This is a genomic window from uncultured Actinobacillus sp., assembly GCF_945915845.1.
Taxonomy (GTDB): domain Bacteria; phylum Pseudomonadota; class Gammaproteobacteria; order Enterobacterales; family Pasteurellaceae; genus Exercitatus.
In genome coordinates, this window is the sequence record NZ_CAMEFX010000006.1 from 1 (window position 1) to 57671 (window position 57671).

The following is a 57671-nucleotide window of genomic DNA, read 5'->3' on the forward strand; positions in this document are numbered from 1 at the left end:
TATCGCATTCGCCGAGAAGTTCGAGACTTTGTTTTTGCGGAAAACGCGTTTTAGCCAATTCGTGCAGATAATGTGCGGTCAAGGTTTTTCCCGTGCCGATTTCGCCGAAAATAAAAATGGGTAAATCCGTTTGCGATAATTGCTGTAAACGCCGGCGTAAATTTTTTATCCATTTACTTTGTCCGATAAGATGGGTTTCCAACTCTTGTTGTTGCCAATGTTTTAACGCCAATTGCGCCTGACGCTGGGTTAACGCCAGATCGATTTGTTGCAGCAAGCGTTCGGGATCCACCGGTTTTTCGATAAAATAAAACGCGCCTTTTTGCATGGCGTCGATCGCCATCGGTACGTCGCCGTGTCCGGTAATTAAAATGACGGGGAGATTTTTATCCTTTTCGTGCAACCGTTCAAGCAACTGCCAGCCGGACAATTGCGGCATATAAATATCGCTCACCACCACGCCTTGCCAGTCTTCCGTAATGATGGATTCAGCGTCTAACGGATTATTCAGTGCGATAATTTCATAGCCTTTTTCGTCGCTCTCTAAAGCCAGCAATGCCTGATAAGCCTGCAATACATCCGGATCGTCGTCGATTAACAACACTTGGCTTTTATTTTTCATGATGGTTACCCGTAATTTTTTGAGATAGTTGCGGAAATTCTAAAATAATGACCGCACTTTGTTGAAAACTGGAAGCGATATAAAGGTTTCCGTTGAATTGGTTCATAATATGGCGACAGATTGTTAATCCTAAGCCCAAACCGACTTCTTTACTGCTGTAAAAAGGTTGTAACAATTTATTGATATTGTCGGTTTGCCAACCGATACCGTTATCTTCCACATAAACATAAGTTTTTTGTCGCTCGGAGGTGATTTTCACCGAAATATGCGGTCGGCTTTTACACGCTTCCAACGCATTGTTGAATAAATTGACAAAAATCTGTTCCAACAGCAGGTTATTACCCAATATCGTCGCATTTCCCTGAACGGATAAGATCGCGTGCAGCGGTTGATGACGCAATTCAAGTAATGACCAGGCTTCGTTAATCACCGTATGCAGATCGATGGGTTGCAAAGGTTCCATTTGATTAGTCCGCTTGGTAAATTGGCGCAGGCCTTTTACAATGCGTCCTATTCGTTCCGTTAGTCCGGTAATTTTGTCCGTATAATCCGCCACTTGGTGGTAATCTTGTTGTTGCAGCATTTTTTTCAGATTGAACAGATAAATAGACATCGCATTTAACGGCTGATTAATTTCATGCGCCAGCATGGTCATGGTTTGCCCGACCACCGCGAGTTTTGCCGTTTGAATTAATTCGTTTTGCGTATCCTGTAAATTTTGTTGAATAATCCGTCTTTCCTGCAAAATTTCGGTATGTTTCTTTAATAGTCGATTAATTTCCGAAATTTCGTCGTTACCGATGATTTGAATAGGCGGATCTTCTTTTCCTTGGTTTAATAATTTGACGGATTCGATTAATTCTTCAAAACGTTTGGTCAAATGTTTTTGTAAATAAAAACGATTAAACAGCCAAATAAATAATAAAATAATCATTAAGGACATCAAAATAATCATTCCGCTGATTTCCGTTTGAGTTTTCAGCTGACCATTCAGTATGCTGAATTTATCTTTTGTTTTCGATAATATTTTATCGGTCAAATTACGGATAGCATACAATATTTTTTCCTGATGCGAAGCAATATTATTCAGAGATTGCTGATGGTTATTTATATTGGTAATTAACAGATCTAATTCTTCTCCCGGTTTAGTAATATTAACCAGAGTTTCTACCATTTGTTGTAAAGTCGCCAGACTGGCTTTATTCGGTTTATTTTGTTCGTTTAAATAAATATTCAGAATGATGTTTTTTAGATTTTGATATTCTTCACTAATATTTTGTTGTTCCAATGAATAAATAAATTGTGTGATTTCATTTTTTATTTGTTCTTCCATATTTTTTAATTTGGTCATGCTTTGTAATTCATCTTGTAGATTCAGCATTAAGGTCTTTCGTGCGCGTTCGCCCGGCTCGGTAAAGTTGATTTGCTGCCAGTTTAATTCTTGCCCTAACGCCACAATTTCATTATTAAAATCGTCATGCAGCCATTGAATTTTAGTAAATAATTCCTGTTTCTTTTGTTCAATATAAAAATATTGCGAAATATTATTGTCTATTTGACCGATTAATGATTTCAAATCGGATATGTTTTGGGAAAGTATTGTTTGGTTATCAGGTTCGGTTAACGCTAAAGCGTTTTTTTCAATTTCGATTAATTGCAGATTAAGTTGTTTAAACATAGTCTGACGAACCGGATTATTTTTCACGGCGGAAAAACGATCCAATTCGTTGATAAAAGAATTGACATTGTCATCTAACTTTAATGCTAGGTTCGTTTTAGGAAAATAATCGTTTAAAATATAATTCACCTGTTTATGCTGCTGATACCATGAAATTAAACTGACGGCGCCGATAATACAGGTAAATAATAACCCCATATTTAAAGCATTTTTTAGAGTTTTAATAATACCGGATTTATTCACTGTTATTCTTCCTCAATTTGGCTTAATACTCGATTAATTTGTTGCTGAAAGAATATTGCCCATTGTTTTTCCTGTTGAACGGCAAAACTGCGATCATTTTTTAATCGGGATAAGTAAATTTCGTCATTGGCTTGTTTTTCGTCAACGGGAATCGCTGTTAAAATTTGACGAAGTGCGGTCAGTTTTTTGTTTGTTTTTTTCTCTTTTGCATAAATTACCGCCCAGGCTTCTTTTAATTGAGTTAAGCGGAAAGTAATGGCGATATCGAATAATTTTTCGACTAAATATTGGCGGGCCAGTAATAAATCGTAATCCAATAAAGGTTCCGTCAATAATTTCTGTTGTTGCGCGTATAAACGGTCATTTTTCGGTAAACTCACAACGGGATATTTGGCGAAACGGTGTTCGGCCACGATTTTTTGTCCTTTGTCCGAAAGCAGATAGCTAATGAAGTTTTGTGCGTCTTCAATATTTCGGCTGTTTTTATGGATAGCAATAAATGTCGGCGAAATAACGGAACGCGGAAAATAAACAAATCCGACCCGGGGATCGTCGTAAGTATAAGTCGTATAGGTGTCGATACTTAATCCTGCCGCGGCTAATCCCATTTGAATTTTTTCCGCCACGTTAAAACTCCGGGATGAAATTAAAGAAACATTACTTGCCAGCGTGAGAAAATCCTGCCATCCCTGCTGCCAACCGCGTTGTTGTAGCAACATTTCCAACATGATGTGATTAGTTCCTGAACGAGAGGGCGAGCTGATTAATAACTTATTGAAATAGTTTGAATTCATCAGGCTGTCCCAGTCCGTAGGCGCGGGTAAATTCAGTGTTTTTAAGAGTTCTTTGTGGTAAAAAATGCCATAACCGGAAAAGGCGACGGCGGTCGTGGTGGTTGCCAGGCTTTTAGGCACCCAGTGATGATTTTTCTGTAATTTTTCCGGTAAAATCAATAAACGTTGAGAATCCTGTAATCGCTGAAATAGGAAAGGTGAAGAACTCATAATAAGATCTACATCTTCCACATTGGATCGCGTTAATAACTGTGTTAATGAATTCACCGTTCGATTTATTAATCTAATCTTTTTATCAGGATAGATAGCTTGCCATTGTTGAGCTAAGTATTCACTGGTATCAGGGGAAAATGAAGTTGCAATGACTAACTCTTTTGCCTTGACTGGAAAGAATATATTTAAAAGAAAAATAAGTATTAAACAAAATTTCTTCATTTTTGTCGCCTTTTTATGTGATTCCGATCACAAAATAAAAATTTTCTAAAAATTTACAAATCTATTATTACCCCAATTTTGCCCCAATTAATTAAGAATTAATGCTTATAGATTTAAAATATTCTAACTTGTGTCATTTTTGACACGCAATCTTAAGAAATGAGACAATTTTGACTTAAAAATCAATATATTGACTTTGCTCTAACCCATATTAACATACCATCTAATTTCTAACATTAGAAATACAAATCTTTAATCAATAATTTATTTATGGAGTAATATTATGATTTCCTTTTTAGCCTCGAAGCCAGGCCAACCTGTGCCAAATGAAGAAATTCGTCAACGTTATAACCGATTACGTTGGCAGGCACTATTTGGTATTTTTATTGGTTATACTGCGTATTATATTCTACGCAATAACTTTTTACTCTCATCTCCTGAATTAATCAGCGATTTCGGATTTACCAAAAAAGATATTGGATTTATTTCCGGAACAATGCTGGTGGTTTACGGTTTAAGTAAAGGTTTTATGTCAGCCTTTGCAGATAACTCCAACCCAAAACATTTCATGATTTTTGGTCTGGTTATGTCAGGATTGGTTAACCTAATGATGGGCTTCAGTGCATCTTTTTGGGTATTCTTGTTTTTATGTATTTTGAACGGAATTTTCCAAGGAATGGGGGCAGGGCCTGCTTATGTAGTGTTAGCAAACTGGTTTCCGCGTAAATCCCGAGGGGTAATCACAGCGATATTTAATGTTTCTCATAATGTGGGCGGTGGTCTAGTAGCACCAATTGCTGGAGCAAGTATTGCGTGGTTAGGTAGTGAACATTGGCAAGCCGCACACTTTATTGTACCAACAGCTATTGCTACTGTGATTGCGCTTATCTTTTATATTTATGGTGCGGGTCGTACTTATAATGAAGGTTTACCACCAACAGCTCAAATTCTTGGTACAGAACAAGATGAATTAGTTGTAACCAAATCTGAAGAAGTAAAATTAACCACATGGGAAATTTTTCGCGATTACATTGTGAAAGACATTAATGTATGGTTTGTTTCTTTTATCGATGTATTCACCTACATGATTCGTTTCGGCGTATTGACTTGGTTACCACTTTACTTATTAGAAACCAAAGGTTTTTCTAAAGGACAAATGGCAACGGCATTTGCTATTTTCGAGTGGGCTGCGATTCCATCCACATTATTGGCTGGCTGGTTGACTGACACTTACTTTAAAGGACGCCGCATGCCGTTAGCTATTATTACGTTAACGGGGGTCGGTATCGCAATGTTTGTGTATTGGGGAGGTAACGATCTGTTAACCGTTACTATCGGCGCAGGGATTATTGGTTGTTTGATTTATGTACCAATGTTTCTATCTTCACTACAAACCATTGAATTAGTTCCATCATTTGCAGCCGGTTCAGCTACAGGTTTGCGTGGCTTATTAAGTTATATTTTAGGTAGTTTCTCCGGTACAGCATTATTCGGTATTTTAGCAGAAAAATTTGGTTGGGATGCTGGTTTCTATCTTCTATTATTCGCCGTATGTGGCTGTATTTTCTGTTGTTATATGACTCATTTGGGTGTATTACGCCTAGAGAAGAAAAGAAAAATTGTTAGTATCAAATAAATTGAAATAAAGTTTAAAAATGCACGACCACCGTGCATTTTTTATTTTATCTACAGATAAAATCCCGAATAAACTTGAAAAAAGGGGGCTTTTAGCCGATAATTCTTCAGTTTAGGTGATCTCTATTTTGCTGCCTGATTTTGGCAAATTAGGATCTATTTTTAATGATTGTGAAAGCAGAAAAATAACAATGGCAGAAAAACGTAATATTTTCTTAGTCGGTCCAATGGGGGCAGGTAAAAGCACAATTGGCCGTCAATTGGCGCAACAATTAGGAATGGAATTCGTGGATTCCGATAGCGTTATCGAAGAACGTGCGGGCGCAGATATTGGCTGGATTTTTGATATCGAAGGTGAAGAAGGTTTCCGTAAGCGTGAAGAACGTATCATCAATGAATTAACACAAAAACAAGGCATTGTTCTTTCAACGGGTGGTGGTGCGGTCTTATCAAAGGATAACCGCAACCATTTATCCGCACGTGGTATTGTTATTTACTTAGAAACCACTGTGGATAAACAATTTGAACGTACGCAACGCGATAAAAAACGTCCTTTATTACAAGATGTGGAAGATCCGCGTCAAGTGTTAGAAGAATTGGCTAAAATTCGCAATCCACTTTATGAAGAAGTGGCGGACATTACTTTGCCGACAGATGAACAAAGCGCCAAGGTAATGGCAAATCAAATTATTGATTTAATTGATAATACGCAAATCTAACATAAAGCAAGGAGCAAAATATGTTGTGTGTAAATGTGGAATTAAAAGAACGCCGTTACCCAATTTATATCGGTGAAAATTTGCTCAGAGATCCTGCTGTTTATCCGCTGAAATCGGGCGATAAAGTGATGATCGTGACAAATGAAACCATTGCTCCCTTGTATTTATCCACTGTCACTGCAACCCTTGAATCCCTAGGGTGCCAAGTTAGCAGCGTTCAACTCAAAGATGGTGAAAAATATAAAACCCTCGATTCTTTAAACGAAATTTTCACCGCACTTTTACGCGAAAATCACGGACGTGATACAACGCTCATTGCGCTCGGTGGCGGTGTAATTGGTGATGTCGCAGGTTACGCTGCCGCCAGTTATCAACGCGGTATCAAATTTATCCAAATCCCAACAACCTTGCTGTCACAAGTCGATTCTTCGGTGGGGGGCAAAACCGCTGTAAATCACGAATTGGGTAAAAATATGATTGGCGCATTTTATCAACCAATTACCGTCATTATTGATACCACCACCTTAAATACCCTGCCAAAACGCGAAGTTAATGCAGGTTTGGCGGAAGTGATCAAATATGGTGCTATTTTAGATTTACCCTTCTTTGAATGGCTGGAACAACATATTGATGAACTGGTTGCTTTGGAACAATCCCCATTGCAATATTGCATTGCGCGTTGTTGCCAAATCAAGGCGGATGTGGTGGCGCGTGATGAAACGGAAAAAGGCGACCGCGCATTGCTGAATTTAGGACACACTTTTGGTCACGCCATTGAAACCCATCTTGGTTACGGCAACTGGTTGCACGGCGAAGCGGTGGCGGCAGGTTCAATGATGGCAGCAGCACTGTCAGAAATGCTCGGTGATTTATCCAAAAATGATGTGGGGCGTTTAGAAAAATTATTGGCGTGTGCGAATTTGCCGACTGTCAGCCCTGATACGATGCAACCTGAAGATTATTTGCCACATATGATGCGTGATAAAAAAGTATTGGCAGGTAAATTACGTTTAGTCCTACTCAAATCCCTCGGTCAAGCCTATGTGGCAACCGATACGGATAAATCCCTCGTACTTGATGCAATCCGCGCTTGTACGCAATTTGACTAATCTCAATGGCAAAGCGTCCCCAAACGAAAACTGAAAAACACCGCTCATTTTTGAAATGGGCGGGCGGTAAGCTACGTGTGGTGGACGAAATTAACCGTTTATTGCCCAAACGCAAGTCCTGCCTTATTGAACCCTTTGTCGGCGCGGGTTCCGTTTTTTTAAACACCCGGTTTAAACGTTATATTTTGGCGGACATCAATCCGGATTTGATTAATTTATTCAACACTGTCAAACAGGATGTTGAGGCTTATATTGCCGCCTTAAAACCCATTTTCTTTCATCCTGAAGCCAACAGTGCCGTTTATTATTATGCACGCCGCGATGAATTCAATCGGTCGCAAGATATTTTTGAGCGTTCTGTTTTGTTTGTTTATCTCAACCGTTTTGGCTTCAACGGACTATGCCGTTACAATGCCAAAAGAGAATTTAACGTGCCTTTTGGTTCATACAAAACCCATTATTTCCCTGAAGATGAACTGCGTTTCTTTGCAGAAAAAGCGCAAAGTGCGGTCTTTATTTGCCAAGATTTTCACCGCACTTTTGAACAAGTGGAACAAGATTGCGTGGTCTATTGCGATCCGCCTTACGCGCCATTAATTCAAGACAGCAATTTTACCAGCTACGCAGGCAATGAATTTTCAGCGGAAGATCAAAAGGCGTTAGCAGAATTGGCGAAAAATTGCTGCGAAACGGTACTCATATCAAATCACGACACGAAATTCACCCGTGAAATTTATCGTGGCGCAAAATGCTGCAAAATTCGCGTGCAACGTTCGATTAGTCATACCCCGAAAAAACGTCATAAAGTCAGCGAATTGATTGCGGTTTTTAAACCAACCCATTCATCGCGTTAATCACGCGAATTTCATCAAACTTAAGCACATCTTCGGCAAAAATAGGGATTTCTTGCAAAATACCCTGTTCCAAAAGAGCGCGGCGTTGTGTGCCTGCCAATAAAGGGCTATCCGGGGTAAACCAATGCTCCCCCAAGCGAAAAGCCAAATTACCAATGCTACAATCCGTCACTTTACCTTGCTTGATAATCATAATTTCATCGCAATCGCCCCGTTGAGCCAAAAGTTGGTTTAACCAAGTGCGGTCAGAATATTTCAAGGAATAATCAATTTCATCACAAATCACCGGTTGAAACCGAGTAATTTTACGCCGTTGATAGGGAAAAAATTGAATTTGACAGGTCGTTGCATTGTAATCAACACGGCAACGTGTTAATTCCGAGAGCGTTGAGAAATCGGCTTGATGATGAATAATGTCAAAAAGATCGTGAATTTTAACCGCACTTTCACCGTAAAATTGACGCAACGTCTGTTCATAACGCTGTTGATGATACGCACAATTTTTTATTTGCTGCTGTTCAATGCAAAGGGTTTCAAAAAAAGGGAAATTCGTCATGGTGTCTCCATCGGAACATAGATTTTTTGTTGTAGTTCCAAGTACTCGTCTTCCAACACACTATGGCGCGTAATACCGCCGCCACTACGAAAATAAAATTGCGCCCCTTGCTGCTCAATAAAACGAATGGCCACTGCGCTATCTAAGCTATCGCCCGTAAAAATACCGAAGATCCCCGTATAATAGCCACGAGGCTGCCCTTCCGCTTGTTGAATAGTTTCAACGGTTTTCTCTTTGGGCGCGCCGCTAATCGATCCGGCAGGCAATAACTTAATCAGCATCGATCCAATATTTTCCTGCCAATTCTCTGCAAGATCGCCGACAATTTCCGAACTTGTCTGTAAAACAGCTTTTTCATCATTGCCCACTTTTTCCACATAACGAAAACGGCGAACCTGAATATTTTGCGCCACCATGGCTAAATCATTCCGCATTAAATCCACAATCGTATAATGCTCACATTGCTCTTTTTCTGAATTCAGCAATAACTGTTCAGCATTGGTGATATTCGCGCGAATGGTTCCTTTCATCGGGTAAGTCAATATCTGATTATGGCGAATTTGCACAAAGGATTCCGGGGAAAAACAGACAAATTTGTTGTCATACAATAACTTATATTTTGCTTGGCAAGATTGATATATTTGCGCCAAATTATAATTGATAGAAATAGGGGTAGAATAAGTCAAATTCAGTAAATAAGAATTCCCTTTTTGTAACGCCGTTTGCACTAACTCAAAGCCTTTTTTATAAACAGCAAAGGGCAAAGGCTGCGGATTTAGCTGAAAAAGTGCGGTATTTTTTGCCACAGAAAGCGAAGCATTTTTCTCTCCTTGGATATCAAAATAAATGCCTGATGCCGCCGCCTGTGCAAAAGCGCAAATCACCGGGTTTTGTTGTTCAAAATCAATTAAAAAGAAAAAGGGCGTGCGCGACTTTCCCCACGCATTAGCTTGTTCAATGAATTGTTGTAACCGCATACTAAACTGAAAAATGGACAAAATAATGCCACAGTGTAGCCGAAATTTCGGGAAAGATCATTTATAATTGAGCGCAAAGTTCTTCTAGGAAAAGCCATGAAACGCCTACTTATTATTAATAACCACGATTCCTTTACCTACAATTTAGTGGATTTAATTCGCCGCCTAAATGTGGAATTTGACGTGGTAGATGTGGAACAACTTAATCTCCATAAGGTCGAAAACTTTAGCCACCTTTTAATTTCACCCGGACCTGATGTCCCCCGGGCATACCCGCAACTCTTTGCCATGCTGGAACAATATCACCGTACAAAATGCATTTTAGGGGTATGTCTTGGTCATCAAACCCTATGCGAATTTTTTGGTGCCACGCTGTACAATCTCACGGACGTGCGCCACGGTTATGCGCGTCAATTGAAAGTGCGGTCAATGTCACCGTTATTTTCGCAGCTCCCCACCACATTCCGCATCGGTTTATATCATTCTTGGGCGGTTTCAGAGGTGAATTTCCCCGCAGAGCTGCAAATTACCGCGACCTGTGAAGATGAGATTATCATGGCATTTCAACATCGTACCTTGCCTATTTACGGTGTGCAATTCCACCCTGAATCTTATATTTCTGAATATGGTGAGCAAATTTTGCAGAATTTTCTCAATCAATTCCCTAAATTTGGAACTGAGATCACGATTTAATAAAAAAGATCAAAAAATACTTGATACTGTTTTTTATAACAGATAATATATGCGCAAATTTACAGTCATTCAACTCTCTGACATTTATAAAGGAATTCATTATGGCATCTCAAGACGATAAAGCAAAAGCACTCGCCGCGGCACTAGGTCAAATTGAAAAGCAATTTGGTAAAGGGGCAATTATGAAACTGGGCGATACCCAAACCCTTGATGTAGAATCTATTTCAACAGGTTCTATCGGTTTGGACGTTGCTTTAGGTATTGGTGGTTTACCAATGGGGCGTATTGTGGAAATCTATGGTCCTGAGTCATCCGGTAAAACAACATTAACGCTCTCTGTCATTGCGCAGGCTCAAAAAGCTGGAAAAGTCTGTGCCTTTATCGATGCGGAACATGCACTGGATCCTATTTATGCGGCTAAATTAGGTGTAGATGTTAAAGAATTATTTATTTCGCAACCCGATAACGGCGAACAAGCATTAGAAATCTGTGATGCCTTAGTTCGTTCAGGGGCTATTGATGTCATTATCGTGGACTCTGTGGCAGCGTTGACGCCAAAAGCAGAAATTGAAGGTGACATGGGTGACTCTCACGTGGGTTTACAAGCGCGTTTAATGTCACAGGCATTACGTAAATTGACAGGTCAAATCAAATCATCAAATTGCTTAGTGGTATTTATTAACCAAATTCGTATGAAGATCGGTGTGATGTTCGGTAACCCTGAAACCACAACGGGGGGTAACGCGTTAAAATTCTATTCTTCCGTTCGTTTAGATATCCGCCGTGTTGGCGCAGTGAAAAATGGCGATGAAATCATTGGTAACGAAACGCGTGTTAAAGTGGTAAAAAATAAACTTGCTGCACCATTCCGTACCGTTGATTTCCAAATTATGTACGGTGAAGGGATTTCAAAAAATGGCGAACTCATTGAGCTGGGTGTAAAACAAAAATTAGTTCAAAAAGCCGGCGCATGGTTCTCTTACGAAGGCGAGAAAATCGGTCAAGGTAAAGCGAATGCTATGAAATGGTTATCTGAAAATCCAGCCAAAGCCGCTGAACTGGAAGCGCGTATTCGTGCTGAATTCCAAGCCAATCCGGAAAAAGCATTAATCGCCGATTTAGAAGGCGCGAAAGACGATGCCGAAGATGATTTTGCCGGCGAAGATTTTGAATAAACAAACCAAAGTGCGGTAATTTTTCACCGCACTTTTGCTTTACACAACAACTTAACACCACTTTTATTCATCCATCCTTTTGATTAAACAACCTTATGATGTCCGAAAATGCAAATTCATCGCTCGCACTCGGTTATGTGGTCAACCTACTGGCACGCCGTGAGTACAGCGAATTTGAAATACGTTGCAAAATGCAAGAAAAAGCCTTTTGTGAAGAAGATATAGAAAAAACCATTCTTCATTGCCAACAAAAAAATTGGCAAAATGATCATCGTTTTACGGAAAATTATCTTAATTTTCGCGCACAACGTGGCTACGGCTTGGCGCGTATTAAACAAGAATTACGCCAATTAAAAGGTATTCAATCGGAAGTGATTGAAGATGTGCTGTTAGAAAGTGAGATAGATTGGTCAGAAATTGCGCTGTCCGTCTTGCGAAAAAAATTCCCTGACTATCAGCAAAAACAAGATCCCAAATCCAAACAAAAAATCTGGCGTTATATGATGTCTCATGGGTTTCATAGCGATGATTTTGCGGATTTTGTTGGTGTAGGGGATGATTTTTAGATCGAAAATAAACGGTATTATGTACACCTACACAAAGCTGAAATGGCGGTTGGTGAGCTTGTCGAACCATAAGCTATTTCAGCGTTTACTGCACAAGACTTACGTTTCGACAGGCTCAACGACCGCCTTATGCAACTGCTACATAATATCGAAAATAAACGATATAATGACCGCACTTTTAGGCAACTAAGAGAGATTGCTTATGTTGCCTTTTTTATTTCTTGAGATGTGAGACATATGTTAAATAAAATTTTTTCTTGGTTTGAAGCGCGTATTGATGCCTATCCTGATGATGAACCTCAAACACCATCAAAAGGACTTTGGGGCTTTATTTGGTCTAGTTTAGATGGGCTTAAAGCTTGGATTGCATTTTTTGCTTTTTTAACCATTGGTGTCGGTGTTATCGAAGCAATGTTATTCCAGTTTATGGGAAAAATCGTTGATTGGTTAGGGGCATATTCCCCTGCCACACTTTGGGCGGAAAAAGGGCATTACTTGATCGGTATGGTTATTGTCCTTTTGCTAAGTATCGGCTGGACATTTTTAACCTCTGCCGTGCGCTTACAAACCTTGCAAGGGATATTCCCTATGCGTTTACGTTGGAATTTCCACCGCTTGATGTTAGGGCAAAGCCTGAGTTTTTACCAAGACGAATTTGCAGGACGCGTATCGGCAAAAGTGATGCAAACGGCACTTGCCGTACGCGATACGGTATTAACCGTTGCCAATATGGTTGTTTATGTTAGCGTTTACTTTATCACTTCGGGCGTGGTCTTAGTCGCCTTTGATGGCTGGTTGCTGGTGCCGTTTATTTTGTGGATGTTTGTTTTTGCCGGCATTCTCTATGTGTTAATTCCCCAATTAGCCAAAACCGCAGAACGCCAAGCAGACGCGCGCTCTTTAATGACGGGGCGCGTAACGGATGCTTATTCTAATATTACCACCGTAAAATTATTCTCTCACGGTGAACGTGAAGCCGCCTATGCCAAACGCTCCATGGAAGAATTTATGGTCACGGTTCACGCTCAAATGCGTTTAGCCACAGGATTGGATGTACTGACCTATGCGAGCAATATTTTCCTGACCTTATCTACCGCAGGGCTGGGCATTTATTTATGGCATCAAGGTGCCATTGGTGTTGGGGCAATTGCTACGGCAACCGCTATGGCGTTGCGGGTAAACGGACTTTCCCATTGGATTATGTGGGAATCCGCGCGTTTATTTGAAAATATCGGTACGGTCAATGACGGGATGCAAACCCTATCCAAACCGCACACCATTGTGGATAAACCCAATGCGGTTCCCATGCACGTCAGCAAAGGGGAAATTAAATTTGAACATATTCATTTCGCTTATTCCCCTGAAAAAACCTTGTTGAATGATTTTAATTTAACCATTAAAGCAGGGGAAAAAGTCGGCTTAATCGGTCGTTCAGGGGCAGGCAAATCCACGATTGTAAACTTACTTTTACGTTTTTATGAAGCCCAAGCAGGAACCATTACCATTGATGGGCAAAACGTGCTTGATGTTCAACAAGAAAGTTTGCGCAGCCAAATTGGGTTAGTGACTCAAGATACTTCATTACTGCATCGTTCCGTTCGCGACAATATTATTTACGGTCGCCCAAATGCTACCGAAGAAGAAATGATTAACGCCGCCAAACGCGCGGAAGCGGCAGATTTTATTCCGCTTTTAAGCGATGCGGCAGGTCGCCGTGGCTATGATGCGCACGTGGGAGAACGTGGGGTGAAATTATCGGGCGGTCAGCGTCAACGTATCGCGATTGCACGCGTGATGTTAAAAGATGCACCGATTTTGCTACTTGATGAAGCGACCAGTGCATTAGATAGCGAAGTGGAAGCGGCAATTCAAGAAAGTCTCGATAAAATGATGGAAAATAAAACGGTGATTGCCATCGCCCATCGACTGTCCACTATTGCCGCGATGGATCGCCTTATTGTGCTAGATAAAGGGCAAATTGTAGAACAAGGCACGCATACTGAACTGTTGGCCCAAAATGGGTTGTACGCAAAATTATGGCAACATCAAAGCGGCGGCTTTTTGAGTGAACAGGCGGAATAACAAATGACGAATTTATATATCGGCATTATGTCCGGCACCAGTCTGGACGGCGTAGATTTGGCACTGGTGGATTTTGATTGTTCGCCCGCTAAAATTGTGGCGAGCGATTTTACCCCAATGCCTGAAAATTTACGCCAAAAATTGACCGCACTTTTACATTCCGGGGAAACCCGTTTACAGCATTTAGGGGAAATTGATCATCAGCTTGGCTTACTTTATGGAGATGCTGTAAATCATTTTCTAGAGAAACAACACCTTTCCCCAGAGAAAATTCAAGCCATTGGCTGTCATGGACAAACGGTTTGGCATTCACCCACCGCAGATTTTCCCTTTACCATGCAAATTGGCGATATGAATTTGGTTGCTGCCAAAACAGGGATAACGACTATTGGTGATTTCCGCCGTAAAGATATGGCGATGGGCGGACAAGGCGCGCCTCTTGTCCCAGCGTTTCATCAGGCAATATTTGCAGATCCTCAACGTTTTACCGTGGTATTAAATATTGGGGGAATCAGCAATATTTCCGTACTGGCACCTAACCAACCGTTGATTGGCTATGACGTAGGTGCCGGCAATACGCTAATGGATAGTTGGATTGAACAACACCAGAATAAGCGTTACGACAAAAATGGGGATTGGGCGCGTTCGGGTCAAGTAAACGAGAGCTTATTGGCGGATTTATTAGATGAACCCTTTTTCCAACAACCACCACCCAAAAGTACAGGGCGTGAACTCTTTAATTTAACTTGGCTAACAAAGAAATTAGCAAAACACACCGCACTTTTAGCGCAAGATGTCCAACGCACCTTGCTTGAATTTACCGCAGTGAGTATCACCCATGAGCTGCATAGATTAAATACACAACATTTACCTTGCTTATTATTAGTCTGTGGCGGTGGTGCGCATAACACGCTACTCATGGAACGTCTTCATGCGTTACTTCCATCGTGGCAAATATCTGTTACAACAGAATTTGGCTTACACGTAGATTTTGTGGAAGCAGCCGCTTTCGCATGGCTTGCTTATCAGCGTATTCATAATTTACCAAGTAATGCGCCAACAGTAACGGGGGCAAAAAGTGCAGTAAGTTTGGGTGTCATTTATCCGAAGGAATAAACCATGACAAAACAAAATTTATTACAAACTCTCGATCAAATGATCACCGAACAACGCAATCCAAACTCAATGCATATTGACTGCGCTTCTGCCTTAGAAATTGTGCAAATCATCAATGATGAAGATAAATTAGTGCCGCTTGCGGTTGAAAAGTGCTTACCACAAATCGCTCAGGCTGTAGAAAAAATTGTCACTGCCTTTCAACAAGGGGGGCGTTTAATTTATATGGGAGCAGGCACAAGCGGTCGCTTAGGGGTATTAGATGCATCAGAATGTCCACCAACCTATGGCGTATCACCAGACATGGTTGTAGGGTTAATTGCAGGAGGTGAACGTGCTTTGCGTCACCCCATCGAAGGTGCGGAAGACAATCGTGAACAAGGGAAACAGGATTTACAAGCCATTCACTTCACCGAAAAAGATGTATTAGTGGGTATTGCCGCAAGTGGGCGTACACCTTATGTTTTAGCCGGTTTAGAATATGCCAATGAAGTAGGTGCAATCACCATTTCCATTGCCAGCAACCCTAATTCCGCTATGGCAAATATTGCCGATATTGCTATTGAAACCCTGGTAGGTGCAGAAGTACTAACAGGTTCCAGCCGAATGAAATCAGGCACAGCACAAAAATTAGTGCTGAATATGCTCACCACTGCCAGCATGATTCAAATGGGGAAATGCTACCAAAATCTCATGGTTGATGTGCAAGCGAGCAATGAAAAACTCCGCGCGCGTGCCGTTCACATCGTAATGCAAGCCACAGAATGTACCAAAGAAATGGCAGAAAAAAAGCTGCAACTTGCAGAAGGCCATGCCAAATTAGCCATCATGATGATATTGGGTAATTTAGATAAAGAAAGTGCGGTGAAAATCTTACAAGAAAATCAAGGGAAATTATTGGTGTAAGATGCTGCATTCATCATTTCATAAAGCGGAAATAAAGATTGGTGAGCCTGTCTAACCATCCACATATCATTCGACAATAGCTATAACAAACTTTTAACAAATTAACCGCACTTGTGATAGTATCCTTTTACAGGATATTTTTAGGAGAGTTATTTTTTATGCTGAAGTTCATACAAGATTTTTTCAAAATGGAGTCTGCAAGTGGTATTTTACTCCTTGCTTTTGCTTTACTTGCAATGTTTTTTGCTAACTCAGGATTGCAATCCACTTACTTTAATTTTCTCGATATTCCTGTTGCCGTTCAGTTTGGTTCTTTCATTATTCACAAAACCTTAATCCATTGGATTAACGATGGCTTTATGGCGGTGTTCTTCGTGCTTGTGGGCATGGAAGTAAAACGTGAGATCTTTGAAGGTTCACTTTCCAGTGTACAAAAAGCCGTGTTTCCTGCCATTGCTGCACTCGGGGGAATGTTAATTCCTGCAAGTGTTTACTGGTTAATTACGCAAAATAATCCCGAACTACACAACGGTTGGGCAATTCCTATGGCAACAGATATTGCTTTTGCCTTGGGTATTGTGGCGTTATTAAGTAAACAAGTGCCTACGGCATTAAAGGTGTTTTTGTTAGCCTTAGCCATTATTGATGACTTGGGGGCGATTGTCGTCATCGCGCTATTCTTTTCCGAAGAATTGAGTATGCAAGCGCTGATGTTCGCGGCAGTAGCCATTGTGGGATTATTCACACTCAACCGCTTTAAGATCGGGCATATTGCCCCTTATTTTGTTGTAGGTTCAATTTTATGGGCGTCTGTATTGAAATCAGGTGTTCACGCGACTTTAGCCGGCGTGATTATTGGTTTTAGCATTCCGTTAAAAGATAGAAATGGTGAAAGCCCATTACATCAATTCGAACACGCTCTTGCCCCTTGGAGTGCATTTTTTATTTTACCGTTATTTGCATTCGGAAACGCTGGAGTATCTTTAGGCAATATTAACGCTGACACGGTGATGTCCGCCTTACCACTGGGTATTGCCTTAGGCTTATTTTTAGGTAAACCACTTGGTGTGTTTAGTTTCTGTTACATCGCAGTAAGAGTTGGCATCGCGAAACTCCCTGATGGCATTAATTTTAAACAAATTTTTGCTATTGCAGTCTTGTGCGGTATTGGCTTTACCATGTCTATGTTCCTTTCCGGGCTGGCATTCAGTGGTGAATCAGATAGTGCAATGACGACATTATCAAGATTGGGCATATTAATGGGATCTTGTTTCTCTGCGGTCTTAGGTTACATTCTTTTAAAAGCCACTACCAAACGAATTTAAAAAGGAACAGGTTTAAAATAACCTAGCACGAGCCGTGCTAGGTTCATTAAGCCCAGCCTCGCTGGGGCTGAAAAAAGAGCCGCAGAGCGGCTCAGATTAGGTAACCCTATACGGCTCGTATAGGGTTAGTCAACAATCTCACCGCACTTTAATACAAAGTGCGGTGTTTTTATTAGGCATATAATTATTTCAACGCAACACGTGCATTGCGGAATAAGCGCATCCAAGCCCCATCTTCATTCCAATCTTCCGGATGCCATGAATTGCTTACTGTACGGAATACACGCTCTGGATGCGGCATCATAATTGCCACGCGTCCATTGGCATTGCTTAATGCGGTAATCCCGTCCACCGAGCCGTTCGGGTTCGCCGGGTACATTTCTGTCGGTTGAATATTGTTATCCACGAATTGCGCGACAATTAAACCTTGCTCACGTAAGCCTTGAAGTTGTGCCTCATGTTTAAACTCAACGCGACCTTCACCGTGAGAAACCGCGATTGGCATATGTGAACCTGCCATACCTTGGAACCACACAGAATTGCTCTCGTTAATGCGCACCAATGCCGCACGGGCTTCAAAGCGTTCTGAAGTATTACGCACAAAACGTGGCCAGTTTTCTGTACCCGGGATAATCTCTGCCAAGTTAGATAACATTTGACAACCGTTACAAATACCAATTGCTAGCGTGTCTTCACGATTGAAGAAAGTTTCAAATTGGTCGCGAAGTGCGGTGTTAAATAGCACGGATTTCGCCCAACCACCACCTGCGCCCAGTACGTCACCATAAGAGAAACCGCCACAAGCGACCAATGCATTGAAATCTTTCAAATTACGGCGCGCCGCGTGTAAATCACTCATATGCACATCAATGGCTTCAAAACCGGCACGATCGAAAGCCGCTGCCATTTCCACATGGCTATTTACGCCTTGTTCACGCAAAATCGCAATGCGTGGTTTAACGCCTTTAGCGATATATGGCGCAGCAATATCTTCGTTGATATCGTAAGTTAAATGTGCGCTGAAGCCTTTGTCATTTGGTTCTTTCTTCGCTGCAAATTCTTGATCTGCACAAGCCGGATTATCACGCAAACGTTGCATTTGATGAGTTAGTTCCGCCCAAATTCCACGTAATTCAGAGCGTTTTTCGCTGAGTAAGACTTTATTACCACGTTTAATCTCAAATTCATCATTTGCAGACACTGAACCTAATTCTTTGGTTAATGCAAGTAAACCATGTTGTGCCAACACATCACGTACAGCATTTAAGTCGTTTTCGCGAACTTGAATGACTGCCCCTAATTCTTCATTGAACAAGACCGCTAAATCATTATCACCTAACGCGCTGATATCAACCGATACCCCACAATGCCCTGCAAATGCCATTTCTGCTAATGTGGCAATTAAGCCTCCGTCCGAACGGTCGTGGTAAGCCAATAATTTTTCTTGTTGAACCAAGGTTTGCATGGCGTCAAAGAAACCTTTTAAGTTCGTTACATTGACCACATCCGCAGGCTTATCCCCTAATTGTTTATACACTTGCGCAAGTGCGGTCGCACCGAGACGATTTTTGCCTTCACCCAAGTCAATTAATAATAAACGGCTATCGCCTTTGTCTGTGCGTAATTGTGGCGTCACGGTTTTACGTACATCTTCTACGCGTGCAAAGGCGGAAATCACTAAAGACAATGGTGCAGTTACGGTCTTTTGTTCGCCATTTTCATTCCACGTGGTTTTCATTGACATGGAATCTTTGCCCACCGGAATGGTTAAACCTAATGCAGGGCAAAGTTCTTCGCCCACCGCTTTCACGGCCTCATAAAGCCCTGCATCTTCGCCTTTATGACCTGCGGCAGACATCCAGTTCGCCGATAATTTAATACGTTTAATATCGCCAATATTGGTTGCTGCAATATTGGTAATGGATTCGGCTACCGCTAAACGTGCTGATGCACCAAAATCTAACAATGCTACTGGCGCACGCTCGCCCATTGACATGGCTTCACCGTGGTAACTATCCAAAGAGGCAGTGGTAACTGCCACATCCGAAACTGGAATTTGCCATGGTCCCACCATTTGATCTCGCGCAACCATCCCTGTGACTGAACGGTCGCCAATAGTAATTAAGAACGTTTTTTCTGCCACCACAGGCAAACGTAACACGCGGTGTAATGCGTCCTTAATGCTAATGCCATCTTGTGAAACCGGCGCATTTTCCACCGCACTTGATGTCACATCACGAGTCATTTTTGGCGTTTTACCCAATAACACATTCATTGGCAAATCAATCGGATTATTACCAAAATGCGCATCGCTTAGGGTTAAATGCTCTTCTTGTGTGGCTTCGCCAATCACTGCATAAGGCGCGCGTTCACGCTGACAAAGTTCTTCAAATAATGGCAATTTTTCCGGTGAAACCGCTAAGACATAACGTTCTTGTGATTCGTTACACCAAATTTCTAATGGAGACATACCGCGCTCGTCACTTAAAATGTTGCGTAATTCAAATTTACCGCCACGACCGCCATCATGAACTAACTCAGGCATTGCATTAGATAAACCGCCTGCGCCCACATCGTGAATAAATAAAATCGGGTTATCAGCACCCATTTGCCAACAACGGTCAATGACTTCTTGACAACGGCGTTCCATTTCCGGGTTATCACGTTGTACAGACGCAAAATCTAAATCTTCTTTTGATTTGCCTGAAGCCATTGATGACGCTGCGCCACCACCTAAACCGATGTTCATGGCAGGACCGCCTAATACGATCAATTTAGCGCCAACCGGGATTTCGCCTTTTTGCACATGTTCTGCGCGAATATTACCGATGCCGCCTGCCAACATAATTGGTTTATGGTACCCACGAACTTCCTCGCCACCAAAACTGTTGACTTTTTCTTCATAAGTACGGAAATAACCTAATAATGCCGGGCGACCAAATTCGTTATTAAATGCGGCACCGCCTAGTGGGCCTTCGATCATAATATCTAATGCAGAGGCAATACGACTTGGTTTAGAGAGCGGTGCTTCCCAAGGTTGCTCAAATCCTGGAATCACTAAGTTAGAAACGGAGAAACCCACTAAACCTGCTTTTGGTTTCGCGCCACGACCTGTCGCACCTTCATCACGAATTTCACCACCTGACCCTGTTGCCGCACCTGGGAATGGCGAAATGGCTGTTGGGTGGTTGTGAGTTTCCACTTTCATTAAAATATGCGCATCTTCATTATGATAACGATATTGACCATCTTGATCAGGGAAGAAGCGCCCCACTTTTGAACCTTCCATAACCGCAGCGTTGTCTTTATAGGCAGATAATACATATTCAGGGGTTTTCTCGAAGGTATTTTTGATCATTTTGAACAAAGATTTTTCTTGTTTTTCACCATCAATCACCCAGTCTGCATTAAAGATTTTATGACGACAGTGTTCTGAGTTGGCTTGGGCAAACATATAAAGTTCAATATCCACAGGATTGCGACCAAGTGCGGTGAAATTTTCCACTAAATAATCAATTTCATCATCCGCTAACGCCAAACCTAAATTCACATTCGCCGTTTCTAATGCTTTGCGACCACCATTCAACACATCAACAGTAGTAAATGGTTTTGGTTCTTGTTGATCAAATAATTTCGCGGCATCTTCCGCTTTACGTACTACGCTTTCCATCATGCGGTCATGAATATGCGAACGTAGTTTATCTTCTTCATCTGCAGTCAAAGTGCGGTCAAATTCAAAGTAGAATGCTAAACCGCGCTCAAGGCGAATCACTTTTTCCAAACCACAGTTATGTGCAATATCCGTTGCTTTTGATGACCAAGATGAAATCGTACCAACGCGTGGAATGACAACAAAACATTCACCTTTTGGCTCATGCTGTGCAAGGGTTGGACCATAATGCAACAATTCTTCTAACTCTTGAGTTTCTTCAACAGATAATGATGCTGATAAATGAGCGAAGTGCATATATTCTGCATAACAAGATTTCACCGGCAAATTCGCATTTTGGAAACGCGTTGCAAGTTGATTTAAACGGAAGTCAGACAAAGCGGCAGAGCCACGAAAGATTTGGAACATAGGAATTTCCTTGTTTAATTGAGAATTCATTGAAAAATAGATAGGCAAAACGCCCTTAAATCGGGCGTATTATAAAGGAAATTTAGAATAAAGGGAAACGTTTGCGCAGGTTGATTTAACAAGAAAAAAGCCCTGAAAACACAGGGCTAAATTTGAATGACTAATCTCTTACTGCAACAACGAAATATCCGCCACCTGTAAGAACAAGTTACGTAAGTTGTTTAGAATTGCTTGACGGTTTTGGCGAAGTTTTGGATCTTCGGCATTAACCATCACTTTATCGAAGAAGTTATCCACCACTTCACGTAAACCGGCTAAGCGGTCAAGTGCGGTTTGATATTCGCCTTTTTCAAACAGTGGCGCAAGCTCTGCTTGTAATGTAATTACTTGTTCTGCAAGGGCTTTTTCTTCCGCTTCCACTAATAAAGTGCGGTCGATTTCTGATGAGATTTCGCCTTCTACTTTCGCCAAAATGTTGCTCACACGTTTATTCGCTGCCGCCAATGCTTCTGCACTGTCTAAGGTGCGGAAATGCGACACTGCACGCACACGCGCATCAAAATCTGCCGGGCGAGTTGGACGGCGAGCAAGTACCGCTTGGATAACGTCCACCGCAATGCCTTCATCTTGATACCACGCACGGAAACGACCGAGCATAAAGTCCACCACTTCTTCTACAACATTGCTATTGGTGAGTTTGTCGCCAAACAATTTCGCTGAAGTTGCCACTAAATCGCTCAGATCAAGCGGTAAGTTTTTCTCTACAATAATGCGTAACGCACCAAGTGCCGCACGGCGTAAAGCGAATGGGTCGGCACTGCCTTTCGGTTGCTGACCGATACCAAAAATCCCTGTGAGCGTATCGAATTTATCCGCTAATGCAACAGAACTTGCCACCAGCGATTTCGGTAACTCATCGCCTGCAAAGCGTGGCATATATTGCTCGTTCAACGCCACCGCCACTTCTTCATCTTCGCCATCGTGACGAGCATAGTGCATACCCATTACGCCTTGCGTATCGGTAAATTCAAACACCATATTGGTCATTAAGTCACATTTCGACAACAAGCCGGCACGTTTCGCCTTGGTTTCATCGGCACCAATTTGTTTTGCAATTTCGCCTGCAAGCTGTTCAATGCGAGCGGTTTTGTCACGCAATGTACCAAGTTGTTGTTGGAACAACACTGTTTCTAAACGTGGTAACTGATCTTCCAAACGCTGTTTTAAGTCGGTTTTGAAGAAGAATTCCGCATCGGTCAAACGTGGACGCACCACTTTTTCGTTCCCTTCGATGATTTTGCTTGGATCTTCAGGGTTGATGTTCGACACAAAGATAAAGTGCGGTAACAATTTGCCCTCTTTATCGTAAATCGGGAAGTATTTTTGGTCGCCTTTCATTGTGTAAACCAAGGCTTCCGCAGGCACAGCAAGGAAACGCTCTTCAAACTTCGCCGCCAACACGTTCGGATATTCCACCAAAGACGTCACTTCGTCTAACAAGTCTTCTTCAATATCCGCCACGCCACCTAAAGCGGTCGCTTTTTCTTGGGCTTTTGCAAGAATTAACGCTTTACGCTCGTTGAAGTCCGCAACCACTGAGCCTTTTTCTTTCAACAAAGCAGGGTATTGATCGGCGTGGCTGATTTGGAACTCACGCTCGCCTAAGAAACGGTGACCACGAACGGTTGTACCGCTTGCCACACCTAAAATTTCGCCTTCGATCAGCTCATCGCCCAACAATAAAGTCACTGTGTGAACAGGACGCACGAACTGCTCGGTTTTATCGCCCCAACGCATTGTTTTCGGGATAGGTAATTTCGCCAATGCATTGCTAATCATACCGACTAACAAGTTTTTGGTCGGCTGACCTTCGATCACCGCACGGTGAACCAGCCATTCGCCTTTATCGGTAGCAATACGCTCCGCCTGCTCAACGGTAATGCCACAGCCTTTCGCCCAGCCTTCCGCCGCTTTGGTCGGCTTACCTTCCGCATCAAACGCCGCCGACACCGCCGGACCACGTTTTTCCACTTCTTTGCTTGGCTGTGCAGTCGCAAGCCCCAATACTTTCACCGCTAAACGGCGTGGTGCCGCAAACCATTCCACTTTGTCAAAGCTCAAACCTGCTTGGTTTAATTCCGCTTCAACATTCTCCGCAAACGCGGTCGCTAATTTTTTGAGTGCCTTCGGTGGCAGCTCTTCTGTGCCGATCTCGGCGAGGAAGTTTTGTGTTGTCATTGTTAATTTCTCATTAAAGCTGTCTTATTAAAAAATTTTTTAAATTATTTAAATTTAAGGGGTATAAATTTATTTTATGCTTTTTCTTTTTTTGAAATATTCCATTTTTAAAGAATAATTCATACTTCGGTTCAACAGATAATTCATCAGATACATCTATTGTTCCAGTGAAATCTAGTTTTAGATTCAAATTAAAATATCCACATTGGGCACCAATATCTAAGTCTATCCAATCATATTGATGTATTAAGAAAGACTCTTTAGCTACTACATTATTAAGAGTTGGATAATTCTCTGAATCAATAATCAAATGTCTAAGATAAAGTTGATCATTTAATACGGCATAAAAGCAGAAAAAACTATCAATTTTACTACGGTGTTGAGATAGAATGAATCCATAATTCTCTGGATTAAATATATGACGATTCCATATTCTATATTCATATGTATCATCAGCACTAAAAGTAAGTTTTCCGTATGAATGAATGACCATTTTGATATCTATAATACCTAATTTTCAATGTAAGTCTTTTCGGCTCCGTGACCAAAATTCAAATCATAGATTTTCTTTTGATATATTCCTAACTCTTTTAATAATGAATCACTATTAGAAGTAGAATGGAAACGATATCTCCATCTACCATTCTTTGTTTGAAACCTTTCATAGCGGGTAACTTTGTAGGCAGATACGACTAAATTCTCTCCACCTGTATTTACGCCGATAATATATTGAATTTTATCTGCTTTTTCTTTCGCTAAAATCCAATTTCCTAATGTTCTAGATTTTAAATTAGTGTCATCAAAATTCTGTAATGTAAAATTAAGGCTATCATTTTTGGATAATTCTAAAGCATTTTTAATTTTAACGACTAAAATTAAACCTGTTGCATTAATCTTATTTTTAGAAATTTGCATTTTTATTTTCTCCACTATTTCCCCATACTGACGTATGGGGTTACCCATAGTGCGGTTGCTCCGCAACCTATTTACTTGTCGCAGAGCGACAACACTATGCTTAACCTAGTACGTTAGTGCTAGGTTGTACCGTAAATCTCTGCTTCGCCCTTTCCACCGCCAAATGTAACCGTTGTTCCAGCACTTCTTTACTCGGTAAGACCGTGGTGTATTCGGCAATATGAATATCCGACTGTTTTAAATCCAACAACTCCACTTGCTCTTGCTTTTTCGATGTGCAAAGAATAATCCCAAGCGGTGGATTTTCATCGGCTTCTTGCTCATATTTTGCTAACCACGCCAAATATAATTCCATTTGGCTTTTATGGGCGTGTTTAAAGGCTTCTGTTTTAAGCTCAATGGCAATCAAGCGTTTGAGTTTCCGATTATAAAACAGCAAGTCGATATAAAAATCATCATTGTCAATCTGAATACGTTTTTGACGAGCGACAAAAGTAAAACCTGCTCCCAATTCCAATAAGAATTGTTCGATCTCTCGTAAAATCGCATCTTCCAGATCTTTTTCCATATAACGATCATTAAGATCAAGAAAATCCAAAATATAAGGATCTTTTAACACTAATGATTGATTATACTCGCCTTTTTCTCTTAATAACGCCAGCTCTTGCACAATGGTTTCATCAGGCTTCTTAGAAATTGCTGTGCGTTCAAATAACAGTGAACCAATACGATCATCGAGTGTTCTTACCGACCATCTTTCCTGTGCTGCCATTGTGGCGTAGAAATCACGTTTTATTGGGTCGTCAATAACAAAAAGTTTAGTAAAATGTGTCCAGCTCAATTTTGCAATCAGTGATTGCAAAATCTCAATATCAGGAAATTGTGATGCAAATTGCATCATATATCCTAAATTTCTTTTACTCCAACCTTTCCCAAACTGCTTGGTTAAATGAGTAGATAATTTAGGAATAATATCTTCCCCATATTTTGCACGCTCACCCTGCAAAATATAATCATTAATCCGCTTGCCAATATGCCAGTAAAGCAACGTTAATTCTGCATTCACAGCCACCGTCATTCTCTGTTTAGACGAATGAATTAACTGGCTGATTTCAGTGATAAATGTTTTTGAATGTTCAGCTTGTGTGATTAACTGCTTTTCTGTCATATCGTTTCCTTTATTGGATCCGCAATCTTTTTAGCTTGTAACTGAGCGACAATTCTATGTTTAACCTAGTACGTCAGTACTAGGATATGAACTCTCTTAGATAAAGCTACATTATTCGCCTTTTCAACGCCAATTCAATTCGGTACGCAGTGAGTTCCGAATTTGAGACGCACTGCGTCTCGAATTGAAAAAATTTGCAAAAGATCTGTGAAATTATACCGCTTGTTATCCCCATACTAACGTATGGGGTTACGCATAGTGCGGTTGCTCCGCAACCTATTGTGTTTGTCGCAGAGCGACAACACTATGCTTAACCTAGTACGTCAGTGCTAGGGGTAACTCAAAGATAACTCACTTTATTTTCATTTACCTTAATCAACTTTTTCTGAGCTAATTGCTCAATAATTTTAGGGAGCAATTTTTCTGCTTCTTTTTTATCAACGCCTCTCAGACAGGTTTGACTACGAATATGATTTTTTAGTTTTTCTAGTGTTGCCGGTAAATGACGCTTTTCAATTTTTACCACAAACGCCTTAAATTCTTGAGCTACCTGAATAATCTTTTCTTTTTCTGCATTATTTACATTCGTTACTTGACTAGGCAATAACGGCAAAGCGATCTTTTCTTCAGTTTGGTTAATCGCTTTTCTAAAACAAATTCTCGGTTCTCGTTGGTGTTGAATAAATTGGCAAATACCATCAAAACCTTTGTCATTCGATAAAATATGAAACTCAATATTTTTATCGGTGCTTATATCTAACTTGCCTAAATAATAAGTAAGATGAAAATCTACATTATTTTTTGAAATATCTTTTACAGTAATTAAGGTAATGTTTATTTCATCATTAAATTTTTCGGTTAAACGCAATTGGTTATTTACCGAACCGATAAATAAAAAAGTGCGGTCATATTCTTGTAAATTTAAACCGTCTAATGAATTCACATTTTCATAATCAATAAAAGCGTATTTCATTAGATTTACTCCTTTACTTTATTATTCATCCATCAAGTCAATTATGCACGCAGTGCGTGCACAATTAAAAATTGCCATAACCTATTTTACTTGTCGCAGAGCGACAACACTATGCTTAACCTAGTACGTCAGTGCTAGGGGTAACTCAGCTAAATCCAACACCACTCTCTCATCTTCCAACACCAACGCAGGAATGCCGATATAGCCATTGGCTTTGGCGTTATCAAAAGCAGGGTGGTTATCGCGAAGTTTTAAAAAAGCTTTTAAATTTGCACCGCCTGTTGTCATTTCGCGTTCTTCGTAGTCAATACCAAGACGTTGTAATTCAGCGACAAACGGGGCGGTATCAGGACACCAGTGGGCGAAATATAAAACTGGTTTTGTCATATTGAACTCCATTATCTTTCTGATTTAACCTTTAAACTGTTCTGTAAAATTTGTTGGAAGCGGTTGTATTCACACAGACCTTTACTATCCAATGAACAATCCGCTAATTCTAATCTTGCTCTATAAGGAGGTGTAGATAAATTTAACGGAGTAAGGTTTATTAGCTGTTCTGTTGTTTGATAAACGTACTCTAAGCGAAATTGTCTCTGTCCACTATTCTTATGTTTCCAAACTTCAAAGAACAATTTTCCTCCGATTGGAATATTTTCTAACGAGTTTTCTAATTCATAGGGTTTTACATTTAGCGCTGCGAGCAAAGCCACTATATTAGAGTCATGTCCCACCAGTAAAATAATTTTATTCTCGCTGTTTAATTGTTGCTGAATAAGTTGTAAAAGTGGCTGAGAAACATTTTGTGCTAGAGCCTGATTTCCTTTAAATAAAGTTCGATAATAAGCATTTTTGATTTCGTTAATTGCTTGCCATTTCTCTTGAGTATCGATCTTTCCATCGGCAATATCAGAGCTAGGTTTACCAACATAATGAGCAAGAAGCAATGCACTCACAATTTTCTTTGCGGTACTAATTGCCCCTGTAATTTTTACTGATTTATTATCTTGAATCCTATATTCACCAAGTTTTTCGCCTAAATCACACTGATTTTTTTGGAGACAATTAGTTGAATGACGATAATCAATCAGTTCACTTAATAAAGCATAATGTGGTTTAAGTTGCTGTTGTAATGTAATTAAATCAATATTACGCTTAGCTTGTTCAATAAGTATTTCATCTGGTTGATGAGCCACTGCATCAAAAATAGGATCTTTTTCTGTCCCCACTTCGCCTTGATGTTGTAAATTAACAGAACAACCAGAAAATGCTCCACTAATAATAGCTTGCCCGGTCGCAACAGTACGTTGTACGCTATTAGCATAAGCCCAAATGCCTTTACCCGTTGCACAACGTTCTGTTGTCAGTAATCCTTTTTGAGCTAGCCATTGTCCAATATATTGTCCAAAGTAAGTTTCTAAAATGGTTCCTTTAGCCGTTAAATAGCCCGAAGGTACATCCCATTTAGCCCATGAATAAGGAGAATATTTCTCCATTTCTTTAGGATCTTTTTCTACTGGTGAACGTAATCCGTGCCGGCTAAAGATCAATACTTTATCCAACTCATATTCATCTAATGATAAATCATTTAGCTGTTCGGCTACGACACTATTTGCAAACACAGATGTGCAGAAAATAGCGGTTAAATATCGAAATACTTTTGCAGGATAACATTTCATAATTAGGCTCCTCATTTATTCTATTCGGATTTCGCCGCCAATGCTGTTGGGTTTGGCATAGGCTCAGCAATTTTAGTCAAACGGTTACGATCCGTATGATGGAATGGTTCAGGATAATTTGGGATAATCATTACTGTATCTTGTTCATAAGACCAAGTACCGTCATCATTGATTTTTACCTTAATGGTATAGCTTTCAGTCGTAAAGTTCTGTTCAATAAATGGGTTTGAAATAATGCCATTTGTCAGCGAGCCACGTACGGCTTTCACGGTAAATTCTTTCGCATCTGCTGGTGCATTACCTGTTGCCATCAGCGTTTGCCCACGAGGAATACTGATTGTAAAAAGAATGTTACCTGTTGCGGGTTCCCACAACCAATAGCCCACTTGATCGTGGAAGGTTTCAACCTCATTTGGCTGCACAATACGAGTATGATAGCGTAAGCCATAAAACAACTGAGGACCATTTGTTTGAGCATCAATAGGCTGTAATTCAACATGCTCAATATAGGGATCTTTTTCTGCGCCTTCGGCTTTTGGATTAACATCTAGCCCGCGTTTACCTTCCCACACGCCAGCCATTGCCGTTAAAGGACCTAAATTGGCTAAGGTGTTTACATCCGGCTCCGCTTCTGTATAAATATCTTTTGGATATTGATAGGCTGCCATCTCTTCCTCTTTTTGTTCTTTATATCTGCACTTATAAAGTCGGTTTAGTGGCTTGCAACGCAGGATATTTCTCATTCATCATTGCCGCCCAAGCGGTCAGATTTGGGAAATCTTTTGCTAAATCATAGCCTGTATTATCTGGGCGGAACTGCCACCAATCAATTAAGCAAACGGCGGTTAATGTGCCGATATTTAACTCATCGCCAAATTCTGCCAGCTTTTCTTCAAGCTGTTTAAAGCTACGAATATTTCGATCCATCAACTGTTGATGACGTGCTTTCCACCACTCATTTTCTGGGCGAAAACGGCGTTCAGTGACAATGGTTGGCGTAGTGTTTTCCAAGATACCTTCGACCAATGCGTGCAAACTTAATACACGCCAACGCTTTTCGTCTTTTGGAAATAACGTTGGTTGCGATCCCATTTCATCTAAATACTGGCTGATTAGAAAACTGCCAAACAGCCATTCACCGTTTTCCATTTGTAACGCAGGAATACGCCCTAACGGATTGTCTTTGTTATGTGGCGAGTCGGGGTCAAATGAGTTGGTAATACGCAACATCTCCACTTGATTTTCCAGTTGATGATATTTCAATGTCGCTACCGCTTTGCGAGCAAACGAGCTAGTTGTTGAGTACCAAAGTTTCATTTTCTCCCTCCTTCCTTATTTTTTACAACCCGGGAACCCTAACGCTTCACGGCTTGCATAGTACGCTTCTGCTACGCCTTTGGTTAAGGTGCGAATGCGTAAAATATAGCGTTGGCGTTCGGTTACAGAGATCGCTTTGCGAGCGTCAAGTAAGTTAAAACTGTGTGCCGCTTTTAAGATACGCTCGTAAGCCGGCAATGGTAACGGTTTTTCTAATGCTAATAACTCTTGCGCTTCTTTTTCGTATTGATCGAAACAGTAGAATAAGAAATCCGTATTGGCATATTCAAAGTTGTAAGTCGATTGTTCCACTTCGTTTTGGTGGAACACATCGCCGTAGGTGGTTTTGCCAAGCGGGCCGTCCGACCAAACAAGATCGTACACGCTGTCCACGCCTTGAATGTACATTGCTAAACGTTCTAGGCCGTAAGTAATTTCGCCCGTTACCGGTTTACACTCTAAACCGCCCACTTGTTGGAAGTAGGTGAATTGGGTCACTTCCATCCCGTTTAGCCACACTTCCCAACCTAAGCCCCACGCGCCTAACGTTGGGTTTTCCCAGTTGTCTTCCACAAAACGAATGTCGTTTTGCGTTGGGTCGAAGCCTAACATTTTCAGGCTGTCTAAATAGAGTTCTTGAATGTTATCCGGTGACGGTTTGATTACCACTTGGAATTGATAATAGTGTTGTAAACGGTTCGGGTTTTCGCCATAGCGACCGTCAGTCGGACGGCGTGAAGGCTGAACGTAAGCAAACGCCATCGGCTCAGGGCCAAGCGCGCGCAAACAGGTCATCGGGTGAGATGTACCCGCACCCACTTCCATATCGAATGGTTGAACCACAGTACAACCTTGGTTTGCCCAGTAATCTTGCAGGGCTAAAATCATACCTTGGAAAGTTTTAACATTAAATTTTGTGTTCATAATAATATAATCTTCTAAAGGCTATAAAAAATGTGGGTTATTATAGCGTAAATCAAACGAAAAGTGCGGTCAGAAAAAGAGATATTTTTCTAACCGCACTTGAGAAATGCTCACCGTCTATAAATTAAATACTGCGTGTTCCTAATTGGAAGATAACGACTTCTGCTTGACAACTAAAAGTAAATGTTGCTTTTAATAAGAAACCGCTCTCTACCGGACTAATTTCACTTTGAATTTGGCAAGGCTCGCTTTCTACATCACGTGCCTTTTGTGTTAATTTTACTAACACTTCTTCAGCTTCTGCTTGCGTTTCATAAACTCGCTCAAAAGGTGCCACCACTTCGCTGTTATCTAAAATTGAGCCAACATCAAAAGTATTACAGCCTACGCATTCAATTGGGGTTTCATTTTTCATATTGTTTCTACCATATTGTTTATATTAAGGGCTTAACTTTACTCCTAAAATTAGCAAGGATCAAGCTATTGCAATATCTATCTAACTTGGATAAACCTTTTTCAATATACAAAAAAATAACCGCACTCTCAAATCCCTTTGACAGTGCGGTTCACCTTAATTATCTTTTTATCAAAGATAGTGCATAATTCTTTACGCTTTTGGGCCTGCAGCAACTAATGCTTTGCCCTCATCAGTAACAGTATATTTCTCGAAGTTTTTCGCGAAACGTCCAGCTAAATCTTTTGCTTTTTCTTCCCATTGTGCTTTATCTGCATAAGTATCACGTGGATCTAAAATTGCAGGGTCAACACCCGGTAAGGCTTTTGGAATGGCAAAGTCAAATATCGGTAATGAACCCATTTCAGCTTTATCAATTGAACCATCCAAAATTGCATCAATAATACCGCGAGTATCTTTAATTGAGATACGTTTACCTGTGCCGTTCCAACCTGTGTTTACTAAGTACGCTTCTGCACCGGCTGCTTGCATGCGTTTCACTAACACTTCCGCATATTGTGTTGGGTGTAAGCTTAAGAATGCTGCACCGAAACACGCTGAGAATGTAGGTGTAGGTTCAGTAATACCACGTTCTGTACCTGCTAATTTCGCCGTGAAACCGGATAAGAAATAATATTTAGTTTGTTCCGGCGTTAATTTAGACACAGGCGGTAATACCCCAAATGCATCAGCTGATAAGAAAATTACTTTTGTTGCATGACCTGCTTTTGATGGAACCACGATATTTTGAATATGGTTAATAGGGTATGAAACACGTGTATTTTCTGTTTTTGAACCATCGTCATAATCAACGCTACCATCAGGGCGAACCACCACGTTTTCTAATAAGGCATCACGTTTGATCGCACCATAAATATCAGGTTCATTTTCAGCTGAAAGTTTAATGGTTTTCGCGTAGCAACCCCCTTCAAAGTTGAACACACCGTGATCGTCCCAACCGTGTTCATCGTCACCAATTAATTTACGTTTTGGATCCGTTGAAAGTGTGGTTTTACCTGTACCTGATAAACCGAAGAATACTGCCACATCACCGTCTTCACCTACGTTTGCAGAACAGTGCATTGACGCAATACCTTTTAATGGTAAGAAGTAGTTCATCATCGAGAACATCCCTTTTTTCATCTCACCACCGTACCAAGTACCACCGATTAATTGAAGACCTTCAGTAATATTGAATGCCACAAAGTTTTCGCTGTTTAAACCTTGTTCTTTCCAATTTGGGTTTGTGCATTTCGCCCCATTCATTACCACGAAATCAGGTTTAAAATTCGCTAATTCTTCCGCCGTTGGACGAATAAACATATTGGTTACAAAATGCGCTTGCCATGCCACTTCAGTAACAATACGCACCGCTAAACGGGTATCTTCATTGGCACCGCAGAACGCATCCACCACAAACAAGCGTTTGCTTGAAAGTTGTTTTGTCACTAATTCTTTCAGACTTTGCCATGTAGCTTGATTCATCGGTTTATTGTCATTTTTCGCCGCATCGCTTGTCCACCAAACCGTATCTTTGGTTTTTTCGTCTAATACGATATATTTATCTTTTGGAGAACGACCTGTGAAGATCCCTGTATTTACAGCAACCGCACCTTGAGTGGTTACCACACCTTTCTCAAAGCCTTCTAATTCAGGTTTAGTTTCTTCTTCAAAAAGAAATTCGTAAGATGGGTTGTGTACTACTTCTTTCACATCATAAATGCCCAAGTCACCAAGTTCTTTGATTAATTTGTCAGTCATACATCACCTCTATTAAGTGTAAAAATTTGAAATTTAAATTACGAAACTGGGAGCTATTCTATCGGGTTTTCTACCTAAAAAATGTTAACTAGATCTCATTTTTGAAAAGAAATAAAAAAATTTTGAGATGATTTGAATGAATTTTGTTCAAACAAAAGAAAAGTGTGAAAAAAAAGTGCGGTCAAAATAACCGCACTCAGATTACTAACAAAGCTCATTTTTGAGAAATAACCTAGCACGAGCCGTGCTAGGTTCGTTAAGCCCAGCCCCGCTGGGGCTGAATAGAAGAGCCGCAGAGCGGCTCAGATTAAGTAACCCTATACGGCTCGTATAGGGTAGGTCATCGGTCTGAGTGTGGTCAAAATAACCGCACTTTGGGAAATGACAATATCCTACGCATCTGCTTGCGCTTTGAGTTTATTAATCGCGTCTTTGTTAAAGAAATAATGCGTTCCACAACATTCACATTGCATATCAATACTGCCTTGATGTTCCGCTAAAATTTCATCTAATTCTGCTTCAGAGATTAACATTAACGCTGCGCCCGAACGTTCAGCTGAACAACCGCAATGGAATTTCACCGCTTGTGGCGGATAAATTTCCACGGTTTCTTCGTGATACAAACGATAAAGCATTTCCTCTGCCGTTAAACCAAAGATTTCTTCATCTTTTACCGTAGCGGTTAAGGTGGCTAAATGCTCAAAATCTTCCGGCGTTCCCTGTCCGTCAGGCATAATTTGTAACAACATCCCTGCGGCAACAGGTTGTCCTTCAAATTCCCCCGTGCGAATAATCAGTTGCGTTTGCAGTTGTTCCGAACGAACAAAATAGTCTTCTAAACATGCTGTAATCGTTGGTTTATCTAATGCCACCACGCCTTGATAACGCTCGCCTTCCTTTGGTGCAATGGTAATAACCAGCACGCCCTTACCAATCATTTGTTGTAAGGTCATTTCATCTTGAATGTCGCCATCCACACGTGCCAAGGCACGGATTTCTTGATTGTCAGTGCCATTCACCAAAGCTAACTTTAACGGTCCATCGCCTTGAATTTGCACCGTGATATTGCCGTTAAATTTTAGGGTTGCCGTTAATAAATTTGTGGCTACCATCATCTCGCCCAATAAATTTTGCACCGGCGTTGGATAATGATGCGTATTGAGTGTATCCGTAAACGTTTGGTTTAAACGCACCCATTCACCACGCACCGCGCGGTTTTGGAATAGGTAACGATAAAGTTTGTCATTGTCTTGTTTGTAAGTCATTTTTGTTTGTTCCTAATGTAAATCTGTTGTTTGCCCATCGGGTGAAACCCAATAAAAACTACTCTCCCCACTCCTTAAACCGCAATAAATCCCGTCTTTCTTTTTTATTCGGGCGGCGGTCCGGGTGTGGCATGGTGTTCATTTTTCTGGCTAAGGCAAGTTTTTCTCGATTTTCGATACTTTGTGCGGTTTCTTCATAAAGCAATTGTGCTTCAGGCGCGCCGCAGCGTTGGGTTGAAAGTGCGGTGACTTTTATTTCTTTTTCATCATTGCCTTGGCGTAATTTAATGGTAGCGCCAATTTCTACGGTTTTGTTTGGCTTAGTGCGTTGTCCGTTGTAATGCACCTTGCCACCGTCAATCATTTCTTTGCAAAGGGTTCGGGTTTTGTAAAAACGTGCTGCCCAAAGCCATTTATCTAAACGGACGTCATCGTCTTTTTCGTCCTGTAGATTTTTCGAGTTTTTCGCCATAACTTTTCCTTAACGCAGAATGTCGCTTATGGTATCGTTATTCCTAATTTTGTCAAATAAGAGAACATCAATGAGCAAACAATTACCTGAAATTTTGAATATCTCGGTGGCGGCAAAAAGCCGTATTTTTGAAATTCAATCTGTTGATCTTAAATTTTCCAATGGTGCATTGCGAACCTATGAACGTTTTCGACCTGCCACGCGTGCGGCGGTGATGGTTTTGCCTATTGATGGCGATGATTTGCTAATGGTGCGCGAATATGCCGTTGGCACAGAACGCTATGAACTGGGCTTTTGCAAAGGTTTAATGGAACAAGGCGAAAGTATGGCGCAAAGTGCCAACCGCGAAATGCAAGAAGAATTGGGCTTAGGCGCAAAAGAATTTACCTTTTTACGTACCGTTAATTCCAATTTAACCTTTATGAATGCTCAAATGCATATTCTGGTGGCGCGTGATTTTTATCCGTCTCAACTGGAAGGCGATGAACCTGAGCCGTTGGAACCGGTGCGTATTCCGCTAAGCGACATTGATAAATTGCTTGCAGACAGTGATTTTATGGAAGCGCGCAATTTGGTAGCGTTATATGCGCTGAGAGATTATTTGAGTAGTCTGAAAGTGCGGTAAAAATTTCATTATTTTTAACCGATTGATATTGTTTTTTTTTAACACTTAAAGTATAATGTTCTTGCCCTAAAGTTAATCGCTTTGGGTATTCACAAGAATGTCATAGGAGAACATTATGAAAAAAATCTTATTGTCAGCAGGTTTATTAATGACTGCACTTTCTGTTAATGCCGCCGATTTACATCCTGCTTGTGAAGCTTATTTCAAGGATCTTGACGCTTATTTAGAAAAAGCGCCGGCAGAAATGAAAACACAAATGGAACAAAGTAAAGCTCAATACGCTGCTATCCCTGCGCAAGCACAGGAACAGGCTTGTAAACAAGCACAAGAACAGCTAAAACAATTACCAAAAATGTAGTTTATTTTGGAAATTTGAGGGTGAATTCAGGTTCACCCTTTTTATTTAAGTTAAGAACGCGCGACATTCAACGCAGAAAAACTTTGTGACACAGGCATGATTTCAATGCGGTTGATATTCACGTGAGCAGGCTGTTGAGAGATCCACAAAATCGTATTGGCAATATCTTCAGGCTGAATTGCTTGTGTGCCCGCATAAACACTTGCGGCTTTTTCATCATCCCCTTTAAAACGGACATTGGAAAATTCTGTGCCACCACATAAGCCCGGTTCCACATTGGTGACGCGAATGGCGGTGCCGGCTAAATCTGCCCGTAAGTTCAAACTAAATTGTTCCACAAAGGCTTTTGTGGCACCGTAAACATTGCCGCCCGGGTAAGGATAGGTGCCCGCAATAGAGCCTAAATTAATGATATGTCCCTGATTGCGCGCGACCATTTGCGGCAAAATTTGGCGTGTTAAATAAGCCAAGCCGATAACGTTAGTTTGGATCATGGTTAACCAATCATCGAAATTCGCTTTATGGGCAGGTTCCAACCCCAATGCCAAACCCGCATTATTGACAAGCAAATCAATTTGCGCCCAATCCGTGGGTAAGGTTGCCAGCGCCGCATCTACCTTTGCCGTATCCGACACATCCATTTGCAAGGGATAAAAATTTTCTCCCAGTTCTGCTTTTAATGCCTCCAATTTATCTAAACGGCGTGCCGCGCCAATGACGGAAAAACCTGCTTGCACAAAAGCACGGCAAATAGCCTTACCAAACCCTGCTGATGCACCTGTAACTAAAATCACCATAATCTCCTCCTTGTCATTTTGTTTTATTAAAATAGCAGTACGCAAACGTTTGCGTCAAGTGAATTTTGAAAAATAGCCCGCTTGGGCTTGTATTCGCCTTTTGCTTGAAATTTTGCTAAACTTGACCGCACTTTTGCGCCATTTTAGGATCTTTTATGTCCCAAATTATCCTTTCCGAAGCTTTACTCAACGCTGTGCTTGCCATTGCTCAACAAGCCGGTGAACATATTCGCCGATTTTACGGAAATTCTGTGGAAATTCATCAAAAATCGGATAATACGCCCGTGACGGAAGCCGATTTATTTGTCAGTCAATTTGTCACTGAACAACTTCAGTTACTCACCCCCAATATTCCCGTTTTGTCCGAAGAAAATTGTGAGATTTCGTTGAATGAACGAGAAAAATGGGCGCAATATTGGTTAATTGATCCCCTTGATGGTACGCAACAATTTATCGATGGAACAGGGCAATTTTCAGTGATGATTGCGTTGGTTGAGCATAATCAGCCCGTGCTTGGAATAATTTGCGCACCAATTTTAGATTGCACCTATTACGCCATGAAAGGATCTGGCGCATTTAAACAATCCCAAAACATCACGCAAGCGTTGCCCAAACGCCATATCAATTTAACCCACCCCCTCAAAATTGCCGTAGGTAGCGCAAAGAAAATTGAACAAGTGCGGTCGTTTTTAAACCCCAATTTTGACTATGAATTTCAAGTTTTTGGTTCCAGCGGTTTAAAAGGTGCACGCGTTGCGGAAGGCATTGCCGATTGTTATGTGCGGTTAGGCAAAACAGGCGAATGGGACACCGCGGCGGCGCAAGTGATTTTAAGCGAAACAAAGGGCATTATTTTTGACCGCACTTTTTCGCCATTAACTTACAACCAACGAGACATTTTAACCAATCCTGATTTTATAATGTGTGCTGACGATAGCATCGATTGGCAAAAAATCTTTCAAAAGCCATAAAACTCAGGCATTATACGCAAACTCGGAATTTTAAAATTAATAGAGATAATAAAGAATGCAAACAGAAAATAATTGTATCGTGATTTTCGGCGCGTCCGGCGATTTAACGCACCGCAAATTAATTCCTGCCTTGTACAACCTGTACAAAATTGGGCGTTTATCGGAGCATTTTTCTGTGCTTGGTGTGGCACGAACAGAAATGTCAGATGAAGTGTTCCGTGAAAAAATGCGCGCCGCCTTAATTGAATATGAAAAAGCCGAAGGGGAAACCCTTGAGAATTTCTGTTCTCATCTTTATTATCAAGCGGTGAACACCGCTGATGCGACAGACTACGGTAAATTATTACCGCGCTTAGATGATTTACATGATAAATATCAAACCGCTGGAAATACCCTTTACTACCTTTCCACACCACCAAGCCTATATGGCGTTATTCCGGAATGTTTAGCGGCTCACGGTTTAAATACGGAAGAATATGGCTGGAAACGCCTGATAGTGGAAAAACCTTTTGGCTATGACATCAAAACCGCCAAAGAATTAGACATCCAAATTCACCGCTTCTTTGAAGAGCATCAAATTTATCGTATCGACCATTATTTAGGCAAAGAAACCGTACAAAATTTATTGGTGCTACGTTTCTCAAATGGTTTATTTGAGCCGCTTTGGAACCGTAATTTTATTGATTATATTGAAATCACGGGAGCGGAATCCTTAGGTGTAGAGCAACGTGGCGGTTATTATGACGGTTCAGGTGCGATGCGCGATATGTTCCAAAACCATTTATTGCAAGTGTTAGCCATGGTGGCAATGGAACCCCCTGCCATTATTAACGCGGATTCTATGCGTGATGAAGTGGCAAAAGTATTGCATTGTTTACATCCGTTAAGCGAAGAAGATTTAAAACATAATTTAGTTTTAGGGCAATATATCCGCGCAGAAATGGACGGTAAAACCGTTAACGGTTACTTGCAAGAAACCGGCGTGCCAGCAGATTCTAATACGGAAACTTATATGGCTTTACGCTGTGAAATTGATAACTGGCGTTGGGCGGGCGTGCCGTTCTATGTACGCACAGGAAAACGCTTGCCAACGCGCGTAACAGAAGTGGTGATTCATTTTAAAACCACCCCACACCCTGTATTTAGCCAAAACGCCCCTGAAAATAAACTGATTATTCGCATCCAACCCGATGAAGGGATTTCAATGCGTTTCGGTTTAAAACAACCCGGCGCAGGCTTTGAAGCCAAAGAAGTTTCTATGGACTTCCGTTATTCTGATTTAAGCTCGGCAGCAAATTTAATGACGGCGTACGAACGTTTATTGTTAGACGCCATGAAAGGCGATGCAACCCTCTTCTCTCGTACTGACGCAGTACACGCTTGCTGGAAATTTGTGCAACCTATTTTAGATTACAAAGCCGCCAATGGTCGTGTTTACGAATATGAAGCCGGCACATGGGGCCCGAAAGAAGCGGATAAACTCATTGCGCGCGAAGGTCGCGTATGGCGCAAACCTTCAGGCATGATGAAGAAAAAAGTGTAAACGTAGGGGAAAACAAATATGAACTACATCACATTCCCAACCGCTCAAAGTGCGGTGGAAAAAATTGCACAAGAATTTGCGTTATATAGCCAATTAAACCGCCCAGTACATATTTCATTATCAGGCGGAAGTACACCAAAACTGCTATTTAAAACCCTTGCGCAAGAGCCGTATAAAAGCCAAATTCAATGGCAAAATCTCCATTTTTGGTGGGGCGATGATCGTATGGTTTCGCCACAAGATCCTGAAAGCAATTACGGCGAAGTGCAAAAATTACTGTTCGATCATATCCAAATCCCGGCGGAAAATATCCACCGTATCCGTGGTGAAGAGTCTGTTGAGTCAGAGCTTAAACGTTTTGAGCAAGAGCTAAGTGCGGTCATTCCGCATAGCGTTTTTGACTGGATTATTTTAGGGATGGGCACAGACGGACATACGGCATCTTTATTCCCACATCAAACGGATTTCAATGATCCGAATTTAGCTGTGATTGCCAAACACCCTGAAACAGGGCAAATCCGCATTTCCAAAACCGCTAAATTGATTGAACAAGCAAAACGCATTACTTATTTAGTCACTGGGGCAAGCAAAGCGGAAATTCTCAAAGAAATCCAAACCACCCCAGCAGAAAACCTGCCTTACCCAGCGGCAAGAATTAAAGCGAAAAATGGCGTAACGGAATGGTATTTGGATAAGGATGCGGCGAAGTTGTTGTAAAAAAACACGTTAATTTTTAAGCGATTATCGGAGTTAGATATGGATTTAATCAACAGCAGTTATCTTTTAGAAATTAAACAAATTCTCGCCCATGCACGCCAAAAGGCTTATACCGCTGTCAATTCAGCAATGGTTGAAGCCTATTGGAAAATTGGCGAACGCATTGTTTTGGAAGAACAAAATGGGGCTGATCGGGCGGCTTATGGGAAAGAGATTATTAAAAATCTTTCCCTTGAATTAACGAATGAATTTGGAGCCGGTTTTGGAGAACGTAATATCCGAAATTTCCGCCAGTTTTATTTGATGTTCCAAGATTTAGAGATTTGGAAATCAGTGATTTCCAAATTGACGTGGACACATATTCAACGCACTTTAAAAATCAGTAACGACAAAGCTCGTCTTTATTATCTAAAAGAAGCGGCTGAAAATAATTGGTCGGTAAGAACCCTTGATCGCAACATTTCTACGCTGTATTACGACCGCTTGTTGGCAAGCCAAGATCAAAGTATCGTCAAAGCGGAGATGTTAGAAAAATCTGTGCCATTACAAGCTAGCGATTTGATTAAATCGCCTACTGTTTTGGAATTTTTGAATTTGCCTACCAACTTGGCATACACCGAAGCAGAGCTAGAAAAAGCGTTAATTGATAATCTGCAACAATTTATGTTGGAACTGGGCAAAGGCTTTGCTTTCGTGGCTCGCCAACAATGTATCCGTACCGAAACGTCCGATTTCTTTATTGATTTGGTCTTTTACAATTACATTTTAAAATGCTTTGTGATCGTTGAGTTGAAAACAGAAAAACTCACTCATCAAGACATTGGGCAACTGGATATGTATGTGCGAATGTACGATGATTTGCAAAAACGCTCTGATGATAACCCCACTATCGGCTTGTTACTTTGCACCGAAACCGATAGCGTGGTGGCGAAATATTCGGTATTGAACGATAGCTCGCAGCTTTTTGCCAGCAAATATATGGCATATTTACCGTCAGAAGAAGAATTGGTGCGAGAAATTGAAAATCAGAAGATGATTTTTGAGCAAAATCATAGTTAGGAAAAATGATGTCAATACTGGCTTATATTTTAACAACCCTTGTCGCCCTTGAGCATTTCTACATTATGTATTTGGAAATGTTTGCATTAAACAGCCCAAAGGCAAGGCAGATTTTTAATTTAGATGAACAAACAGCAAGCAATCCTAAAATTCAGTTGTTGTTTGCTAATCAAGGGTTATATAACGGATTTTTAGCTGCAGGGATTATTTTTTCCCTTTGTATTCAACAAAGTGCGGTCACTTATTTCTTTTTAAGTTGCGTGATTGTCGCCGCAGTTTATGGGGCGATAAGTGCGAAGAATAAAGGAATTTTGATTAAACAGGGATTGCCGGCGATGTTGGCGTTAGTGGCAAATTTACTCACATAGAGCTAATAATGAACTTAAACCAAAAAGTTTTTACAGCACTTCAAAATAGTGAAACAGGTGAAGTGAGCAACCAAACCCAGTTTCATTATTATCAACAAGATAAAATGATTTGGGCTGAATATTCGGGTGGTGAAATTTTAAAAGGTTTTTTAATCGGAAAATGGATAAATGCCTCACAAATTGAGTTTACTTACCAACATTTAAACCAAAAACTAGAAAATCGACTTGGACGTTGTGTCACAACATTTGAAGTAGAGAATGGCAAATTAATAGGGACAGAACATTGGCAATGGTTAGATACCCTTGAGCAAGGTTCTTCATTAATTAAAGAAATTTAAAGTGCGGTCAATTTTCCGCAAATAAGTTTAACAATCCAACAGGAGCAAAAAATGTCAGTAAAAGGCGATATCGGCGTTATCGGTTTAGCGGTAATGGGTCAGAACCTTATTTTAAATATGAACGACAACGGCTTTAAAGTCGTGGCGTATAACCGTACTACGTCAAAAGTGGACGAGTTTTTAGAAGGTGCGGCGAAAGGCACGAATATTATCGGGGCGTATTCGTTAGAAGATTTAGCCGCGAAATTAGAAAAACCACGCAAAGTGATGTTAATGGTGCGTGCGGGTGAAGTGGTCGATCAATTTATTGATGCATTATTACCGCACTTAGAAGAAGGCGACATCATCATTGATGGCGGTAACTCAAACTACCCGGATACAAACCGCCGTGTGAAAGCGTTAGCGGAAAAAGGCATTCGCTTTATCGGTTCGGGTGTATCGGGCGGTGAAGAAGGGGCACGTCACGGGCCTTCTATTATGCCGGGCGGTAATGAAGAAGCTTGGCAATATGTGAAACCGATTTTCCAAGCGATTTCAGCGAAAACCGACAAAGGCGAGCCTTGCTGTGACTGGGTAGGCAAAGAAGGGGCTGGTCATTTCGTGAAAATGGTACACAACGGTATTGAATACGGCGATATGCAATTAATCTGTGAAGCCTACCAGTTCTTAAAAGACGGTTTAGGTTTAAGCTATGATGAAATGCAAGCAATCTTTGCGGAATGGAAAAAAACTGAACTTGACAGCTATTTGATTGATATTACAACGGATATTTTAGGTTACAAAGACACAGACGGCACACCGTTAGTGGAAAAAATCCTTGATACCGCAGGTCAAAAAGGTACAGGTAAATGGACGGGGATCAACGCATTAGATTTCGGTATTCCATTAACTTTAATCACCGAGTCAGTATTTGCTCGTTGCGTATCTTCATTCAAAGATCAACGTGTTGCCGCATCTAAACTGTTCAACAAAACCATCGGCAAAGTTGAAGGCGACAAACAAGTTTGGATCGAAGCGGTGCGTAAAGCGTTATTAGCATCAAAAATTATCTCTTACGCACAAGGCTTTATGCTTATTCGTGAAGCGTCTGAAAACTTCGGTTGGGACATCAACTACGGTGCAACAGCGTTATTATGGCGTGAAGGTTGTATCATTCGTAGCCGTTTCTTAGGCAACATTCGTGATGCTTACGAAGCGAACCCGGATTTAGTGTTCTTAGGTTCAGATGCCTATTTCAAAGGCATTTTAGAAAACGCATTAAGCGACTGGCGTAAAGTGGTAGCAAAATCTATCGAAGTGGGTATCCCAATGCCTTGTATGGCAAGTGCGATTACCTTCTTAGATGGTTATACCTCTGAGCGAGTGCCTGCAAACTTACTTCAAGCACAACGTGACTACTTCGGCGCACACACTTACGAGCGTACCGACAAACCTCGTGGCGAGTTCTTCCACACTAACTGGACAGGTCGTGGTGGAAATACGGCATCGACTACGTATGATGTGTAGTTTCTTGTCATCTAAATAACATCAAAACTGACCGCACTTTTAAACCAGTGCGGTCTTTTATTAAACGAAATAATCCGTAATTTCTCACGACAGTTTTTTATTATTTCGTGCGAGCTGTGCTAGAATATCGCGCATCAAACACAACCTTATTTGACTTGGAGAATCTTATGCCAATTTTACGTTCAGCGACATCAACTCAAGGTCGCAATATGGCAGGCGCACGTGCGTTATGGCGTGCAACAGGAATGAAAGAAAACGACTTCGGCAAACCGATTATTGCTGTGGTGAACTCATTTACCCAATTCGTGCCGGGTCACGTGCATTTACGTGATGTGGGCAAATTAGTCGCGGAAGAAATCGAAAAAGCAGGCGGCGTGGCAAAAGAATTTAATACCATTGCAGTAGATGATGGGATCGCGATGGGTCACGGCGGTATGCTTTATTCTTTACCAAGCCGCGATTTAATTGCCGACAGTGTGGAATATATGGTGAATGCCCATTGCGCAGATGCGATGGTGTGTATTTCAAACTGTGACAAAATCACCCCGGGGATGTTAATGGCGGCAATGCGTTTGAACATTCCAACCATTTTCGTTTCAGGCGGTCCAATGGAAGCGGGGAAAACCAAATTATCTGACCAATTAATCCGTTTAGACTTAATCGATGCGATGATTCAAAGTGCGGACTGCAATGTGTCCGATTCAGACGTGGACGCTATTGAGAAAGCCGCTTGCCCAACTTGTGGCTCTTGCTCAGGAATGTTTACCGCCAACTCAATGAACTGTTTAACGGAAGCATTAGGCTTATCTTTGCCGGGTAACGGTTCGATGCTTGCCACTCACGCAGACCGCAAAGAACTCTTTTTAGAAGCCGGTCGCCGCATTGTGGATTTATGCAAACGTCATTATCTGGAAGACGATTACAGCGTATTACCACGCTCAATCGCGACCTTTGATGCCTTTGAAAATGCCATGAGCTTGGATATTGCCATGGGCGGCTCAAGTAACACCGTTTTACACTTACTTGCCACCGCACAAGAAGCCGGCGTGGATTTCAAAATGGCGGATATTGACCGTTTATCACGCATTGTGCCTTGCTTAAGTAAAATCGCACCAAACACCAATAAATACCATATGGAAGATGTTCACCGCGCAGGTGGGATTATGGGCATTTTAGGGGAATTGGATCGCGCCGGTTTAATCCACCGCAATGTGAAAACCATTCTGGGTTTAACCATGGAAGAACAGTTAAACCAATACGATATTATGCGCAACAAAGACGCGGATTTACATAAATTCTTCCGCGCAGGCCCTGCCGGTATTCGCACCACAGAAGCCTTTTCACAAGATTGCCGTTGGGATTCGGTAGATGATGACCGTGCAACGGGTTGTATCCGTGATCGCGCGCACGCCGTGACCGAAGAAGGCGGTTTAGCCGTATTATTCGGCAATATTGCCAAAGACGGTTGTATCGTGAAAACTGCCGGCGTAGATGAATCCATTTGGAAATTTACCGGTAAAGCCATTGTGTTTGAAAGCCAAGAAGACGCGGTAGCCGGCATTTTAGGTGGCAAAGTGAAAGAAGGTCACGTGGTGGTTATCCGTTACGAAGGCCCGAAAGGCGGCCCGGGTATGCAAGAAATGCTTTACCCAACCAGCTATTTAAAATCCATGGGCTTGGGCAAAAAATGTGCGTTATTAACAGACGGTCGTTTCTCAGGCGGTACTTCAGGCTTATCCATCGGTCATGCTTCACCGGAAGCGGCATCAGGCGGTGCCATTGCCTTAGTACAAGACGGCGATACCATTGAAATCGACATTCCTAACCGCTCTATTCATCTTGCCATTTCAGATGAAGAAATGGCGGCTCGCCAAACGGAAATGGAAGCCCGTGGTGATAAAGCATGGCAACCCGTTAGCCGCGAACGTGAAGTTTCCTTCGCGTTAAAAGTGTTTGGTCACTTTGCCACATCCGCAGATAAAGGTGCGGTGCGCGATAGAACCAAACTGTAATCCATAAAGCGCGGTTAAAAATATTGTCTTTTTTGACCGCGCTTTCCATATTAAGGATCGCGTATGGTAGATTATTTCTTATCTCTTAATCCTGTTTGCCAAGCCTTTGCCGCAGGATTATTTACTTGGGCATTAACAGCCTTTGGTGCCGCATTCGTTTTTTTCTTTAAAAATGTTAACCGTAAGCTACTCGATATTTTAATGGGTGCCGCCGCAGGCGTGATGATTGCCGCGTCCTTTTGGTCATTGCTATCCCCTGCGCTGGATTATGCGGAAGCGGATTATGGCAAATTTGCGTGGGCACCTGTCACCATCGGTTTCTTGTTCGGCGGATTTTTCTTACGTTTTATTGACCATATTGTGCCGCATCTGCATTTAAGCAAACCCATTACAGAAGCAGAAGGTGGCGCGCTTTACAACAAAAAGAAACTGTCCAAATCTACCTTACTTTTTTTAGCGATCACGATTCATAATTTCCCCGAAGGTCTTGCTGTGGGTGTCACTTTTGGCGCATTAGCTTCACAAGTTCCCAATGTGGATATTTCAGTCATGGCGGCAATTAGCTTAGCTCTCGGTATTGGTTTGCAGAATATTCCCGAAGGGGCGGCGCTTTCTTTGCCTATCCGTGCAGAAGGAAAAAGTCGCACAAAAGCCTTTGCCTACGGTGCAATGTCTGCCATTGTGGAACCTATCGGTGCGGTAATGGGGGCGGCTTTTGTTATGTCTATGACTAATATTTTGCCCTACGCCCTTGCCTTTGCGGCCGGTGCAATGATTTTCGTTGTGGTTGAAGAATTAATTCCTGAATCACAAAGCGGTGGAAACAGCGATAGTGCAACCCTTGGTTTATTACTTGGGTTTGTGGTAATGATGATTTTAGATGTGGCTTTAGGATAATTAACATGACACATACTCTTCCAACTCAACCAACAGGTGCGGAATATCTCCGTGCCGTATTAAGCTCTAAAGTTTACGAATTAGCGATGGTGACACCATTACAGCCAATGACAAAGCTTTCAGACAAACTCGGCAATCAAATTTTTGTAAAACGCGAAGATCGCCAACCTGTGCATAGTTTTAAATTGCGTGGTGCTTACGCCATGATTGCAGGCTTAACCCAAGCGCAAAAAGACGCCGGCGTTATTACGGCTTCCGCAGGCAACCATGCTCAAGGCGTTGCCTTATCCGCGAAAAATGCGGGCATTCGTGCTTTAATCGTGATGCCACAAAATACACCGAGCATTAAAGTGGATGCTGTGCGTGGTTTTGGGGGCGAAGTGTTATTACACGGCGCTAATTTTGATGAAGCCAAAGCCAAAGCTATCGAGTTATCAAAAAGCCAAAATATGACCTTTATTCCGCCCTTTGATCATCCTGCAGTCATCGCGGGGCAAGGTTCTATTGGTTTGGAATTATTGCAGCAAAATACCCATATTGATCGCGTTTTTGTCCCTGTGGGCGGTGGCGGTTTAGCCGCCGGCGTTGCGGTTTTAATTAAACAATTAATGCCGGAAATCAAAGTAATTGGAGTGGAAAGCAAAGACAGCGCCTGTTTATTTGCCGCATTAAAAGCCGGTGGACCTGTTGATTTAGCACGTGTAGGCTTATTTGCAGATGGCGTGGCGGTGAAGCGTATCGGCGATGAAACGTTCCGCGTTTGCCAACAATATATTGATGAAGTGATTACCGTAGATGGTGATGAAATTTGTGCCGCGATGAAAGATATGTTTGAAAACGTGCGTGCGGTTTCGGAACCATCGGGTGCGTTATCCTTAGCGGGTTTGAAAAAATATGTGAAAGAACACAATATCAAAGGGGAAACCTTGGTTAACATTCTGTCTGGGGCGAACTTGAATTTCCATACACTACGCTATGTGTCCGAACGCTGTGAAATTGGTGAACAAAATGAAGCGGTCTTTGCGGTAACCATCCCAGAGCAACGCGGCAGCTTCTTAACGTTCTGCCAAATCTTAGGACAAAATGCGGTGACAGAATTTAATTACCGCTATGCCGATGAAAAACAAGCACGTATTTTCGTGGGCGTTCGTATTACAGGTGCGGAAGAAAAGGCAGCCATTTTGACACAGCTTAAACAAGGTGGCTATGATGTGGAAGATTTGTCCGATGATGAAATCGCGAAAACTCACATTCGCTATATGATTGGCGGGCGTTCAAGCAGTCAATTAAACGAACGTTTGTATAGTTTTGAATTCCCTGAGCAAAAAGGCGCGTTGTTAAAATTCTTAGAAACCCTTGGCACAACACAAGCCAATATTTCACTATTCCATTATCGTGGACACGGCGCAGACTATGGCGATGTACTGGCGGGTTTCCAAATTGAAGAAAAAGATTTGCCTGCCTTTAATCAACATTTAGAAGCGTTGGGTTATGCCTATCAAGATGTGACAAATAGCCCGGCTTATCAGTACTTTTTGAGTTAAGCAGCTATTAAAGTGCGGTGAAAATGCTTTAGGTTTTGCGAATGGAACAACAATACTCTAAATATGTTAAACGTGCAGCAATGTTGGCAATTGTGGTCTCAACATTGCTGATTATCATCAAAGGTATTGCTTGGTGGTACACGGATTCGGTGGCGATTTTAGCGGCGATGACAGACAGCCTTGTGGATTTATTCGCTTCTTGCACCAATATGCTGGTGTTACGCTATGCGTTACAACCTGCGGATAAAAATCATTACTTTGGCCATGGCAAAGCCGAATCGCTTGCCGCACTCGCGCAAAGTGCCTTTATTACAGGTTCCGCATTATTTCTGTTATTACAAGGCAGCCAACGTATTGCTAATCCTGAAAATATTGAAAATAACGGCCTAGGCGTTGCGGTCAGTTTGGTCTCTATCTTATTGACCTTGGCGTTGTTAATGTATCAACGAAAGGTCATTAGATTAACCCAAAGTCCGGCGATTGAAGCAGATAAATTGCATTACCAAACCGATTTACTGATGAACAGCGCCATTCTCGTTGCCATGCTGTTAAACATGTATGGGATGATTTATGCCGATGGGATTTTTGCTATTCTTATTGCGCTCTATATTTTCATAAGCGCATTAAAAATGAGTTGGGAAGCGGTTCAAACCTTACTAGATCGCGCCTTACCCGATGAAGAAATCCAGCAAATGATTCAACTGGCAGAAGCACAAGAAAAGGTATTAGGCGTACATGATATTGGCACCCGCCAAGTGGGGAACATTAAATTTATTCAGTTGCATTTAGAACTGGATGATGATCTTCCATTAATTACCGCACACGATATTGCTGATAAGGTGGAACAGGCTATTTTAAGCCAATTCCCGACTGCCAAAATTGTTGTTCATCAAGAACCAAAGTCTGTTGTGGCAAAAGAAAATAGCCATCGCCATGAAATCCTTGAATAAAACGATCCTTGAGCTTGTGGAAAGGTAAATCTTATGTAATGATGACATCATATCAAATATTTTAGTCACTCAAAAAAGGAGATCAAATGAGCCAAATAACCATGATGGGCAACCCCATTGAATTAGCAGGAACCTTCCCGAAAGTCGGCGATATCATCGGTGATTTCGTTCTAACCGGAAAAGAATTAAATGATGTATCATTAGTTGAATTTTCAGGCGTTCGCAAGGTTTTAAATATCTTCCCAAGCATTGATACGGGCACTTGTGCCACATCAGTACGTAAATTTAATGAAAAAGCCGCCAACTTAGCCAATACCGTTGTGCTTTGCATTTCAGCAGATTTACCTTTCGCACAAGCCCGTTTCTGTGGTGCAGAAGGGATTGAAAATGTGAAAACCCTTTCTACTTTCCGCCATAAAGAATTACATCGTCAATTGGGCGTAGATATTACTTATGGTGTGTTAGCGGGGTTAACCGCTCGCGCTGTGATTGTCTTAGATGAACACAATAAAGTCTTACACAGTGAGCTGGTGTCAGAATTAAAAGATGAACCTAATTATGATGCGGCATTGGCTGTTTTAGGTTAAGTCTTATGAAAAAAGCGACTTCGAAGTCGCTTTTTTTTGGAAGTGAAATTTGATGACTGCACCAATTACACGTTATCAATTTGACCTAATAATGAACGTAAACGATCTTGCCAGTTATTGTGTTCTGCTTTTAATTGTTCATTTTCATTACGAAGGGTTTCGTTTGCCGCGTTCACCTGAGTATTTTTCTCTTTTAATTCTTCCACTTCTAATTGAAGTAATTGAATAGTTTCAACGGCTTGGCGAATTTTGCCTTCTAATTGATCTAAAATTTCTAATGACATAATAATTTCCTTTAATAAAAATGTGTGATCATTCTACCCTAGATTGCATGGAATTTAAAATCCTAAAAAAGATTTTTTATTTGATGGCAAAATATTTTTTCGCAATCGTTTTCGCTAGTGCTAAAATGCGGAAAATTTTAGCCAAATAAGGACAATCAAATGGATAGATCATTAGCAATTGAATTCTCTCGTATCACTGAAGCCGCTGCACTCGCCGGTTTTACTTGGTTAGGACGTGGCGATAAAAATGCAGCAGATAATGCTGCCGTCACCGCCATGCGTTTTATGCTAAATAACATCAATATGGATGCGGAGATTGTGATTGGTGAAGGTGAAATTGATGAAGCACCTATGCTGTATATTGGTGAAAAACTCGGTACGGGAAAAGGTGAGAAAGTGTCGATTGCAGTCGATCCTATTGACGGCACACGAATGACTGCCATGGGGCAAGCCAATGCGATTTCGGTACTCGCCGCCGGTGGTGCCGAAACATTCTTACGCGCGCCGGATATGTACATGGAAAAATTAGTCGTAGGCCCGGAATTAAAAGGCATGATTGACCTCAATTTAGATATTGAACAAAACTGCCGCCGTGTGGCATCCCGACTTGGGAAATCTATTAGTCAATTAACGGTGATGGTACTTGCCAAACCACGCCACGATGACGTCATTAAACGGATTCAACAACTGGGCGCACGCGTTATTTGTATCCCTGACGGCGATGTGGCGGGGTCTGTTTTATGTTGTTTACCCGATAGTGATGTAGATATGTTATATGGTATTGGTGGCGCACCGGAAGGTGTGGTCGCTGCGGCGGCAATCCGCGCCTTGGGCGGTGATATGCAAGCGCGTTTATTGCCACGTCATTTAGTAAAAGGCGATACCCCTGAAAATCGTCAAATTGCAGAACAGGAAATCCAACGTTGCAAAGAGAACGGTGTGGAAGTCAATACGGTTCTGCCATTAGAACATTTAGTGAAAGATGATAATCTCGTGTTCGTTGCAACGGGAATTACCAACGGAGACTTACTAAAAGGTATTCAACGCAAAGATAATTTGGCCACCACGGAAACCTTACTCATCCGCGGTAAATCTCGCACTATTAGACGTATTCAATCGATGCATTATTTAGATCGAAAAGATGCTGAGATTTATGAGTTATTAAGCGAATAAGATGCTAGTGCGGTCAAAAAATCAAGTGTTTTGACCGCACTCTTTTAAATCTCAACTAAGGAATCATCTGCCCACAATTCTTCCAAATATTCCATAAATTTACTTTTTTCGTCTTTATCTTTAAAGCCCGTCACCTCCACCCCGGCAGAACTTGAAAAGCGAATCCGAACCTGTACATCGGCAAATTTCTCTGCAATACGCTTCGGCAAACGGTCTTGCAAAACAGCGATCATTGCCGCTTGATACTCTGCTTTTTTTCGATCTTTTTCTTGGGTAAAACGAATGTCAATTTGTTTCATATATCACCTCATTTAATTGATTTTATATACAGGTATTATATTATCCAAAATCAAATACTGTCAATATAAATAGTGATAAAAACATCAGCTTTACTGTATTTTCCTATATAGAATAAATAATATCGCCGTTGCGCAAGAACGACATGCCCCTTGTTTTATGCTAGAATTTCGCTACTAAAAGATTTTCCACTCTCTTGATATCACTTATTCAAATAGGAAAAACACATGCAAAACAAACACTTTATTGGTTTAGGCGTGGCCGGCAATTTTGCCGGGCATTTAGAGCAAGCGGGCGAAGCGGCGGATTTCGTGAATGTCAAAACGCAAGAAGCGGTGCAGCCAAAGGCTATTTTTCCGTTTTATGTACCCGGTGAAAAATTAGACCCACTCACTCAATTTTTAAGCGAATTTCCTATTTCATCCGATACCTTAAATTTTCCACAGAATGCGGATAATTTACAAATTGAGCCTGAAATCGCGTTAATTTGTGATATTCAATATAGCGAAGAAACCCCGAAAAAAGTGACCGCACTTTTACCGACTCATTTTGCGGCTTATAACGATTGTTCCATTCGCCGTCCGAACGCCCGTAAAATTTCAGAGAAAAAGAATTGGGGCGCAAATTCAAAAGGGTTGTCTGCCCATTGGATTGCATTAGATCGCTTTACACTGGGGGGCAATATCGATGATTATCATATTGCTTGTTTCCATCAACGTCAGGGGCAATTAAAGGAATACGGCATTGATAGCCAAGCGTTAGGTTACAGCTATTTCCACGAAAAATTGCTGAATTGGATTGTGGATAGAATGAATCATCAACCTGACGAAGGCCCAATGAATGATATTGCCACTTTACTGAAACAAGCCGATTACCCAAGCAAAGCCATTATCAGTATTGGTGCTACGCGTTATACTGAATTTGGTGAAACAAACTTCTTGCAAGTGGGCGACACCTCAATGGTTGTGGTTTACAACGGCAAACAATATCAACATGCACAAATTGTTGAAATGGCAGAAAAAGGACAATTTGCGCCTGATGTTTCAGCGTTAGTTCAAAAAGTAAAATAACATCCTAAAGCGCGGTCAAATTTGACTGCGTTTTTTATTGTTTATTGTGATCTTGCTCACAGTTTTGCTGAAACGAATTCAGTAGAATAAGGACGTTATTTTGTAATAAAGGAAATGAAATATGACCCCAGCAGCGTTGTTTGGCGAAGGGATTAATCTGATGTTATCAGGGATGGGCTTTGTACTGCTCTTTTTGCTGATTTTAATTTGGGCAATTCGCGCAAGTTCAAAACTGATTAACCGTTTTTTCCCCGAACCGCTTCCCACTCCAAAAACACAACCAAAATCCACCGCACTTTCTGCGGATTCTGTGTCTGATTTAGAGCGTCTTCGCCCTGTGATTGTGGCGGCTATTGCTCATCATCGCCGTTCTCAAGGCTTAAATTAATAAAGGATTGTATTATGACTAAAAAAATTAAAATTACTGATGTGGTTTTACGTGATGCCCACCAATCTCTTTTTGCAACACGTATGCGTTTAGATGATATGTTGCCCATTGCAGCGGAATTAGATGATATTGGGTATTGGTCGTTAGAAGCTTGGGGCGGTGCGACCTTTGATAGCTGTATTCGCTTTTTAGGGGAAGACCCTTGGGTGCGTTTACGTGAGTTGAAAAAAGCCTGTCCGAAAACGCCTTTGCAAATGCTGTTGCGCGGTCAAAATTTATTAGGTTATCGCCATTATGCCGATGATGTGGTGGATCGTTTTGTGGAACGTTGCGTGGCAAACGGGATGGATGTGTTCCGTGTGTTTGATGCCTTAAACGACCCTCGCAATATGAAAGCGGCATTGCAAGCGGTGAAAAAACACGGTGGGCATGCGCAAGGGACATTAAGTTACACCACAAGCCCGGTGCATACCTTGCAAACTTGGTTAGATACTACAGAACAGTTATTGGAAATTGGCGTAGATAGCCTTGTGATTAAAGATATGTCAGGGATTTTGAACCCAATGGCGGCGGCTGAGTTGGTCGGTGAAATCAAAAAACGTTTTGATGTGCAACTGCATTTACATTGCCACGCCACTACGGGGATGTCTGAAATGGCGTTATTGAAAGCCATTGAAGCCGGCGTAGATGGTGTGGATACGGCGATTTCTTCGATGTCCGGCACCTATGGGCACCCTGCTACAGAAGCTATTGTAGCTACTTTACAAGGCACCGAATTTGATACCGGTTTAGATATTCCGCGTTTAGAGAAAATTGCGGCGTATTTCCGCAATGTGCGTAAAAAATATGCGAAATTTGAGGGGCAATTACGTGGCGTGGATAGTCGCATTTTAGTTGCGCAAGTACCGGGCGGTATGTTGACCAATTTGGAAAGCCAACTCAAACAACAAAATGCAACCGACAAATTGGATTTGGTGTTAGAAGAAATTCCACGTGTACGTAAAGATTTGGGTTATATTCCATTGGTGACCCCAACATCACAAATTGTGGGAACTCAAGCGGTGATCAATGTGTTAATGGGCGAACGTTATAAAACCATTGCCAAAGAAACCGCAGGCATTTTAAAAGGCGAATACGGTAAAACTCCTGCGCCTGTTGATGCCGCATTACAAGCGCGCGTATTGGAAGGTGCACAACCTATCACTGACCGCCCGGCGGATCATATTGCCCCTGAAATGGCAAAAATTGAAGCAGATGTGGTGGCGCAAGCAAAAGAAAAAGGTGTGAAATTAGCTGAAAACACCGTGGATGATGCCTTAATTGTGGCGTTATTCCCACAAATTGCGTGGAAATTCTTAGAAAATCGCGACAACCCTGCCGCTTTTGAACCTGCACCTACGGCAGAAGAACCTGCGAAAAGTGCGGTGGAAAATAAAGCTGTTTCTAAACCAACGCAAGCGTCAGGTTCGGCTGTTTATACCGTGGAATTAGAAGGCAAAGCCTTTGTGGTGAAAGTGACGGAAGGCGGTGATATTACCCATATTGCGCCAACTACTGCACCAGCTACAACAGCAGCTGCACAACCAACGGCGGCACCGGCACCAAGTGCAGGCGGTGTGCCGGTAACGGCACCAATGGCCGGTAACATTTGGAAAGTGGTGGCCACAGAAGGGCAATCTGTTGCAGCGGGCGATGTGTTATTTATTCTCGAAGCCATGAAAATGGAAACGGAAGTGAAAGCTGCACAAGCCGGTGTAGTACGCGGTATTCAAGTGAAAGCAGGCGATGCGGTTGCGGTGGGCGACACTGTGATGACCCTGGCTTAAGGAGTAAAGCATGGAGAGTATTATTGCTTTAATTCAAGGGATGGGCATTATGCACATAGAATGGGGGCAAGCCGTAATGCTTGCCATCAGTGTGCTGTTGCTGTGGCTTGCCATTTCCAAAAAATTTGAGCCCCTTTTGTTATTGCCTATCGGTTTCGGCGGATTGCTGTCCAATATTCCTGAAGCCGGATTGGCGATGACCGCCTTGGAAAATCTGTTGCATTTAGGTTCGCCTGAGCAAATTGGCGCGATTGCGGCGCATTTGGGGGTGGCAGCAGATCCCGCGGCCATTAAGACCGCACTTACCAGCGTACCTGCTTCGGTGATGAACCAATTGGAAACCATGTCTGTGGATATGGGTTATAGCGCAGGGATTTTAGCCTTGTTCTATAAAGTGGCCATTAGTTATGGCGTAGCTCCGTTGGTGATTTTTATGGGCGTGGGCGCGATGACCGACTTTGGTCCTTTGCTTGCCAATCCCAAAACCTTATTACTTGGTGCAGCGGCACAGTTCGGGATTTTCGCCACCGTATTGGGCGCGTTAGCGTTAAATTATTTCGGGATTATCGAATTTACGTTACCGCAAGCGGCATCCATCGGGATTATCGGGGGCGCAGACGGCCCAACGGCAATTTATTTAACCAGCAAACTGGCCCCTGAGTTATTAGGAGCGATTGCGGTGGCAGCCTATTCTTATATGGCGTTAGTGCCGTTAATCCAACCACCGATTATGAAAGCCTTAACCACAGAAGAAGAACGCAAAATTCGGATGACGCAACTGCGTAATGTGAGCCAAACTGAGAAAATTTGCTTCCCGATTATTTTGCTTTTACTCGTTGGTTTATTATTGCCTGACGCCGCGCCGTTATTGGGGATGTTCTGTTTTGGTAATTTAATGAAAGTCAGCGGCGTGGTCGATCGTTTAAGCGATACCACACAAAACGCGCTCATTAATATCACCACCATTGTGTTGGGCTTATCTGTAGGCTCCAAACTGATTGCAGATAAATTCCTACAACCGCAAACCTTAGGGATTTTATTACTTGGTGTAATTGCCTTTGGGATCGGTACAGGTAGCGGTGTGTTAATGGCGAAATTGATGAACAAATTCAGCAAAAACAAAATCAACCCGCTTATCGGTTCTGCCGGTGTCTCTGCCGTCCCAATGGCAGCACGTGTATCAAATAAAGTGGGCTTAGAAGCCGATAACCAAAACTTCTTACTCATGCACGCCATGGGCCCAAATGTGGCCGGTGTAATTGGCTCTGCTATCGCGGCAGGGGTAATGTTGAAATATGTGGCAGCAATGATGTAACCCGCCATTACCCTTTCGCTGATCGATCAAATCAAAGCGATAAGTAGGCAAAAACAAAAAAACTGAGCTGATATCACTCAAGCTCAGTTTTTTTATTTTTCTTTATATCTTGTGTTAATTAAAAAATTAACGGTATGGTTGATCTAAAGGAATTTCCGCATCCGGTTGTTTTGTGATGCGGTTGCGTAAGTCACGGCGGATCATTTCAATTGACCAGAACCAGAAGATGTGACCTACTAATTCAGAAATGTGTTCGTATAATGGCCATTCTGCAACCGGTGGGGTTAAACCTAAGGCTGGGAATGTGATGTAGTGAACACAGATATTCGCGATAATACCTGCGCCGATACCTTGCCAGAATTTAATTTTCGGGAAGATTTCAGCCACGATACAGTAACCGATCGCAAACACTAATGAGAAAATCATGTGTGTTACACCGATTGAGTTAAACGGATGATCGGCAAAAGTGAATGCGATAGTTTGGTAAGGATCAAGACCAAGGTAATCACGTAAGAAAACAGCCGGTGGGTTTAATACCGCGCGAGAACACACTTCTAATGCTTGTGATGGATCTTGACATGCCGCAACGAATAAATCTAACGGGCTACGTGGTGGAAATGGGTGTTCAGCACCCCATTTTACAAAAGCTGAAATGATACCGGCGATGATACCAACGAAAACTGCAACACCATAACGGCGGCGAGATGTTTCTGTAAATAATGCCATTTTTGGCTCCGAAGTAAAAATATTTAAAAATTTAACCGCGCTTTTTTCAATTGCTTCAAAGTCAATTTTGTAAAGCACGGCACCTTTCCTTACCCAAATCGGGTGAAGTGGGCAGATTTTATGCTCTTGAGCAAAATAGTCAAGAAAAACATATGGGGGTGTTATTGGTCAAAAATATCGCCATCACGCAAAATATGGGCATTGCCTTTGCGGCGTAAAAAGCCACATCGATCGTAATATTCCATCAATTGAACGGTGAGTTTTCGACCAAATTGAAGTTCATCACGTAATTGGTTAACGCTGATTTCACCTTGTGCCTTGAGCATTTCTTTCACGCGTTTAGCATAGGCATAAACCGTCTCCGTTAAAAAGAAACGATCTTTTACAATGGGCATTAAATAGCCCAACTTGCCCGCTTTGTATAAGAAATTACGCATTTGCGTTTCGTCCATTGCTAAGGCGGTGGCAATATCGCGCACCCACAATGGCTGTCCGTTGGCTTGAATAAATTCCCGTAAAACCGCTTTCCAATGTTCACGTTCTTCCGCAGAAAACGCCAATTGATGTTCGGGCAAATGTAACCAACCGCGACTTTGGGCTAATTTGCCTGTTGCCAATAATTCATCCACAAAATAGTAAATTAATTTTTCGGGTTGATTTAGCGCACTCATGCGATACAAACGCGCTTTAGCCACACCGATTTGATCAGGATGTTGCGCGTGATAAAAGCCTAGTGCGGTCAACATTTTCCGGTTTTGTTGGGTTTGATAATCTTGATTAAAACACCAATCTTGGAAACGTATTTGTTGGTTCTGCGTAAGAATTTCGCTTAATTGCTGATCCGTTAATTGTTCAACCCAACGCAAATAGGTCGCGCTGACCGCTTGATCTTGCAAATACAACGCAATCCGTTCTGCCACATTATTGGTTTGGGCTAAATTTGTTACAAAATTTAACCGCACTTCGCTACGTTTATGGCGTTTAGGCGAATGGATTTCCAACACTCGACCGCCGGCAATGAGATGTTTATTGTCGCCACTGCGCAAAATGACTTTATCGCCTACCGTCAAAAAGAAAGGTTTTTCTAATATTATTTCGGCGTAAACCTGTTCATTCGGTTGAGCTGATTTCACATTGAGCAAGCCTAATTTTCCTACACAGCGTGAAGCCGCGTGATAAATATGCACAGACTGATTTTCGCTTAATGGGGTTTCTGCGGTGAGCTGAACAGTAATGCGATCCGTAGGTTCGGGCGGCTGTTCTGCCAATAACCAATCACCGCGTTCAATGCTTGCCCGCTCCAATTCTCCGTGAATATTTAAGGCTAACCGTTGACCCGCTATGCCTTGCTCATTGGGTTGATTTTGAGCGTGAATGGCTTTGATGCGGACTTTTTCGCCTGTGGATAAATAAAGTTCGTCATTCACGCAAACCTTGCCACTAAATGCCGTGCCTGTGACCACCGTGCCTGCGCCTTTGACCGTAAAAATTCGATCAATGGCATAACGGAAAGGTTTGGTACTATCCGCTAAATTCGGTAGTGCGGTCAAAAATTCACGTAATTCCGCAATGCCTTGTTGTGTGGTAGCAGAAG

Annotated in this window: 55 protein-coding genes (1 of these 55 running past the window's edge); 30 read left to right on the forward strand and 25 right to left on the reverse strand. The window is 41.7% G+C overall.

The genetic code is table 11. The features are described 5' to 3' along the window. From Q0O89_RS02915 to Q0O89_RS02925, 3 genes are all read right to left on the reverse strand, one after another. Positions 1-622 (reverse strand): response regulator (locus Q0O89_RS02915; RefSeq protein WP_293730267.1); only part of this gene is annotated, 622 nt, incomplete at its 3' end. Further along, positions 612-2543, reverse strand: a complete 1932-nt coding sequence (locus Q0O89_RS02920) for an ATP-binding protein (protein WP_293730269.1) — start codon at positions 2541-2543, stop codon at positions 612-614. The genes Q0O89_RS02915 and Q0O89_RS02920, both read right to left, overlap by 11 nt. Before the next feature lie 2 nt (positions 2544-2545). After that, positions 2546-3772 carry an ABC transporter substrate-binding protein gene (locus tag Q0O89_RS02925; protein WP_293730270.1) on the reverse strand — a complete coding sequence of 409 codons (1227 nt, stop codon included), beginning with the start codon at positions 3770-3772 and terminating at the stop codon, positions 2546-2548. Between the two features lie 283 nt (positions 3773-4055). On the opposite strand from Q0O89_RS02925, the gene Q0O89_RS02930 reads away from it, so the two are divergent. The 4 genes from Q0O89_RS02930 to Q0O89_RS02945 all read left to right on the forward strand — a co-directional run bounded on the left by Q0O89_RS02930 (position 4056) and on the right by Q0O89_RS02945 (position 8089). Next, a complete protein-coding gene (locus Q0O89_RS02930) occupies positions 4056-5408 on the forward strand; it encodes an MFS transporter (RefSeq protein WP_135709000.1) in 1353 nt (450 codons plus the stop codon). Positions 5409-5598: 190 nt separating this feature from the next. Then, positions 5599-6126: a shikimate kinase AroK gene (gene aroK / locus Q0O89_RS02935; RefSeq protein WP_135708999.1), complete on the forward strand. Its 528-nt coding sequence runs from the start codon at positions 5599-5601 to the stop codon at positions 6124-6126. Positions 6127-6146: 20 nt separating this feature from the next. Next, positions 6147-7235: a 3-dehydroquinate synthase gene (gene aroB, locus Q0O89_RS02940; protein WP_293730271.1), complete on the forward strand. Its 1089-nt coding sequence runs from the start codon at positions 6147-6149 to the stop codon at positions 7233-7235. Between the two features lie 5 nt (positions 7236-7240). Then, the gene (locus tag Q0O89_RS02945; RefSeq protein ID WP_293730272.1) at positions 7241-8089 is read left to right on the forward strand and encodes a Dam family site-specific DNA-(adenine-N6)-methyltransferase; all 849 of its coding nucleotides are present in this window, start codon (positions 7241-7243) and stop codon (positions 8087-8089) included. Here the strand turns inward: Q0O89_RS02945 and Q0O89_RS02950 are convergent. Next, complete coding sequence (locus tag Q0O89_RS02950) at positions 8064-8645, reverse strand: aminotransferase class IV family protein (RefSeq protein ID WP_293730273.1); 582 nt, start codon at positions 8643-8645, stop codon at positions 8064-8066. The two genes, Q0O89_RS02945 and Q0O89_RS02950, sit on opposite strands and share 26 nt — an antisense overlap. Further along, positions 8642-9622 (reverse strand): aminodeoxychorismate synthase component I, encoded by a 981-nt coding sequence (locus tag Q0O89_RS02955; protein ID WP_293730274.1) that lies wholly within the window; start codon positions 9620-9622, stop codon positions 8642-8644. Before Q0O89_RS02955 ends, Q0O89_RS02950 begins: the two co-directional genes overlap by 4 nt. A gap of 96 nt (positions 9623-9718) precedes the next feature. Here Q0O89_RS02955 and Q0O89_RS02960 point away from each other — a divergent pair, with 96 nt between their 5' ends. The 7 genes from Q0O89_RS02960 (at position 9719) to nhaA (ending at position 17485) form a co-directional block, all read left to right on the forward strand. Continuing rightward, positions 9719-10315, forward strand: a complete 597-nt coding sequence (locus Q0O89_RS02960; RefSeq protein WP_273392466.1) for an anthranilate synthase component II — start codon at positions 9719-9721, stop codon at positions 10313-10315. A gap of 101 nt (positions 10316-10416) precedes the next feature. Then, the gene (recA, locus tag Q0O89_RS02965; protein WP_135708993.1) at positions 10417-11490 is read left to right on the forward strand and encodes a recombinase RecA; all 1074 of its coding nucleotides are present in this window, start codon (positions 10417-10419) and stop codon (positions 11488-11490) included. Between the two features lie 95 nt (positions 11491-11585). After that, complete coding sequence (gene recX / locus Q0O89_RS02970) at positions 11586-12056, forward strand: recombination regulator RecX (protein WP_273405492.1); 471 nt, start codon at positions 11586-11588, stop codon at positions 12054-12056. A gap of 237 nt (positions 12057-12293) precedes the next feature. Continuing rightward, entirely contained in the window at positions 12294-14138 is a 1845-nt protein-coding gene (locus Q0O89_RS02975) for an ABC transporter ATP-binding protein (RefSeq protein WP_293730275.1), read from the forward strand. A 3-nt stretch (positions 14139-14141) separates the two neighbouring features. Further along, positions 14142-15254, forward strand: coding sequence for an anhydro-N-acetylmuramic acid kinase (locus Q0O89_RS02980; protein ID WP_293730276.1), 1113 nt, complete (start codon positions 14142-14144; stop codon positions 15252-15254). Positions 15255-15257: 3 nt separating this feature from the next. Then, positions 15258-16160: an N-acetylmuramic acid 6-phosphate etherase gene (gene murQ, locus Q0O89_RS02985; RefSeq protein ID WP_293730277.1), complete on the forward strand. Its 903-nt coding sequence runs from the start codon at positions 15258-15260 to the stop codon at positions 16158-16160. A 158-nt stretch (positions 16161-16318) separates the two neighbouring features. Beyond that, a complete protein-coding gene (gene nhaA, locus Q0O89_RS02990) occupies positions 16319-17485 on the forward strand; it encodes a Na+/H+ antiporter NhaA (protein ID WP_293730278.1) in 1167 nt (388 codons plus the stop codon). Positions 17486-17669: 184 nt separating this feature from the next. On the opposite strand, the gene purL is transcribed toward nhaA, so the two are convergent. The 15 genes from purL to hslR all read right to left on the reverse strand — a co-directional run bounded on the left by purL (position 17670) and on the right by hslR (position 34726). Beyond that, positions 17670-21563, reverse strand: coding sequence for a phosphoribosylformylglycinamidine synthase (gene purL / locus Q0O89_RS02995; RefSeq protein WP_293730279.1), 3894 nt, complete (start codon positions 21561-21563; stop codon positions 17670-17672). Positions 21564-21731: 168 nt separating this feature from the next. Then, positions 21732-23801, reverse strand: coding sequence for a glycine--tRNA ligase subunit beta (glyS, locus tag Q0O89_RS03000; RefSeq protein WP_293730280.1), 2070 nt, complete (start codon positions 23799-23801; stop codon positions 21732-21734). A gap of 13 nt (positions 23802-23814) precedes the next feature. Further along, positions 23815-24294 carry a hypothetical protein gene (locus Q0O89_RS03005; protein WP_293730281.1) on the reverse strand — a complete coding sequence of 160 codons (480 nt, stop codon included), beginning with the start codon at positions 24292-24294 and terminating at the stop codon, positions 23815-23817. Positions 24295-24311: 17 nt separating this feature from the next. Then, the gene (locus Q0O89_RS03010; RefSeq protein WP_293730282.1) at positions 24312-24716 is read right to left on the reverse strand and encodes a hypothetical protein; all 405 of its coding nucleotides are present in this window, start codon (positions 24714-24716) and stop codon (positions 24312-24314) included. Positions 24717-24816: 100 nt separating this feature from the next. Continuing rightward, complete coding sequence (locus Q0O89_RS03015) at positions 24817-25884, reverse strand: PDDEXK nuclease domain-containing protein (protein WP_293730283.1); 1068 nt, start codon at positions 25882-25884, stop codon at positions 24817-24819. Between the two features lie 340 nt (positions 25885-26224). After that, a complete protein-coding gene (locus Q0O89_RS03020; RefSeq protein WP_273395700.1) occupies positions 26225-26857 on the reverse strand; it encodes a PIN domain-containing protein in 633 nt (210 codons plus the stop codon). A gap of 120 nt (positions 26858-26977) precedes the next feature. Beyond that, entirely contained in the window at positions 26978-27244 is a 267-nt protein-coding gene (locus Q0O89_RS03025) for a hypothetical protein (protein ID WP_293730284.1), read from the reverse strand. Between the two features lie 11 nt (positions 27245-27255). After that, entirely contained in the window at positions 27256-28533 is a 1278-nt protein-coding gene (locus tag Q0O89_RS03030; RefSeq protein ID WP_293730285.1) for a histidine-type phosphatase, read from the reverse strand. Positions 28534-28553: 20 nt separating this feature from the next. Beyond that, a complete protein-coding gene (locus tag Q0O89_RS03035; RefSeq protein WP_293730286.1) occupies positions 28554-29201 on the reverse strand; it encodes a heme-binding beta-barrel domain-containing protein in 648 nt (215 codons plus the stop codon). A gap of 31 nt (positions 29202-29232) precedes the next feature. Continuing rightward, positions 29233-29850, reverse strand: coding sequence for a glutathione S-transferase family protein (locus Q0O89_RS03040; protein ID WP_005820395.1), 618 nt, complete (start codon positions 29848-29850; stop codon positions 29233-29235). Positions 29851-29865: 15 nt separating this feature from the next. After that, the gene (gene glyQ / locus Q0O89_RS03045; protein WP_293730287.1) at positions 29866-30774 is read right to left on the reverse strand and encodes a glycine--tRNA ligase subunit alpha; all 909 of its coding nucleotides are present in this window, start codon (positions 30772-30774) and stop codon (positions 29866-29868) included. A 124-nt stretch (positions 30775-30898) separates the two neighbouring features. Then, positions 30899-31189 (reverse strand): YfcZ/YiiS family protein, encoded by a 291-nt coding sequence (locus tag Q0O89_RS03050; RefSeq protein ID WP_293730288.1) that lies wholly within the window; start codon positions 31187-31189, stop codon positions 30899-30901. A gap of 192 nt (positions 31190-31381) precedes the next feature. Then, complete coding sequence (gene pckA / locus Q0O89_RS03055) at positions 31382-32989, reverse strand: phosphoenolpyruvate carboxykinase (ATP) (protein ID WP_273393993.1); 1608 nt, start codon at positions 32987-32989, stop codon at positions 31382-31384. Between the two features lie 392 nt (positions 32990-33381). Continuing rightward, positions 33382-34254, reverse strand: a complete 873-nt coding sequence (gene hslO, locus Q0O89_RS03060; RefSeq protein ID WP_293730289.1) for an Hsp33 family molecular chaperone HslO — start codon at positions 34252-34254, stop codon at positions 33382-33384. A 58-nt stretch (positions 34255-34312) separates the two neighbouring features. After that, the gene (hslR, locus tag Q0O89_RS03065) at positions 34313-34726 is read right to left on the reverse strand and encodes a ribosome-associated heat shock protein Hsp15 (RefSeq protein ID WP_293730290.1); all 414 of its coding nucleotides are present in this window, start codon (positions 34724-34726) and stop codon (positions 34313-34315) included. Between the two features lie 70 nt (positions 34727-34796). Between hslR and nudE the strand changes: the two genes are divergently transcribed. After that, positions 34797-35351: an ADP compounds hydrolase NudE gene (nudE, locus tag Q0O89_RS03070; RefSeq protein WP_293730291.1), complete on the forward strand. Its 555-nt coding sequence runs from the start codon at positions 34797-34799 to the stop codon at positions 35349-35351. A gap of 115 nt (positions 35352-35466) precedes the next feature. Beyond that, the gene (locus Q0O89_RS03075; protein ID WP_293730292.1) at positions 35467-35709 is read left to right on the forward strand and encodes a DUF5339 family protein; all 243 of its coding nucleotides are present in this window, start codon (positions 35467-35469) and stop codon (positions 35707-35709) included. 50 nt (positions 35710-35759) lie between these two features. On the opposite strand, the gene Q0O89_RS03080 is transcribed toward Q0O89_RS03075, so the two are convergent. After that, positions 35760-36506: an SDR family oxidoreductase gene (locus Q0O89_RS03080; protein WP_293730293.1), complete on the reverse strand. Its 747-nt coding sequence runs from the start codon at positions 36504-36506 to the stop codon at positions 35760-35762. A 155-nt stretch (positions 36507-36661) separates the two neighbouring features. On the opposite strand from Q0O89_RS03080, the gene cysQ reads away from it, so the two are divergent. From cysQ to tpx, 12 genes are all read left to right on the forward strand, one after another. Further along, on the forward strand, positions 36662-37477 hold the full coding sequence (cysQ, locus tag Q0O89_RS03085) for a 3'(2'),5'-bisphosphate nucleotidase CysQ (protein ID WP_293730294.1): 816 nt from the start codon (positions 36662-36664) through the stop codon (positions 37475-37477). A gap of 55 nt (positions 37478-37532) precedes the next feature. Beyond that, on the forward strand, positions 37533-39020 hold the full coding sequence (gene zwf, locus Q0O89_RS03090; protein ID WP_293730295.1) for a glucose-6-phosphate dehydrogenase: 1488 nt from the start codon (positions 37533-37535) through the stop codon (positions 39018-39020). A gap of 18 nt (positions 39021-39038) precedes the next feature. Beyond that, positions 39039-39737, forward strand: a complete 699-nt coding sequence (gene pgl, locus Q0O89_RS03095; protein WP_293730296.1) for a 6-phosphogluconolactonase — start codon at positions 39039-39041, stop codon at positions 39735-39737. Between the two features lie 39 nt (positions 39738-39776). Continuing rightward, positions 39777-40796, forward strand: coding sequence for a PDDEXK nuclease domain-containing protein (locus Q0O89_RS03100; protein WP_293730297.1), 1020 nt, complete (start codon positions 39777-39779; stop codon positions 40794-40796). Positions 40797-40804: 8 nt separating this feature from the next. After that, positions 40805-41164 carry a DUF1304 domain-containing protein gene (locus tag Q0O89_RS03105; protein ID WP_293730298.1) on the forward strand — a complete coding sequence of 120 codons (360 nt, stop codon included), beginning with the start codon at positions 40805-40807 and terminating at the stop codon, positions 41162-41164. A gap of 5 nt (positions 41165-41169) precedes the next feature. Further along, entirely contained in the window at positions 41170-41502 is a 333-nt protein-coding gene (locus Q0O89_RS03110; RefSeq protein ID WP_273384630.1) for a n-acetylglutamate synthase, read from the forward strand. A gap of 51 nt (positions 41503-41553) precedes the next feature. Beyond that, entirely contained in the window at positions 41554-43008 is a 1455-nt protein-coding gene (gene gnd / locus Q0O89_RS03115; RefSeq protein WP_273392107.1) for a decarboxylating NADP(+)-dependent phosphogluconate dehydrogenase, read from the forward strand. A 167-nt stretch (positions 43009-43175) separates the two neighbouring features. Continuing rightward, the gene (gene ilvD / locus Q0O89_RS03120; protein ID WP_293730299.1) at positions 43176-45020 is read left to right on the forward strand and encodes a dihydroxy-acid dehydratase; all 1845 of its coding nucleotides are present in this window, start codon (positions 43176-43178) and stop codon (positions 45018-45020) included. A 63-nt stretch (positions 45021-45083) separates the two neighbouring features. Beyond that, complete coding sequence (locus tag Q0O89_RS03125; RefSeq protein WP_135708964.1) at positions 45084-45917, forward strand: ZIP family metal transporter; 834 nt, start codon at positions 45084-45086, stop codon at positions 45915-45917. A gap of 5 nt (positions 45918-45922) precedes the next feature. Beyond that, positions 45923-47461 (forward strand): threonine ammonia-lyase, biosynthetic, encoded by a 1539-nt coding sequence (ilvA, locus tag Q0O89_RS03130; RefSeq protein ID WP_273392113.1) that lies wholly within the window; start codon positions 45923-45925, stop codon positions 47459-47461. Between the two features lie 41 nt (positions 47462-47502). Continuing rightward, positions 47503-48411 carry a cation diffusion facilitator family transporter gene (locus Q0O89_RS03135; RefSeq protein ID WP_135708962.1) on the forward strand — a complete coding sequence of 303 codons (909 nt, stop codon included), beginning with the start codon at positions 47503-47505 and terminating at the stop codon, positions 48409-48411. An 86-nt stretch (positions 48412-48497) separates the two neighbouring features. Further along, positions 48498-48998, forward strand: coding sequence for a thiol peroxidase (gene tpx / locus Q0O89_RS03140; RefSeq protein WP_273314433.1), 501 nt, complete (start codon positions 48498-48500; stop codon positions 48996-48998). 65 nt (positions 48999-49063) lie between these two features. Here tpx and zapB read toward each other — a convergent pair whose 3' ends face one another. After that, a complete protein-coding gene (gene zapB / locus Q0O89_RS03145) occupies positions 49064-49282 on the reverse strand; it encodes a cell division protein ZapB (protein WP_135708960.1) in 219 nt (72 codons plus the stop codon). Positions 49283-49441: 159 nt separating this feature from the next. On the opposite strand from zapB, the gene glpX reads away from it, so the two are divergent. After that, complete coding sequence (gene glpX, locus Q0O89_RS03150) at positions 49442-50455, forward strand: class II fructose-bisphosphatase (protein WP_273392119.1); 1014 nt, start codon at positions 49442-49444, stop codon at positions 50453-50455. 44 nt (positions 50456-50499) lie between these two features. Here glpX and Q0O89_RS03155 read toward each other — a convergent pair whose 3' ends face one another. After that, a complete protein-coding gene (locus tag Q0O89_RS03155; protein ID WP_135708958.1) occupies positions 50500-50754 on the reverse strand; it encodes a DinI-like family protein in 255 nt (84 codons plus the stop codon). A 225-nt stretch (positions 50755-50979) separates the two neighbouring features. Between Q0O89_RS03155 and Q0O89_RS03160 the strand changes: the two genes are divergently transcribed. From Q0O89_RS03160 to Q0O89_RS03175, 4 genes are all read left to right on the forward strand, one after another. Further along, positions 50980-51822, forward strand: a complete 843-nt coding sequence (locus tag Q0O89_RS03160; protein ID WP_273392121.1) for a DUF5718 family protein — start codon at positions 50980-50982, stop codon at positions 51820-51822. A gap of 121 nt (positions 51823-51943) precedes the next feature. After that, on the forward strand, positions 51944-52210 hold the full coding sequence (locus tag Q0O89_RS03165; RefSeq protein WP_135708956.1) for an oxaloacetate decarboxylase subunit gamma: 267 nt from the start codon (positions 51944-51946) through the stop codon (positions 52208-52210). Positions 52211-52224: 14 nt separating this feature from the next. Further along, positions 52225-54036, forward strand: a complete 1812-nt coding sequence (oadA, locus tag Q0O89_RS03170; RefSeq protein ID WP_293730300.1) for a sodium-extruding oxaloacetate decarboxylase subunit alpha — start codon at positions 52225-52227, stop codon at positions 54034-54036. Between the two features lie 10 nt (positions 54037-54046). Then, positions 54047-55351, forward strand: a complete 1305-nt coding sequence (locus Q0O89_RS03175) for a sodium ion-translocating decarboxylase subunit beta (protein WP_293730301.1) — start codon at positions 54047-54049, stop codon at positions 55349-55351. A gap of 126 nt (positions 55352-55477) precedes the next feature. Here the strand turns inward: Q0O89_RS03175 and Q0O89_RS03180 are convergent, their stop codons facing one another. Together Q0O89_RS03180 and selB are read right to left on the reverse strand one after the other, a co-directional pair. Continuing rightward, positions 55478-56077, reverse strand: coding sequence for a DUF1440 domain-containing protein (locus Q0O89_RS03180; protein WP_135708953.1), 600 nt, complete (start codon positions 56075-56077; stop codon positions 55478-55480). 161 nt (positions 56078-56238) lie between these two features. Next, positions 56239-57671 carry the 3' portion of a selenocysteine-specific translation elongation factor gene (selB, locus tag Q0O89_RS03185; RefSeq protein WP_293730302.1) on the reverse strand. The gene runs 427 nt beyond the window's last position, so the window shows 1433 of its 1860 coding nt (coding positions 428-1860); its start codon lies off the right edge, out of view; its stop codon occupies positions 56239-56241.

What these genes read in the sequence shown, in the direction of transcription:
- Q0O89_RS02925 (WP_293730270.1), bottom strand. Translation starts at nt 3,772, where the DNA reads ATGAAGAAATTTTGTTTAATACTTATTTTTCTTTTAAATATATTCTTT.
- Q0O89_RS02930 (WP_135709000.1), top strand. Translation starts at nt 4,056, where the DNA reads ATGATTTCCTTTTTAGCCTCGAAGCCAGGCCAACCTGTGCCAAATGAA.
- aroK (WP_135708999.1), top strand. Translation starts at nt 5,599, where the DNA reads ATGGCAGAAAAACGTAATATTTTCTTAGTCGGTCCAATGGGGGCAGGT.
- aroB (WP_293730271.1), top strand. Translation starts at nt 6,147, where the DNA reads ATGTTGTGTGTAAATGTGGAATTAAAAGAACGCCGTTACCCAATTTAT.
- Q0O89_RS02945 (WP_293730272.1), top strand. Translation starts at nt 7,241, where the DNA reads ATGGCAAAGCGTCCCCAAACGAAAACTGAAAAACACCGCTCATTTTTG.
- Q0O89_RS02950 (WP_293730273.1), bottom strand. Translation starts at nt 8,645, where the DNA reads ATGACGAATTTCCCTTTTTTTGAAACCCTTTGCATTGAACAGCAGCAA.
- Q0O89_RS02955 (WP_293730274.1), bottom strand. Translation starts at nt 9,622, where the DNA reads ATGCGGTTACAACAATTCATTGAACAAGCTAATGCGTGGGGAAAGTCG.
- Q0O89_RS02960 (WP_273392466.1), top strand. Translation starts at nt 9,719, where the DNA reads ATGAAACGCCTACTTATTATTAATAACCACGATTCCTTTACCTACAAT.
- recA (WP_135708993.1), top strand. Translation starts at nt 10,417, where the DNA reads ATGGCATCTCAAGACGATAAAGCAAAAGCACTCGCCGCGGCACTAGGT.
- recX (WP_273405492.1), top strand. Translation starts at nt 11,586, where the DNA reads ATGATGTCCGAAAATGCAAATTCATCGCTCGCACTCGGTTATGTGGTC.
- Q0O89_RS02975 (WP_293730275.1), top strand. Translation starts at nt 12,294, where the DNA reads ATGTTAAATAAAATTTTTTCTTGGTTTGAAGCGCGTATTGATGCCTAT.
- Q0O89_RS02980 (WP_293730276.1), top strand. Translation starts at nt 14,142, where the DNA reads ATGACGAATTTATATATCGGCATTATGTCCGGCACCAGTCTGGACGGC.
- murQ (WP_293730277.1), top strand. Translation starts at nt 15,258, where the DNA reads ATGACAAAACAAAATTTATTACAAACTCTCGATCAAATGATCACCGAA.
- nhaA (WP_293730278.1), top strand. Translation starts at nt 16,319, where the DNA reads ATGCTGAAGTTCATACAAGATTTTTTCAAAATGGAGTCTGCAAGTGGT.
- purL (WP_293730279.1), bottom strand. Translation starts at nt 21,563, where the DNA reads ATGTTCCAAATCTTTCGTGGCTCTGCCGCTTTGTCTGACTTCCGTTTA.
- glyS (WP_293730280.1), bottom strand. Translation starts at nt 23,801, where the DNA reads ATGACAACACAAAACTTCCTCGCCGAGATCGGCACAGAAGAGCTGCCA.
- Q0O89_RS03005 (WP_293730281.1), bottom strand. Translation starts at nt 24,294, where the DNA reads ATGGTCATTCATTCATACGGAAAACTTACTTTTAGTGCTGATGATACA.
- Q0O89_RS03010 (WP_293730282.1), bottom strand. Translation starts at nt 24,716, where the DNA reads ATGCAAATTTCTAAAAATAAGATTAATGCAACAGGTTTAATTTTAGTC.
- Q0O89_RS03015 (WP_293730283.1), bottom strand. Translation starts at nt 25,884, where the DNA reads ATGACAGAAAAGCAGTTAATCACACAAGCTGAACATTCAAAAACATTT.
- Q0O89_RS03020 (WP_273395700.1), bottom strand. Translation starts at nt 26,857, where the DNA reads ATGAAATACGCTTTTATTGATTATGAAAATGTGAATTCATTAGACGGT.
- Q0O89_RS03025 (WP_293730284.1), bottom strand. Translation starts at nt 27,244, where the DNA reads ATGACAAAACCAGTTTTATATTTCGCCCACTGGTGTCCTGATACCGCC.
- Q0O89_RS03030 (WP_293730285.1), bottom strand. Translation starts at nt 28,533, where the DNA reads ATGAAATGTTATCCTGCAAAAGTATTTCGATATTTAACCGCTATTTTC.
- Q0O89_RS03035 (WP_293730286.1), bottom strand. Translation starts at nt 29,201, where the DNA reads ATGGCAGCCTATCAATATCCAAAAGATATTTATACAGAAGCGGAGCCG.
- Q0O89_RS03040 (WP_005820395.1), bottom strand. Translation starts at nt 29,850, where the DNA reads ATGAAACTTTGGTACTCAACAACTAGCTCGTTTGCTCGCAAAGCGGTA.
- glyQ (WP_293730287.1), bottom strand. Translation starts at nt 30,774, where the DNA reads ATGAACACAAAATTTAATGTTAAAACTTTCCAAGGTATGATTTTAGCC.
- Q0O89_RS03050 (WP_293730288.1), bottom strand. Translation starts at nt 31,189, where the DNA reads ATGAAAAATGAAACCCCAATTGAATGCGTAGGCTGTAATACTTTTGAT.
- pckA (WP_273393993.1), bottom strand. Translation starts at nt 32,989, where the DNA reads ATGACTGACAAATTAATCAAAGAACTTGGTGACTTGGGCATTTATGAT.
- hslO (WP_293730289.1), bottom strand. Translation starts at nt 34,254, where the DNA reads ATGACTTACAAACAAGACAATGACAAACTTTATCGTTACCTATTCCAA.
- hslR (WP_293730290.1), bottom strand. Translation starts at nt 34,726, where the DNA reads ATGGCGAAAAACTCGAAAAATCTACAGGACGAAAAAGACGATGACGTC.
- nudE (WP_293730291.1), top strand. Translation starts at nt 34,797, where the DNA reads ATGAGCAAACAATTACCTGAAATTTTGAATATCTCGGTGGCGGCAAAA.
- Q0O89_RS03075 (WP_293730292.1), top strand. Translation starts at nt 35,467, where the DNA reads ATGAAAAAAATCTTATTGTCAGCAGGTTTATTAATGACTGCACTTTCT.
- Q0O89_RS03080 (WP_293730293.1), bottom strand. Translation starts at nt 36,506, where the DNA reads ATGGTGATTTTAGTTACAGGTGCATCAGCAGGGTTTGGTAAGGCTATT.
- cysQ (WP_293730294.1), top strand. Translation starts at nt 36,662, where the DNA reads ATGTCCCAAATTATCCTTTCCGAAGCTTTACTCAACGCTGTGCTTGCC.
- zwf (WP_293730295.1), top strand. Translation starts at nt 37,533, where the DNA reads ATGCAAACAGAAAATAATTGTATCGTGATTTTCGGCGCGTCCGGCGAT.
- pgl (WP_293730296.1), top strand. Translation starts at nt 39,039, where the DNA reads ATGAACTACATCACATTCCCAACCGCTCAAAGTGCGGTGGAAAAAATT.
- Q0O89_RS03100 (WP_293730297.1), top strand. Translation starts at nt 39,777, where the DNA reads ATGGATTTAATCAACAGCAGTTATCTTTTAGAAATTAAACAAATTCTC.
- Q0O89_RS03105 (WP_293730298.1), top strand. Translation starts at nt 40,805, where the DNA reads ATGTCAATACTGGCTTATATTTTAACAACCCTTGTCGCCCTTGAGCAT.
- gnd (WP_273392107.1), top strand. Translation starts at nt 41,554, where the DNA reads ATGTCAGTAAAAGGCGATATCGGCGTTATCGGTTTAGCGGTAATGGGT.
- ilvD (WP_293730299.1), top strand. Translation starts at nt 43,176, where the DNA reads ATGCCAATTTTACGTTCAGCGACATCAACTCAAGGTCGCAATATGGCA.
- Q0O89_RS03125 (WP_135708964.1), top strand. Translation starts at nt 45,084, where the DNA reads ATGGTAGATTATTTCTTATCTCTTAATCCTGTTTGCCAAGCCTTTGCC.
- ilvA (WP_273392113.1), top strand. Translation starts at nt 45,923, where the DNA reads ATGACACATACTCTTCCAACTCAACCAACAGGTGCGGAATATCTCCGT.
- Q0O89_RS03135 (WP_135708962.1), top strand. Translation starts at nt 47,503, where the DNA reads ATGGAACAACAATACTCTAAATATGTTAAACGTGCAGCAATGTTGGCA.
- tpx (WP_273314433.1), top strand. Translation starts at nt 48,498, where the DNA reads ATGAGCCAAATAACCATGATGGGCAACCCCATTGAATTAGCAGGAACC.
- zapB (WP_135708960.1), bottom strand. Translation starts at nt 49,282, where the DNA reads ATGTCATTAGAAATTTTAGATCAATTAGAAGGCAAAATTCGCCAAGCC.
- glpX (WP_273392119.1), top strand. Translation starts at nt 49,442, where the DNA reads ATGGATAGATCATTAGCAATTGAATTCTCTCGTATCACTGAAGCCGCT.
- Q0O89_RS03155 (WP_135708958.1), bottom strand. Translation starts at nt 50,754, where the DNA reads ATGAAACAAATTGACATTCGTTTTACCCAAGAAAAAGATCGAAAAAAA.
- Q0O89_RS03160 (WP_273392121.1), top strand. Translation starts at nt 50,980, where the DNA reads ATGCAAAACAAACACTTTATTGGTTTAGGCGTGGCCGGCAATTTTGCC.
- Q0O89_RS03165 (WP_135708956.1), top strand. Translation starts at nt 51,944, where the DNA reads ATGACCCCAGCAGCGTTGTTTGGCGAAGGGATTAATCTGATGTTATCA.
- oadA (WP_293730300.1), top strand. Translation starts at nt 52,225, where the DNA reads ATGACTAAAAAAATTAAAATTACTGATGTGGTTTTACGTGATGCCCAC.
- Q0O89_RS03175 (WP_293730301.1), top strand. Translation starts at nt 54,047, where the DNA reads ATGGAGAGTATTATTGCTTTAATTCAAGGGATGGGCATTATGCACATA.
- Q0O89_RS03180 (WP_135708953.1), bottom strand. Translation starts at nt 56,077, where the DNA reads ATGGCATTATTTACAGAAACATCTCGCCGCCGTTATGGTGTTGCAGTT.